The organism is Streptomyces sp. NPDC050534, from assembly GCF_044457745.1.
GTDB lineage: Bacteria > Actinomycetota > Actinomycetes > Streptomycetales > Streptomycetaceae > Streptomyces.
On record NZ_JBITHF010000019.1, the window covers coordinates 1 to 57671 of the forward strand.

At 71.3% G+C, this 57671-nt stretch carries 40 protein-coding genes, 9 tRNA genes, 1 pseudogene and 1 riboswitch (1 of these 51 running past the window's edge); of the genes and pseudogenes, 26 read left to right on the forward strand and 24 right to left on the reverse strand.

The features are described 5' to 3' along the window. Positions 1–398: 398 nt before the first annotated feature. Positions 399–947, reverse strand: coding sequence for a MarR family winged helix-turn-helix transcriptional regulator (locus ACIBN2_RS41830; RefSeq protein ID WP_399142774.1), 549 nt, complete (start codon positions 945–947; stop codon positions 399–401). A gap of 110 nt (positions 948–1057) precedes the next feature. Between ACIBN2_RS41830 and ACIBN2_RS41835 the strand changes: the two genes are divergently transcribed. Next, positions 1058–2344 (forward strand): MFS transporter, encoded by a 1287-nt coding sequence (locus ACIBN2_RS41835; protein WP_399143027.1) that lies wholly within the window; start codon positions 1058–1060, stop codon positions 2342–2344. 7 nt (positions 2345–2351) lie between these two features. Here ACIBN2_RS41835 and ACIBN2_RS41840 read toward each other — a convergent pair whose 3' ends face one another. Together ACIBN2_RS41840 and ACIBN2_RS41845 are read right to left on the reverse strand one after the other, a co-directional pair. Continuing rightward, positions 2352–4004 (reverse strand): SpoIIE family protein phosphatase, encoded by a 1653-nt coding sequence (locus ACIBN2_RS41840; RefSeq protein ID WP_399142776.1) that lies wholly within the window; start codon positions 4002–4004, stop codon positions 2352–2354. A 221-nt stretch (positions 4005–4225) separates the two neighbouring features. Further along, on the reverse strand, positions 4226–5605 hold the full coding sequence (locus tag ACIBN2_RS41845; protein WP_399142778.1) for an NAD(P)/FAD-dependent oxidoreductase: 1380 nt from the start codon (positions 5603–5605) through the stop codon (positions 4226–4228). 382 nt (positions 5606–5987) lie between these two features. Here ACIBN2_RS41845 and ACIBN2_RS41850 point away from each other — a divergent pair, with 382 nt between their 5' ends. Together ACIBN2_RS41850 and ACIBN2_RS41855 are read left to right on the forward strand one after the other, a co-directional pair. Further along, positions 5988–6761: a TetR/AcrR family transcriptional regulator gene (locus ACIBN2_RS41850; protein ID WP_399142780.1), complete on the forward strand. Its 774-nt coding sequence runs from the start codon at positions 5988–5990 to the stop codon at positions 6759–6761. A 327-nt stretch (positions 6762–7088) separates the two neighbouring features. Next, positions 7089–9047: a sigma-70 family RNA polymerase sigma factor gene (locus tag ACIBN2_RS41855; RefSeq protein WP_399142781.1), complete on the forward strand. Its 1959-nt coding sequence runs from the start codon at positions 7089–7091 to the stop codon at positions 9045–9047. 1 nt (position 9048) lies between these two features. On the opposite strand, the gene ACIBN2_RS41860 is transcribed toward ACIBN2_RS41855, so the two are convergent. Both ACIBN2_RS41860 and ACIBN2_RS41865 read right to left on the reverse strand, forming a co-directional pair. Next, complete coding sequence (locus tag ACIBN2_RS41860; RefSeq protein ID WP_399142783.1) at positions 9049–12411, reverse strand: BTAD domain-containing putative transcriptional regulator; 3363 nt, start codon at positions 12409–12411, stop codon at positions 9049–9051. Positions 12412–12509: 98 nt separating this feature from the next. Then, on the reverse strand, positions 12510–14609 hold the full coding sequence (locus ACIBN2_RS41865; protein WP_399142785.1) for an asparagine synthase-related protein: 2100 nt from the start codon (positions 14607–14609) through the stop codon (positions 12510–12512). A 683-nt stretch (positions 14610–15292) separates the two neighbouring features. Here ACIBN2_RS41865 and ACIBN2_RS41870 point away from each other — a divergent pair. From ACIBN2_RS41870 to ACIBN2_RS41885, 4 genes are all read left to right on the forward strand, one after another. Continuing rightward, complete coding sequence (locus ACIBN2_RS41870) at positions 15293–16717, forward strand: MFS transporter (protein WP_399142787.1); 1425 nt, start codon at positions 15293–15295, stop codon at positions 16715–16717. 70 nt (positions 16718–16787) lie between these two features. Next, positions 16788–18008 (forward strand): L-2-hydroxyglutarate oxidase, encoded by a 1221-nt coding sequence (gene lhgO / locus ACIBN2_RS41875; RefSeq protein WP_399142789.1) that lies wholly within the window; start codon positions 16788–16790, stop codon positions 18006–18008. A 68-nt stretch (positions 18009–18076) separates the two neighbouring features. Continuing rightward, on the forward strand, positions 18077–18949 hold the full coding sequence (gene trmB / locus ACIBN2_RS41880) for a tRNA (guanosine(46)-N7)-methyltransferase TrmB (protein ID WP_399142790.1): 873 nt from the start codon (positions 18077–18079) through the stop codon (positions 18947–18949). A 70-nt stretch (positions 18950–19019) separates the two neighbouring features. Further along, positions 19020–20339 (forward strand): PrsW family intramembrane metalloprotease, encoded by a 1320-nt coding sequence (locus ACIBN2_RS41885; RefSeq protein WP_399142791.1) that lies wholly within the window; start codon positions 19020–19022, stop codon positions 20337–20339. 19 nt (positions 20340–20358) lie between these two features. Here ACIBN2_RS41885 and ACIBN2_RS41890 read toward each other — a convergent pair. From ACIBN2_RS41890 to ACIBN2_RS41905, 4 genes and pseudogenes are all read right to left on the reverse strand, one after another. Further along, a pseudogene (locus ACIBN2_RS41890) lies at positions 20359–21341 on the reverse strand (aldo/keto reductase). A 154-nt stretch (positions 21342–21495) separates the two neighbouring features. Continuing rightward, positions 21496–22521 (reverse strand): M23 family metallopeptidase, encoded by a 1026-nt coding sequence (locus ACIBN2_RS41895; protein ID WP_399143028.1) that lies wholly within the window; start codon positions 22519–22521, stop codon positions 21496–21498. Between the two features lie 11 nt (positions 22522–22532). Beyond that, positions 22533–22691: riboswitch (cyclic di-AMP (ydaO/yuaA leader) on the reverse strand. Positions 22692–22996: 305 nt separating this feature from the next. Continuing rightward, positions 22997–23070 (reverse strand) — tRNA-Met (locus ACIBN2_RS41900). 50 nt (positions 23071–23120) lie between these two features. Then, positions 23121–24254 (reverse strand): dihydrofolate reductase family protein, encoded by a 1134-nt coding sequence (locus ACIBN2_RS41905; RefSeq protein WP_399142793.1) that lies wholly within the window; start codon positions 24252–24254, stop codon positions 23121–23123. A gap of 66 nt (positions 24255–24320) precedes the next feature. Here ACIBN2_RS41905 and ACIBN2_RS41910 point away from each other — a divergent pair, with 66 nt between their 5' ends. Further along, on the forward strand, positions 24321–24836 hold the full coding sequence (locus ACIBN2_RS41910; protein ID WP_399142795.1) for a MarR family winged helix-turn-helix transcriptional regulator: 516 nt from the start codon (positions 24321–24323) through the stop codon (positions 24834–24836). 105 nt (positions 24837–24941) lie between these two features. Then, entirely contained in the window at positions 24942–25583 is a 642-nt protein-coding gene (gene ribA / locus ACIBN2_RS41915) for a GTP cyclohydrolase II (RefSeq protein ID WP_399142796.1), read from the forward strand. A gap of 93 nt (positions 25584–25676) precedes the next feature. Here the strand turns inward: ribA and ACIBN2_RS41920 are convergent. The 6 genes from ACIBN2_RS41920 to ACIBN2_RS41945 all read right to left on the reverse strand — a co-directional run bounded on the left by ACIBN2_RS41920 (position 25677) and on the right by ACIBN2_RS41945 (position 34095). Further along, positions 25677–25749 (reverse strand) — tRNA-Lys (locus ACIBN2_RS41920). A gap of 100 nt (positions 25750–25849) precedes the next feature. Continuing rightward, positions 25850–27406, reverse strand: a complete 1557-nt coding sequence (locus ACIBN2_RS41925) for an amino acid permease (RefSeq protein ID WP_399142798.1) — start codon at positions 27404–27406, stop codon at positions 25850–25852. Positions 27407–27477: 71 nt separating this feature from the next. Further along, positions 27478–30597 (reverse strand): FG-GAP repeat domain-containing protein, encoded by a 3120-nt coding sequence (locus ACIBN2_RS41930; protein ID WP_399142799.1) that lies wholly within the window; start codon positions 30595–30597, stop codon positions 27478–27480. Positions 30598–30798: 201 nt separating this feature from the next. Further along, positions 30799–32907 carry a DEAD/DEAH box helicase gene (locus tag ACIBN2_RS41935; RefSeq protein ID WP_399142801.1) on the reverse strand — a complete coding sequence of 703 codons (2109 nt, stop codon included), beginning with the start codon at positions 32905–32907 and terminating at the stop codon, positions 30799–30801. Between the two features lie 245 nt (positions 32908–33152). Continuing rightward, on the reverse strand, positions 33153–33668 hold the full coding sequence (locus ACIBN2_RS41940; RefSeq protein WP_399142803.1) for a hypothetical protein: 516 nt from the start codon (positions 33666–33668) through the stop codon (positions 33153–33155). A 76-nt stretch (positions 33669–33744) separates the two neighbouring features. After that, on the reverse strand, positions 33745–34095 hold the full coding sequence (locus ACIBN2_RS41945) for a metallopeptidase family protein (RefSeq protein WP_399143030.1): 351 nt from the start codon (positions 34093–34095) through the stop codon (positions 33745–33747). Between the two features lie 85 nt (positions 34096–34180). Between ACIBN2_RS41945 and ACIBN2_RS41950 the strand changes: the two genes are divergently transcribed. The 8 genes from ACIBN2_RS41950 (at position 34181) to ACIBN2_RS41985 (ending at position 41031) form a co-directional block, all read left to right on the forward strand. Continuing rightward, positions 34181–35788, forward strand: a complete 1608-nt coding sequence (locus ACIBN2_RS41950) for a metallophosphoesterase (protein WP_399142805.1) — start codon at positions 34181–34183, stop codon at positions 35786–35788. A gap of 80 nt (positions 35789–35868) precedes the next feature. Continuing rightward, positions 35869–35941 (forward strand) — tRNA-Glu (locus ACIBN2_RS41955). A 38-nt stretch (positions 35942–35979) separates the two neighbouring features. Then, a tRNA-Asp gene (locus ACIBN2_RS41960) sits at positions 35980–36054 on the forward strand. A gap of 24 nt (positions 36055–36078) precedes the next feature. Next, positions 36079–36155 (forward strand) — tRNA-Phe (locus ACIBN2_RS41965). A 177-nt stretch (positions 36156–36332) separates the two neighbouring features. After that, positions 36333–36406: transfer RNA gene (locus ACIBN2_RS41970), tRNA-Phe, on the forward strand. Positions 36407–36536: 130 nt separating this feature from the next. Then, complete coding sequence (hrpA, locus tag ACIBN2_RS41975; RefSeq protein ID WP_399142807.1) at positions 36537–40490, forward strand: ATP-dependent RNA helicase HrpA; 3954 nt, start codon at positions 36537–36539, stop codon at positions 40488–40490. Positions 40491–40583: 93 nt separating this feature from the next. Further along, positions 40584–40658, forward strand: a tRNA-Asp gene (locus ACIBN2_RS41980). A 181-nt stretch (positions 40659–40839) separates the two neighbouring features. Further along, positions 40840–41031, forward strand: coding sequence for a DUF6274 family protein (locus tag ACIBN2_RS41985; RefSeq protein ID WP_399142809.1), 192 nt, complete (start codon positions 40840–40842; stop codon positions 41029–41031). Positions 41032–41517: 486 nt separating this feature from the next. On the opposite strand, the gene bldC is transcribed toward ACIBN2_RS41985, so the two are convergent. Beyond that, entirely contained in the window at positions 41518–41724 is a 207-nt protein-coding gene (gene bldC / locus ACIBN2_RS41990; RefSeq protein ID WP_003949541.1) for a developmental transcriptional regulator BldC, read from the reverse strand. A 519-nt stretch (positions 41725–42243) separates the two neighbouring features. Beyond that, positions 42244–43086: a hypothetical protein gene (locus ACIBN2_RS41995; protein WP_399142811.1), complete on the reverse strand. Its 843-nt coding sequence runs from the start codon at positions 43084–43086 to the stop codon at positions 42244–42246. 222 nt (positions 43087–43308) lie between these two features. On the opposite strand from ACIBN2_RS41995, the gene ACIBN2_RS42000 reads away from it, so the two are divergent. Continuing rightward, positions 43309–44412 (forward strand): Leu/Phe/Val dehydrogenase, encoded by a 1104-nt coding sequence (locus ACIBN2_RS42000; protein WP_399142813.1) that lies wholly within the window; start codon positions 43309–43311, stop codon positions 44410–44412. Positions 44413–44702: 290 nt separating this feature from the next. Continuing rightward, positions 44703–44951, forward strand: a complete 249-nt coding sequence (locus ACIBN2_RS42005; RefSeq protein ID WP_399142815.1) for a DUF3073 domain-containing protein — start codon at positions 44703–44705, stop codon at positions 44949–44951. 115 nt (positions 44952–45066) lie between these two features. Here ACIBN2_RS42005 and purM read toward each other — a convergent pair whose 3' ends face one another. The 4 genes from purM to ACIBN2_RS42025 form a co-directional block, all read right to left on the reverse strand. After that, on the reverse strand, positions 45067–46134 hold the full coding sequence (gene purM / locus ACIBN2_RS42010; RefSeq protein WP_399142816.1) for a phosphoribosylformylglycinamidine cyclo-ligase: 1068 nt from the start codon (positions 46132–46134) through the stop codon (positions 45067–45069). Positions 46135–46177: 43 nt separating this feature from the next. Then, a complete protein-coding gene (gene purF, locus ACIBN2_RS42015) occupies positions 46178–47707 on the reverse strand; it encodes an amidophosphoribosyltransferase (protein ID WP_399142818.1) in 1530 nt (509 codons plus the stop codon). Positions 47708–47768: 61 nt separating this feature from the next. Continuing rightward, positions 47769–48569, reverse strand: a complete 801-nt coding sequence (locus ACIBN2_RS42020; protein ID WP_399142820.1) for an META domain-containing protein — start codon at positions 48567–48569, stop codon at positions 47769–47771. A gap of 38 nt (positions 48570–48607) precedes the next feature. Continuing rightward, positions 48608–49405, reverse strand: coding sequence for a sterol carrier family protein (locus ACIBN2_RS42025; protein ID WP_399142822.1), 798 nt, complete (start codon positions 49403–49405; stop codon positions 48608–48610). 93 nt (positions 49406–49498) lie between these two features. Here ACIBN2_RS42025 and ACIBN2_RS42030 point away from each other — a divergent pair, with 93 nt between their 5' ends. Further along, positions 49499–50404, forward strand: a complete 906-nt coding sequence (locus ACIBN2_RS42030) for an MFS transporter (protein WP_399142824.1) — start codon at positions 49499–49501, stop codon at positions 50402–50404. 76 nt (positions 50405–50480) lie between these two features. Here ACIBN2_RS42030 and purL read toward each other — a convergent pair whose 3' ends face one another. The 3 genes from purL to purS are packed head-to-tail and all read right to left on the reverse strand — an operon-like array spanning position 50481 to position 53700. Further along, positions 50481–52739 carry a phosphoribosylformylglycinamidine synthase subunit PurL gene (gene purL, locus ACIBN2_RS42035; protein WP_399142826.1) on the reverse strand — a complete coding sequence of 753 codons (2259 nt, stop codon included), beginning with the start codon at positions 52737–52739 and terminating at the stop codon, positions 50481–50483. Next, positions 52736–53440 (reverse strand): phosphoribosylformylglycinamidine synthase subunit PurQ, encoded by a 705-nt coding sequence (gene purQ / locus ACIBN2_RS42040; RefSeq protein WP_399142828.1) that lies wholly within the window; start codon positions 53438–53440, stop codon positions 52736–52738. The genes purL and purQ overlap by 4 nt, the downstream gene beginning before the upstream one ends. Then, a complete protein-coding gene (gene purS / locus ACIBN2_RS42045; protein WP_019982969.1) occupies positions 53437–53700 on the reverse strand; it encodes a phosphoribosylformylglycinamidine synthase subunit PurS in 264 nt (87 codons plus the stop codon). The genes purQ and purS overlap by 4 nt, the downstream gene beginning before the upstream one ends. Before the next feature lie 278 nt (positions 53701–53978). Here purS and ACIBN2_RS42050 point away from each other — a divergent pair, with 278 nt between their 5' ends. From ACIBN2_RS42050 to ACIBN2_RS42075, 6 genes are all read left to right on the forward strand, one after another. Continuing rightward, on the forward strand, positions 53979–54296 hold the full coding sequence (locus tag ACIBN2_RS42050) for an Lsr2 family protein (RefSeq protein WP_099929933.1): 318 nt from the start codon (positions 53979–53981) through the stop codon (positions 54294–54296). Between the two features lie 126 nt (positions 54297–54422). Further along, positions 54423–54494, forward strand: a tRNA-Gly gene (locus ACIBN2_RS42055). Between the two features lie 81 nt (positions 54495–54575). Continuing rightward, positions 54576–54648 (forward strand) — tRNA-Gly (locus ACIBN2_RS42060). 126 nt (positions 54649–54774) lie between these two features. Next, positions 54775–55713, forward strand: coding sequence for an ABC transporter ATP-binding protein (locus ACIBN2_RS42065; protein ID WP_399142830.1), 939 nt, complete (start codon positions 54775–54777; stop codon positions 55711–55713). Next, positions 55710–56489: an ABC transporter permease gene (locus ACIBN2_RS42070; RefSeq protein WP_399142832.1), complete on the forward strand. Its 780-nt coding sequence runs from the start codon at positions 55710–55712 to the stop codon at positions 56487–56489. The genes ACIBN2_RS42065 and ACIBN2_RS42070 overlap by 4 nt, the downstream gene beginning before the upstream one ends. Next, positions 56471–57671, forward strand: partial view of a sensor histidine kinase gene (locus ACIBN2_RS42075; RefSeq protein WP_399143032.1) — the 5' portion only. It continues 71 nt past the right edge of the window; 1201 of the gene's 1272 nt are visible here — the first part of the coding sequence; it begins with the start codon at positions 56471–56473; its stop codon lies off the right edge, out of view. Before ACIBN2_RS42070 ends, ACIBN2_RS42075 begins: the two co-directional genes overlap by 19 nt.

Below are 57671 nucleotides of genomic sequence, written 5' to 3' on the forward strand. Positions count from 1 at the left end.
TGAGTTCTCAAGGAACGGACGCTTCCTTCGTACTCACCCTCTCGGGCTTTCCTCCGGGCGCTTCCCTTCGGTCTTGCGTTTCCGACTCTATCAGATCCTTTCGGCGTCTGATTCCCAGTCAGAAGGGGTTGTCTTCCCGGCTGTTGGGCCGTTCCGACGTCTCAAACCTTAGCGGATTCTCTCGGCGATTCCCAATCGGGCCGCCCAGTCCCACGCGAAATTGAATTCGAGCATGCCGAAATCGACCCGCTTGGGAGATCGTGCTTTGGTTTGGTTTGCCGCTAGTGCGGCGGAGTTGCTGCCGAAGAACCGTTACGGCCCCGTGGCAACCCGAAGAACTTTACGGATCCTGCGAGGGCCTGTCAAGCACCCCGTGTCAAGATCTTTTCTCCGGGGCCTCAGTCCAGGTCGGTGAGGCGTCCGCCGGCGTCCGGCTGGGCGTGTTCCACCCTACGCAGGAGGCGGGTGAGGACCTCGTCGAGGACGGTGCGATCCGCCGGGGAGAGGTCCTGGAGGAGGTCCTCCTCGAAGACCGTGGCGAGGCGCATCGCCTCGAGCCACTTCTCTCGGCCCTCCGCCGTCAGCTCCACGATCACCCGGACCCGGTTGGACTCGTCGCGCTCCCGGGTCACCAGCCCCTCGCCGACCATGCGGTCGATCCGGTGGGTCATCGCGGCCGGCGTCAGGCCGAGGCGCTTGGCGAGGTCGCTCGGGCCCAGGCGGTAGGGGGCGCCGGAGAGCACCAGCGCCTTCAGGACCTCCCACTCGGCGTTACTGATGCCGAGGGCGGCGGTCTGGCGGCCGTAGGCGACGTTCATACGGCGGTTCAGCCGGGAGAGCGCCGAGACGATCTTCTCGACCTGAGGGTCGAGGTCCCGGAACTCCCGCTGGTATGCGGCGATCTGCTCTTCGAGGGTCGGCTCCGTGACGCCGGGGGTCTGGGCCATGGACGCAGTATGGCACGCAGCTCCTTTGCCTTGAAGTCCTTGATTATGTACTCTTTAGCCTCGAACTTTAGCTTCGAAGTCTTCACTCCTAACTAGTGAGAGAGGTGAACGTGACCAGGGCGATGGGCGCTGCGATGCGCCGGATCCACGTGGGGAACGCACTCAGCGCGTTCGGGCTCGGTTTCACCGTCCCCTACCTGTACGTCTATGTGGCGCAGGTGCGGGGTCTTGGAGCCATGACGGCGGGGCTCGTCCTCGCCGTCTTCGCCGTGGCCGCGCTGATCGTGCTGCCGTTCGCCGGGCGGGCCATCGTCCGGCGCGGTCCCCGCCCGGTCCTTCTCGCCGCCCTGGTCACGGCTGCCGTGGGCGCGCTGAGTCTGGGGCTGGCGGGGAGGCCGACAGCCGTACTGCTGTCGGCGGCCGCGCTCGGCGCCGGCCAGGCCGTGATGCAGCCCGCGCTCGCGACGATGATCGTGGACTGTTCCACGGCCGACACGCGCTCGCGTGCCTTCGCCATGCAGTTCTTCCTGCAGAACCTGGGGCTCGGTGTCGGCGGCCTCATCGGCGGCCATCTCGTCGACGCTACGCGCGTCGACTCCTTCACCCTGCTGTTCTCCATCGAGGCGGCGATGTTTCTCGTGCTGGTGGGCGTGATGGCGAGCGTGCGGATGCCGCGGGCGCCGCGGATCGAGGGCGCGCCCGCCGCGTCGGCCAAGGGAAGCTGGAAGCAGCTGCTCGGCAACCGGGCCATGGTGCAGCTGTCCGTGCTGGGCTTCGTGCTCTTCTTCGCCTGCTACGGGCAGTTCGAGTCGGGGCTGAGCGCCTACGGCGTCGAGGCCGCCGGGATCTCGACGTCGGCGCTGGGGACGGCGCTGGCCGCCAACACGCTGATGATCGTCGTCGCGCAGTTCGCCGTGCTGAAGTTCGTCGAGCGGCGCCGGCGCTCGCGGGTGATCGCCGGTGTCGGGCTGATCTGGGCCGTGGCGTGGGTCGCGGCCGGTTACGCCGGGCTCGGGCACGGCAGCCGGGAGATGGCGACGGCGGCCTTCGTGTCGACGTACGCGCTGTTCGGGCTCGGTGAGGCGATGCTGTCGCCGACCGTCGCGCCGCTGGTCGCCGATCTGGCGCCGAGCGGGATGGCCGGGCAGTACAACTCCGTGTTCGCCCTGGTGAAGCAGTTGGCGCTGGCCGTGGGGCCGGCCGTCGGGGGGCCGATGGGGGCCTCGCTGCCCGCGCCGTACGTGGTGACGTTCCTGGTGTTCTCGCTGGGCATCACCTTCCTCGCCGTACGGCTGGGGCGGCAGCTCACCGCCGTACAGGATCAGCCGTGGCTGGGGCGGAGCCGGGTGGTCGCTCGTGGTGGGGCGTCCGCCGAGCCGGTGACCGCGGAGGCGTAGGCGGCGGTCAGCCGGCGGTCCTCGGCAGGACGAACTCGCACCAGACCGCCTTCCCCCCTCCGGGCGTGCGCCGTGATCCCCAGTTCGAGGCGATGGTCGCGACGATCGCGATGCCTCTGCCGGACTCGTCGACCGGCTCCGCGCGGCGTCGGCGGGGGAGGTGGTCGTCGCCGTCGGTGACCTCGATGATCAGGCGGCGGTCGGTGCGGCGCAGGCGGAGGCGCATGGGGGGCGTGCCGTGCTGTAGGGAGTTGGCGACCAGTTCGCTCGCCGCCAGGACGCCCAGGTCGTGCAGCTCGGACGGGAACCGCCAGCTCGTCAGGACCCCGGAGGCGAAGGCACGCGCGCGTGGGGCCGCTTCGACGCCGCCGAGGAGCTCCAGGGCCGCGTTCCGGAACAGGTCGCTGTCGGGGCCGGTGCGGGCCGGGTGCTGAAGGACGAGGACGGCGACGTCGTCGTCGTGGTCCGCGGTGACGCCCGCCGAGCGGACCAGGCGGTCGCAGACGACCTGGGGCGTGCCCGTCGCGCCGGCGAGGGCTCGCTCCAGGGAGGCGATGCCCTCGTCCAGGTCCTGGTCCCTGCGTTCGACCAGGCCGTCGGTGTAGAGCACGGCCGTGGCGCCGGGGCCCAGCGGAACCGAGCCCGAGGCGTGCATCCACCCGCCCGTGCCGAGCGGCGGGCCGGTGGGTTCGTCGGCGCGCAGGACGGTGCCGCTCTCGTCGCGCACCAGGATCGGCAGGTGGCCGGCGGAGGCGTACACCAGGCGCCCCTCGTTCGGGTCGTGGATGGCGTAGACGCAGGTGGCGATCTGGTTGGCGTCGATCTCTGCGGCGAGGCCGTCGAGGAGCTGGAGGATCTCGTGCGGGGGCAGGTCGAGGCGGGCGTACGCGCGCACGGCCGTGCGGAGCTGGCCCATGACGGCCGCGGCGCGTACGCCTCTGCCCATCACGTCGCCGATGACCAGGGCCGTGCGGCCGCCGCCGAGGGTGATGACGTCGTACCAGTCGCCGCCGACCGCGGCCTCCGTGCCGCCGGGCTGGTAGGTGGCCGCGACGCGCAGGTCGTCGGGCTGTTCCAGCTCCTGGGGCAGCAGTGAGCGCTGGAGGGTGACCGCGGTCTCGCGCTGGCTGCGCTCGCTGGCGCGCAGGCGTTCGGCGGCTTCGGCGTGGTCGGTGACGTCGGTGGCGAAGACCAGCACACCGCCGTCGTCCCCGTCGGTGACCGGGGTGCAGGTGAAGGTGTAGGAGCGGCCGTCGGGGGCCTTGCGGGACTTCAGTGTGCGGGGTCTGCCGCTGCGCAGGACCTGGTCGAGGAGCGGGAGCAGGCCCAGTTCGTCGAGTTCCGGGAGCGCGTCACGGGTGGGCTCGTCCAGGGGGCGTACGCCGAAGGCCGCCACATAGGCGTCGTTGACGTAGGCGACCCGGTGGTCGGGGCCGTGGACCAGGGCGACGAGGGCGGGGACGCGGTCGAGGACCTCGCGGACGGGCAGTTCGTCGACGGCCGGCACGGGCGCGTGCTCGTCGGTGAGGTGTTCGACGCGGGCCGCGGGGACGGAGCTCGCGGTCTCGGCCGGCCGTTCGGGGGCGACCGCGTGATCGGTCCGCCCCGCGGCGCGGCGCTGCGTTCCGGGGAGCCGGGCGCTCCAGCGCGTGAAGTTCACGAATCCTTGCCTCGTGTCGTCGTCTTCGGCGTCTTGGGCCGGCTCCGGACCTGCCCGGAGGGCTGGGGGGTGACGCCCCCGGGATGCAGCACGGTGGGAAGACCTCTTGGGTGCGGGGGGCGAGCGGCCGCTCGCCCTGGGGCGGGATCAGTGTGGCAGTGTCGCTCACCGGGGCGACATCCGTGGGACGCCCTCCCGGGCGGCGGAGTTCCTCGGTCCGGTCAGGAGGACCCCTTCGGGTCGCCGACGGGGTCGGTCGGAGGCTTTCCACCGGCCGCGAGTTCGAACTCCGCCCGCGGATGTTCGAGGGAACCGAGGGAGACGATCTCCCGCTTGAAGAGGCCCGACAGCGTCCATTCGGCCAGGACGCGGGCCTTGCGGTTGAAGGTGGGCACCCTGCTCAGGTGGTACACGCGGTGCATGAACCACGCAGGGTAGCCCTTCAGCTTGCGCCCGTAGACGTGGGCGACGCCCTGGTGCAGGCCGAGGGAGGCGACCGAGCCGACGTACTTGTGGGCGTACGTCTCCAGGGGCTCGTCACGCAGCGCGTGTGCGATGTTGTCGCCGAGGACCTTGGCCTGGCGGACCGCGTGCTGGGCGTTGGGGGCCGTCTCGGCGCCCGGTTCGGCCGCGGTGACGTCGGGGACGGCGGCCGCGTCTCCTGCCGCCCACGCGTGCGTGGTTCCCTCGACGGTCAGCTGGGGGGTGCATTTCAGCCTGCCCCGGTCGGTGCGGGCCAGGTCGGTCGCGGCGATGAGCGGATGGGGCTTCACGCCGGCCGTCCACACGACCGTACGGGTCGGGAAGCGGGAGCCGTCGCTGAGGACGGCGACCCGGTCCGCACAGGACTCCAGGCGCGTGTGCAGGCGTACGTCGATGTTGCGGCGGCGCAGCTCGGTGACCGTGTAGCGGCCCATCTCCTCGACGACCTCGGGCAGGACGCGGTCCGAGGCCTCCACGAGGATCCATTTCATGTCCTCGGGCTGGACGTTGTGGTAGTGGCGGGCCGCGTAGCGGGCCATGTCCTCGAGTTCGCCGAGCGCCTCGACCCCGGCGAACCCGCCGCCGACGAAGACGAAGGTCAGCGCCGCGTCACGGATCTCGGGGTCGCGGGTGGAGGAGGCGATGTCCATCTGCTCGATGACGTGGTTGCGCAGGCCGATGGCCTCCTCGACCGACTTGAAACCGATGCCGTGCTCGGCGAGGCCGGGGATCGGCAGGGTGCGCGCGATCGAGCCGGGCGCCAGGACGAGTTCGTCGTACGTCAGCTGCTCCGGGCCCGCTCCCTCCTCCTCGGTGGCGAGGGTGGTGAGGGTGGCGGTGCGCTTGGCGTGGTTGACCGACTGCACCTCGCCGACCACGACATGGCACTGGTCGAGGACGCGGCGCAGCGGTACGACGACGTGGCGGGGGGAGATGGCACCGGCCGCCGCTTCGGGAAGGAACGGCTGATAGGTCATGTACGGGTCGGGAGTGACGACGGTGATGTCGACCTCGCCCCGCCTGAGTTCCTGTTTCAGCCTCCGCTGGAGGCGCAGAGCCGTGTACATCCCGACGTAGCCGCCGCCGACAACGAGAATGCGCGCACGTTCCTTCACCATCCCATGACGCACCCAGCGCTTGAGTTTGTCCACAGCCCCGACAATTTGTGTGACCACCCGCCCAGGACGCCCAGGGTTGGCCGAATTGCCCGAGTGCGCGGAAGGACCGCAGGTCAGCGGGTGTGCGCCGGGTGACCTTGTAGGGCGTAATCGGGACGTAAGCGGCCCGTGGTCCGATCGGGGGGCGCTCCGTGCGGAACCTGCCCCTTCTGAATTGACCCTCGCTCAACTATGTTCGTGTGTCGACGGGGTGTAGGGGGATGTGCTCATCGCTCATCGAGTCCGCGAGGGGCGGACCGGTGAACCGGGCATGTTCCCGCGCTCCGGCAACCGATGGCGGGGAGAGTCTCCGGGGGGAGACGTCATTACCGGGGGAACACTTATGCATGTTCAGAACTCTCATTGGTCGTCCGCGTCAGCACTGACAGCCGGCGGCATGGTGAGCGCGGCGGCGGGCAACGGACGCGACGGTTCGCGTTCGACGCCGCTGCGCGTGGACGCACAGCGCAATCTGGAGCACGTCCTGCGCGCCGCGCGGGAGGTCTTCGGCGAACTGGGTTACGGCGCGCCGATGGAGGACGTGGCGCGCCGGGCGCGGGTGGGTGTGGGGACCGTGTACCGGCGGTTCCCGAGCAAGGACGTCCTGGTGCGGCGGATAGCCGAGGAGGAGACCTCCCGGCTGACCGAGCAGGCCCGGGCGGCGCTCGGCCAGGAGGACGAGCCGTGGTCGGCGCTCTCGCGTTTCCTGCGCACCTCGGTGGCCTCGGGCGCCGGACGGCTGCTGCCGCCGCAGGTGCTGCGGGTCTCGGTCACCGACGAGGGTGACGGACGCCTCGACGGCATGGTGTTCGACGAGGCCCGGGTGCCGCAGCAGCGGATCCAGCCGGGCTCCGGCGAACTGCGCCTGGTCTCCGAGGAAGCCCCGAAGGCCGTGGACGAGGACGACACGGGCGCGGCGGCACTGCTCGAGGTCGTGGGCCAGCTCGTGGAGCGGGCGCGCGCGGCCGGTGAGTTGCGGCCCGATGTGTCGGTGTCGGACGTCCTGCTGGTCATCGCCACGGCGGCGCCCTCGCTGCCGGACGCGGCGCAGCAGGCGGCCGCCTCCTCGCGGCTGCTGGACATCCTGCTCGAAGGACTGCGGTCACGGCCTGCCTGACCAGCTGAAACGGTCGCGGTGGAGGGTGGGCGCTGCGCAGCCCACCTGCCCGGCGTGCGCGGGGCAGCCGCGAGGCCGCGGGCGATCCGATGCCGGGAATGATCCGATGCCGAGTACGCACCGGACATTTCCGGTATGCCGCCCAACTGCCGTTCAATGAACGTCAATTGAGCCTTCCCCGAATGGGGGACGCCCAGTACTACGGCACGACAAGTCCCCACGGACGAGTGGATGGTCCGCCCTGCGGGGTCCTGAACAAAAGCCAATATGGCACTCTGACCCGGTGTTCGGGACTGGTGGGTCAGGCGGCGGCAGGGGCGTTCCGCGATGAGCTTCGACGGGCGGGACGGGTCGCCGGGTGACGGCGACGAGGGAACCGGCGGCCCACCGCAGGTGCCGAGTCAGGGCGGACGGGCGGGCACGCCGCAGGGCGGTGGCCCCGCCGAGACCGTCATTCCCATGCAGGGCGGCGAGCCCGTCGGGCCTGTCGAACCCGTCGACCCGGCAGAGGGCACCGTCCCGGCGCAGCGCGAGCTGCACGAGGACAGCGTGCTGCCGCCGCCGAGGGACTTCCCGCCGTCCGACGCCGACCTGATCGTGCGGATGCGCTCCGGCGACGACACGGCGTACGAGGAGCTGTACCGGCGCCACGCGGACGCCGTGCGCCGCTACGCCCGCACCTGCTGCCGCGACGCCCACACCGCGGACGACCTCACGGCCGAGGTCTTCGCCCGCATGCTCCAGGCCGTACGCGGCGGGCACGGCCCCGAGCACGCCGTACGCGCGTATCTGCTCACCAGCGTCCGGCGGGTGGCCGCGAGCTGGACGAAGTCAGCCAAGCGGGAGCACCTGGTCGACGACTTCGCGGTCTTCGCCGCGCAGGCCGCGCGCTCCTCCGAGGTCTCCGACGACGACACGCTCGACCTCGGCGCCGACGTGCGGGCGATGCACGTGGCCGAGCAGTCCATGGCCATGCAGGCGTTCCGGTCACTGCCCGAGCGCTGGCAGGCCGTGCTGTGGCACACCGAGGTCGAGGACGAGTCGCCGAGCGACGTCGCCACGCTCTTCGGACTCGACGCCAACGGCACGCGCGTGCTCGCAAGCCGCGCCCGCGAGGGCCTGAAGCAGGCGTACCTCCAGGCCCACGTCAGCGCCGCGCTCGCCGACGACGAGGAGTGCGCCCGCTACGCGGATCGGCTCGGCGCCTACGCCCGCGGCGGGCTGCGCACCCGTGCCGAGCGGGGGCTGCGCAAGCACCTGGAGGAGTGCGCCAAGTGCCGCCTGGCCGCGGGGCAGATCAAGGAAGTCGCCGGCGGTATCCCCGGTGTCGTGCCGGTCGCGGTCATCGGCTGGTTCGGCGCCGCCGGGTACGCCAAGGCGGCCGCGCTCATCGCCGGCGGCACCGGAGCCGGTGCCGCGGGCGTGGCGGGTGCGGCCGCGGCGGCGGGCGGCGGTTCGTCCGGCGGCGCGGGCGCCGGTGGCGCGGCGGCCTCCGAGGGGCTGGGCGCGCCCGCGAAGGTCGGCATCGCCGCCGCTGTCGTCGCCGCGGCGGGCGTGGCCGTCGCGCTCGCGCTGTCCGGCAGCGACGCCCCGGCCAGGAAGCAGGACGCCAAGCCGCCCGCCTCCACGCCGTCCGTCCGTCCCGCGTCGCCGAAGCCGGCGCCGCCGAAGAAGACGCCCGCGCCGAAGCCGCCGTTCGTACCGGTGGTGGCCTCCGAGCCGACACCCACCCCGACGCCGTCCCCCCGGCCGAAGCACACCCCGAAGTCGGCTCCCACCCCCAAGCCCAAGCCGAAGCCGGCCCCGAAGCCCACCCCCACCCCCACGCCGACGCCGACTCCCCCGCCGCCCCCGGTGGTCTACGAGTGGAGCACGCTGGCCTACAACCTCACCGGCGACGGCACGAAGCCGGAGATGCGGCTCGGCGAGAGCAGCTGGGTCTGGCAGCGGTACGGCATGTCGATCGCCGGCAAGCAGTACGCGCACGGTGTGACCGTGCACGGCGAGTCCTCCGTCACCATCGACCTCAACCGCGCCTGCTCGGCCTACGACGCCGTGGTGGGCGTCGACGACATGACCCTGGGCATCGGCAAGGTCTACTTCTCCGTCTACGCCGACGGCGTCCCGCTGTGGCGGTCCGGGCTGCTCCAGGGCGGCGGTCCGGCGGCCGCGGTCCATGTGAACCTCGCCGGGCGCAGGACCGTACGGCTGGTCGTCTCGCCGCAGAGCAGCTTCGACTCCCTGACGCTAGCGGACTGGGCCGAGTCGAAGTTCACCTGCTCGTAGTTCACCGGTGGACGCGCACGGCCTCGTCCAGTTCGGCGAGGATTTCGTCGAACGTGAGGTGCGCGCCCCGGGCGATCTCCGCGTCGTACTCCTGGGCGCTCAGCGCGGTGCGGGCGGCGCTCTCGGCGCGCTCGGCCTCGGCGCGCTCCGGCATGGGGCGCGGTGCGCCGTCACGCCAGTTCTCCGCGGCGGCGAGCAGACGGACCGCGCGCGGATGCTGCCCGAGGTCGGACAGCAGGACCGCCGCGTGGTCCACGAGGGTCGCCGTGACCACGTCCGCGCACCGCTGGTCCACCGCCTCGCGGATGGTGTGCGCCAGCTTCGGAAGACCGCGCTCCGGGCCGGTCTCGGCGACCGTCACCAGGGTGTCGACCGCGCTCAGCATCACCATGAACTGCGGCGGCAGTGTGCCCCGTCCGGCCTCCACGCGGGCCGCGTCGGCCATCTCCCGCGCACGGGCGGTGTCCTTCTCGTCCAGCGCGAGCTGAGCCCGCATCAGCAGGAGGAACGCCCTGGTGTCCGGCACCCCGTACCGGTCGGCGGCCGCCGTCGCCTCGTCGAGCCCGCGCAGGGCGCTCGCACGGTCGCCCCCGCGGTAGGCGATCTCGGCGAGCCGGGCCATCAGGAACGGCGTCTCGGCGTACGCCCCGACCTCGTAGGCGAGCCGCAGGGCCTCGTCGTACTCGCTCTTGGCGTCGTCCATCCTGCTGCGGGCCATCGCGGCCTCGCCGGCCGCGCTGCACACCTGGGCCCGCATCCAGCGGTCGCCGACGCGGCGGCTCAGCACCCTGAGCTCCGCGAGGTCCTCGTCGACGCCCTTCAGGCCGCCCGATGAGTCGACGGCCATGTGCGTGCGGAACATCAGGGCGACGCCGATCGCCCAGTCGTCGCCGTGCACACGGCAGTTGGCGACCGTCTCGTCCAGGGCGGCACGGGCGTCCGCCGAGCCCAGGACGAAGGTCGCCAGCGGCCAGGCGATGCCCGGCAGACGGGCCGCGTCCGGGCCGCCCCGCGCGAAGTGGTCCCTCAGCCGGGTGATGTACGCGCGCATCCGGTCGTCCAGGGCGCCGTCGTCCATCCGCTCGGAGTCCGACCTCAGGAACACATGCAGCATCCGGAGGTTCATCCGGAGCCGGTGCCGCGGGTGTCCCGACTCGCCGTCCGGGGCGGCCAGGAAGGCGTCCACGGGGTCGACCGGGCCGACGGGTCCGGCCGCCCCCGCACCGGTCGTCCGGCCGGTGGTGAGGGACGGGGTGGCGGGCCGGGAGACCGTGGCCTCGGGGAGCGCGTCCAGGGTCGCGCCCAGGCGCAGGGTGCGGTCCAGCCAGCCGATGGCCTCCGGACGGTAGTTGCGCAGCCAGCAGAACCAGCCCATGTCGAGCGCGAGGGCGCCCGCCTCCTCCTCGTCGCCGCAGGTGAGCGCACGGTGGAAGGCCGCGCGGATGTTGTCCAGCTCGGTCTCCAGGCGGGAGATCCACGGGAGTTGATCGGCGGAGCGCAGCAGCGGCTCGGCCTTCGCCACCAGTGCGCGCACCCATGCGCGGTGCCGCAGCTCGGCTCCGGCACGCGCCTCGGGGGCCTCGGCTGCGCGCTCCGCGGAGTACTCGTGGATGGTCTCCAGCATGCGGTACCGCATGCCGGCCGAGCCGTCCTGGTCGTACGGGGTGCCGGGTCCGTACGGGGCGGCCACGATCAGGGACTTGTCGACGAGCGCCCCGACGAGATCGGCCGCCGGGCCGGTGCACACGGCCTCCGCGGCCGCGAGGTCCCAGCCGCCGGCGAACACGGAGACCTCGCGCAGCACCGTGCGCTCCCGCTCGTCGAGCAGGTCCCAGGACCAGTCGACGACCGCGCGCAGGGTCTGCTGGCGGGGCAGGACCGTGCGGCTTCCGGAGGTGAGGAGGCGGAAGCGGTCGTCGAGGCGGTCGGCGATCTGCCGCGGCGTGAGCAGCCGCAGCCGGGCCGCGGCGAGCTCGATGGCGAGCGGCAGGCCGTCCAGGCGGCGGCAGATCTCCTGGACCGCCTCACGGTCGCGCAGCACGGCCTCCGCGTCGGGACGGACGGCGCAGGCGCGCTCCTCGAAGAGGCGCAGTGCCTGGTCGGGGACGAGGGGTTCGACCGGGCGCACCGACTCGCCGGGGACGCCCAGGGGTTCACGGCTGGTGGCGAGGACCGTGAGTCCCGGGCAGCGGGTGAGCAGCGTCTCGGCGAGGGTGGCCGCCGCCTCGATGACATGTTCGCAGTTGTCAAGGATCAGGAGCTGGCTGCGCGGGGCGCAGTACTCGACGAGCAGGGCGACGGGGTCGTCCTGCGGGGCCGTCAGCTCGGTGGTCATCAGCACGGTCTCGCGCAGACCGAGCGCGCTGACCACCGCTCCGGGCACCGCCTCCGGCCGGTCGAGCGGGGCCAGCTCGACCAGCCACGCCTGCGGAAGCCCGGCGGCGGCTTCCTCGGCGAGGCGGGTCTTTCCGGAGCCGCCGGGGCCGGTGAGGGTGACGAGTCTTGCCCTGTGCAATTCGGAACGGATGGCGTCGAGTTCAGGTTCCCGGCCCACGAAAGAGGTAAGCCGCGGACGGAGGTTGCCGGCGCGGGCGGGCTCGGGGGCCGGGGTGGACGGGTGCGGGCGCTCGTGTCCGGGTGCCCGGGACGGCGGGGCGAGCAGTTCCGAGTGCAGGGCGCGCAGTCCGGGGCCCGGGTCGGTGCCGAGACCGTCGGCCAGGGCGCGGCGGGCGGTCTCGTACGCGGCGAGGGCGTCCGCCGTGCGGCCCGTGTCGCGCAGGGCGCGGATGAGGAGGGCGTGCAGCGGTTCGTCGTACGGGTGCGCCGTGGTCAGTTCTTTCAGGTGCGGTACGGCGGCGTGGGCGCGGCCGAGGCGCAGGTCCGCGTCGATGCGGGCGCGGGTCGCCTCCAGGTGCAGGGCCTCCGGGCGGGCCGCGGCGGTGCGGTCGGGGAGGTCCGCGAGGGCGGGGCCGCGGTACAGGGCGAGGGCCTCGGCCAGGGTGCGGGCGGCGGTCTGCGGGTCGTCCTGGTTCAGGGCCGCCGTGCCCTTGTGTACGAGTCGCTCGAACACGAACAGGTCCACGTCGTCCTCGGCCGCCTCCAGGCGGTAGCCGCCGGGGGCGGAGGTGATCGCGTCCTTGCCCAGGGTGCGCCGGAGGCGGGCGACCAGGGCCTGGAGGGCGGCGGGGGCGTCGTGGGGCGGGATGTCCGACCAGACCTCGTCGATGAGGGTGCCGGGGGTGGTGACCCGGCCGGGGCGCAGGGCCAGGGCGGTGAGGAGGGTGCGGAGGCGGGGGCCGGGGACGGGTACGGCGGTGCCGTGGTCGTCCTCGGCCCGGGTCACGCCCAGGATGTTGTACCGCACCGGGTCATTGTCGCCGGGGTGCCTGTGTGCGGCACGGGGTTTCGGGGCGGTGGGTGTTTTCGCCCCGGCCACCCTCATCCGTCCCGTCGGTGGAAAGGCTAGGCAACCCCCGCACCCTCGCCGGAGGCCAGCGCCCCCCGCTGCGGATGGATCCCCGCGGGTACCGCCCGCTGGCGGGCCGGGGTGCCTGTCCAGCAGGTGCCCCGGCGGGCCAGGAGGCGGCGGAGCCAGAGTTCCAGGGAGACGAGGTCGGCGAGGCCGTCCAGAGGGAGCGGTTCGCCGGCTGCCGCCGCACGCAGGGCCTTGCGGACCGTGCGGGCCTCGACCAGGCCCGCCTCGGCGAGGAGGGGGGTGCCGAAGAGGGCCATCAGGGAGTCGGCGGCGACCCGGAGGCCGGTGCGGGCGGCCACCGCCGCCGAGGCGTGGGAGGGGACGCCCCAGCCGGGCGGGAGGTCGCTGACGCCGGCGCCCTCCAGGACCGTGCTCAGGATGGAGGCACGGGCGCCCGGCTGGACGCGCAGGGCCTCGGGGAGGGTCCGGCAGGCGCGGACGACCTGGTTGTCCAGGAAGGGCGCGTGCAGGCGCTGGGAGCGGATCTCGGCCGCCTGCTCCAGCACGCGCAGGTCTGCCGCGTGGCGGGCCAGGGCGGCACGCGCGCGGTAGTCGCCGGGACGCTGGCCGGGACCCACGCCCGAACGGCCCGTGGACGCCTGCAGGCGAACCGATACTTCAGCCAGGGCCTCGCCGGTCAGCCAGCGTGCCGCGGGGCCCGGCCTGGCCCAGGTGAGGGCCGCCAGGGAAGCTCCGACGGCTCCCCCCGGCTCGTCGAAACGGCGTTGCAGCAGGCGGTCGGCGAGGACCTCGAGACCGGCGCGGTAGGGCGTACGCGCCAGGCGGCGGGCCGCGCCGTACACGCGCGCGGGGACCATCACCGAGCCGTCGGCCTTGGCGAGTGCGGCCACGGGGCGTACGAGGTGGCGGCGCTTGCGGTCCATCAGGAGGTCGGCCAGCCGGGCCGGGTGCGCGTCCAGGACCTGGCGGGCGCCGTAGCCCGTGAAGTGGTCGGCGCTGCCCGAGGCCAGCCGTGCCCGGTGCCGTGCCGCCGTCACCAGGCACTGGCCCGGTTCGTCGGTCAGCGGACCGTCCAACTCGGCGTACGGGAGCGCCTCCTCGCCGCCCGTCACCACCACGTGGTGCAGGCGCGGGTTGGCGGCCAGGCTGCCCGCCCGCTCCAGTTCGGCCTCCCGGCCGCCGACGGCCAGGTCGTTGAAGGTGACCGCGAGCAGGCGCTCCCCCGCGCCCGTGCCGTGGCCCAGGACCGTGCCCGGCATCCCGGGCAGGCCCGCGGCGAGCAGCGCCAGCGTGCCGGACGCCGGTCCGCCGGAGAGGTCCGCGCCGATGCCGGCGACCGGCATCCCGCGCGCGGCGCGCCGCTCCGCCGGGCCCATGCCGGGCACCGGGCCGGGGTCCATGTCCGTCCCGGGGACGTGTCTGGGCGCCGACAGACGCGCGCGTACCGCCTCGACCAGCGCGTCGCGCACCGCGTCGACGGCGCTGTCGGGATCCGCCGAGGGCGCCGCCACCGCGAGGGAGGCGACGGGCTCGTAGCCGGCGATCTCGCGCGCTCCGGCGCGCAGGATCAGTGCGTGTCCCGGCGGTACGCGCCGCACTCCGTCGTAGGGCGTGGAATCGTGCAGCGCGGCCGGCACGTCGGGGGCGGCGAGCAGGGCGGCGAGGTGGCCGAAGTCGAGGTTGGCCTCGATGAGGTCGGCGAGCGGGAGGGCGGCCGTGGCGTAGGCCGTGCCGCCCGCCCAGGGCGTGTAGAAGACGGGACGGGCGCCCGCGAGGTCGCCGCAGACCGTGACCCTGCGGCCGACCTGGACGATCGCCGTGTAGCTGCCCGGCCATGCCGTCAGATGCCGGAGTGCGCCCCCGCGCGCGGCGAACAGCCCGACGCGCAACTGCTCGTCGGAGGCCGCGCACGTGCCCAGCACCGCGATCCGGGTCTGGGCGTCGGCCTTCACCACCCGCACCTCGTCGGGGCGCCAGTCGCCGACCGCCCAGAGCGGATCGGGGTCGCCCCACAGGAGCTGGGAGCCCACCGGGTGCACGGTCTCGCCGCCATCTCCGGTGCCCCCCGCGGAGGCGAAACCCAAAGCCCCCGCTGCGGTGCTGCTCCACCCCACCAACCACCGCATCGACGCCTCCACAGGCTGTGGACAACCAGTGCACCGTACGAACTGGTTCCCCATGCTGCCATGAAGGGCGCACGCTGGAGGGGCGGCGGAGCGGCTTGTGCTGCACGGAACGCGCTGGTGCGCTCACCCTTCCGAGAGGGCGAACGCCCGTACGTGGCACGATCGCTGCGACGCGAATGCGCCCCCGCAACGCTCCCCGAAAACGCCTTTCGCGCCCTCAAGTTCCATGGTGAGAGCCGTATTTGCGTGGAGAACACGGGGTCGATTTTCGGCCAAATACCTGACGGAAGCGCAGGCGTCGACACGCTCCGTACAGGCCCTGCGCAGTGCATCGGCCGCGCGCAGCCCGGGAGACGGAGTTCGCCCCCCGGGCCCGTCCGCCGCCCGCGGGGATGGTGGCGGCGGTGTCCCCCAGCCCACTGGATCCAGTACAGCGGGCCGACCCACGCACCATCCATGGAAGCGCTCCCCGGTTGGCCGGAGAAGAGCGCACGCGTGGGCGCACGGCCACACGGCGGGAGCACGGTGCAACTGCGCGTATCGCGCCCGTACTTCCGTGCGGACCACAATCCCGCCATCCGGAGTTATGCCCCTTAACGCTTGGGATGCGGCGAACTACGCTGGGTTTACGAATGCCGCGTGGTTATGCCAGCGCGGCAGCCGTCTGTGTCGAGGGGTGGCGCATGTCCAGGGAGCAACGCGGGCCGAACGAAAAGCTCGGCGCCGTTCTCGCCCTCGCGGGAATCAGCAACGCAGGCCTCGCGCGACGCGTCAACGACCTTGGCGCTCAACGCGGGTTGACACTTCGCTACGACAAGACCTCGGTGGCGCGCTGGGTTTCGAAGGGCATGGTGCCGCAGGGCGCCGCGCCGCACCTCATCGCCGCCGCGATAGGCCAGAAGCTCGGCCGCCCCGTGCCGCTCCACGAGATCGGCCTGGCGGACGCGGATCCCGCACCCGAAGTCGGGCTCGCCTTCCCCAGGGACGTAGGACAGGCGGTGCGGTCCGCGACGGATCTGTACCGTCTCGACCTCGCCGGGCGCCGCGGCGGCTCCGGTGGCATCTGGCAGTCGCTGGCCGGATCGTTCGCAGTAAGCGCGTACGCAACGCCGGCCTCACGGTGGCTGATAACACCGGCCGACAGTTCGGTGGCGCGCGAGGCGAACCCCGCCGAGGACTCGGGCGCACCGCTCAAAGTCGGCCACAGCGATGTGCAGAAGTTGCGGGAGGCCGCAGAGGACGCCAGGCGCTGGGACTCCAAGTACGGAGGCGGCGACTGGCGTTCGTCGATGGTGCCCGAATGTTTACGGGTGGAGGCGGCACCGCTGCTGCTCGGCTCGTACTCGGACGAGGTGGGGCGGGCGCTGTTCGGCGCCTCCGCCGAACTCACGCGCCTCGCCGGGTGGATGGCCTTCGACACGGGCCAGCAGGAGGCCGCGCAGCGGTACTACATCCAGGCGCTGCGCCTCGCGCGCGCGGCGGCCGACGTCCCCCTCGGGGGGTACGTGCTGGCATCGATGTCGCTGCAGGCGACGTACCGCGGCTTCGGTGACGAGGGCGTCGACCTCGCGCAGGCCGCCCTGGAGCGCAACCGGGGCCTGGCGACCGCCCGCACCATGAGCTTCTTCCGCCTCGTCGAGGCACGCGCGCACGCGCGCGCCAACGACGCCCAGGCGGCGGGCGCCGCGCTGAAGGCCGCGGAAGGATGGCTGGAGCGGTCCCGGGAGGGCGACAACGACCCGACCTGGCTCGGCTTCTACTCCTACGACCGGTTCGCCGCGGACGCGGCCGAGTGCTACCGGGACCTGAAGGCTCCGCGCCAGGTGCGCCGCTTCACGGAGCAGGCGCTGTCGAAACCGACGGAGGAGTTCGTACGGTCGCACGGGCTGCGGCTGGTCGTCTCGGCGGTCGCGGAGCTGGAGTCCGGCAACCTCGATGCCGCGTGCGAGCAGGGCGTGCGGGCGGTGGAGGTCGCGGGGCGCATCTCCTCGGCGCGCACCACCGAGTACGTGAAGGATCTTCTGCACCGGCTGGAGCCCTACGGGGACGAGCCACGGGTGGTGGAGCTGAGGGAGCGGGCGAGGCCCTTGCTGATGGCGCCGGCGTGAGGCCGGCCGCCCTCCGCGTCCCCGCGTTTGAAGCGACTGTCAGTGGCGCAGTGCACTATCGAATGCGGAGGTGGTGCAGGTGCGGCCGGAGATCGCTTATGACTGCGACGTGCTGGTGATCGGTGGCGGGATCGTCGGGCTGTCGACGGCGTTCGCGATCACGCGTGCCGCGCCGGGGACCCGGGTGACCGTGCTGGAGAAGGAGCCGGGGCCCGCCCGGCACCAGACGGGGCGCAACAGCGGGGTCATCCACAGCGGGATCTACTACCGCCCCGGCTCGCTCAAGGCGCGGTACGCGGTGCGGGGCGCCGCCGAGATGGTGAAGTTCTGCGCCGAGTACGGCATCGCACACGCGGTCACCGGGAAGCTCATCGTCGCCACGGAGCGGGAGGAGCTGCCCCGCCTGCACGCACTGGTGCAGCGCGGCCGGGAGAACGGCATACCGGTGCGGGAGCTGGGCACGACCCAGATCGAGGAGTACGAGCCTGAGGTGCGGGGCCTCGCGGCGATACACGTCGGGACGACGGGCGTGTGCGACTTCGTGGGCGTGGCCCGCCAGCTCGCCGAGGCGTCGGGGGCGGAGATCCGGTACGGCGCGCGGGTCGAGCGGATCGACCGGCGGCCCGAGCTCGGGGTCGCGGTGCGCACCCGGGCCGGGGACGTCGTACGGGCGCGGGTGCTGGTGAACTGCGCCGGGTTGTACTGCGACGACGTGGCGCGGCTGACCGGGGACGACCCGGAGATGCGGATCGTGCCCTTCCGCGGGGAGTACTACGAGCTGGCGCGGCCCGAGCTGGTGCGGGGACTGGTGTATCCGGTGCCGGATCCGGCGTTCCCCTTCCTCGGCGTGCATCTCACACGCGGGATCGACGGCGGCGTGCACGTCGGGCCCAACGCGGTGCCGGCGCTGGCACGCGAGGGGTACGGCTGGGGCGTCGTACGGCCCCGGGAGGTGGCCGGGACGCTGGCGTGGCCCGGGGCGTGGCGGATGGCGCGGCGGCACTGGCGTTACGGCGCGGGAGAGATGCGGCGGTCGGTGTCCAAGGGGGCGTTCACGACGGCGGTGCGGAGGTTGCTGCCGGCGGTGGGGGAGGACGACCTGGTGCCCACGGACGCGGGGGTGCGGGCGCAGGCCGTGCTGCGGGACGGCTCGCTGGTGGACGACTTCCTGATCAAGGAGGGGGCCAGGGCCGTGCACGTGCTGAACGCGCCCTCGCCCGCCGCGACCGCTTCGCTGCCGATCGGGCGGGAGGTGGCGAGGAGGGCGCTGGTGATGCTGGGGGCGGTGTGAAGCGTGCCCCGCGCCACAGGACCGTCGCTGCCGCTCACCCCCACGGCCCCCGTAAAATCGACTCCACTGTGTCTGACTCGCTCAATGCCTCCGACGTCCCCCGGCCCGCCGGCCCCGCCCACGGCCGGCCGGGCGAGCCCTCCCCGCACGTGCCCGGTGTGTCCGTCAGGCGCACCAGGGCGAAGGGGGAGCCGCGGTTTCCCGACGGGCCGAGGGCCGACCCCGCGGGGTCGCACTTCGAGCGGCGGATCCGGAGTTTCCAGCCGCGGCGCAGCCGGGTGACGGCGGGGCAGGCGGACGCGTTGCAGCGGCTGTGGTCCAAGTGGGGGCTGGACATCGACGGGCAGGAGGCGATCGATCTCGCCGAGATGTTCGGCAACACCGACCGCGTGGTGCTGGAGATCGGTTTCGGGATGGGCGAGGCGACCGTGCGCATGGCCGCCGCGGACCCGGGGACGAACATCCTCGCCGTGGACGTGCACACCCCGGGCCAGGGCCATCTGCTCAACCTGGCCGAGCAGCAGGGCCTGTCCAACGTCCGGGTGGGCAACGGGGATGCCATCATCCTGCTCCGCGAGATGCTCCGCCCGGACTCCCTGGACGGTCTGCGCGTGTACTTCCCCGACCCCTGGCCCAAGAAGCGGCACCACAAGCGGCGGCTGATCCAGCCGGAGTTCCTCGACCTCGTCGCGACCCGCGTCAGACCTGGTGGCATCGTGCACTGCGCGACCGACTGGGAGCCGTACGCCGAACAGATGCTCGAGGTGCTCAGCGCGCACCCGGCGTTCGAGAACACCCAGGCGGACGGCGGTTTCGCGCCGCGTCCCGACTTCCGGCCGCTGACCCGTTTCGAGGGCCAGGGTCTGGAGAAGGGACATGTCGTGAACGACCTGCTCTTCCGTCGCGTACAGCACCGCAACCAGCCCCCCACCGGCGCCTGAACCCCTTCGGCCGCACGGGCAATCCGACGTACCGTCGCGGGCGGCGCCCTGCCTCGTTAGGGTCAATGCCGTGGCCAGCAGTCCCCCGTACCCGACGCATCCGCCGCATTCCGGCGGCCCGGCCGGTGGTGCGCTCAGGCATGCGCACTGGTGGCAGCGCAGATGGGTGCGGTACGGCGCACTCAGCACGCTTCTCGCGCTCTCCGGGCTCGTCATCCTCGCTCTGGTGCGCGAGCAGACCGGCACCGAAGGGTTCCTGGTGGGACTCGGGCTGGCCGTGCTGCCCGTGCCCCTGCTCATAGCCGCCTTCCGATGGCTCGACCGCGTCGCCCCCGGCCCCTGGCGCAACCTGCTGTTCGCCTTCGCCTGGGGGGCCTGCGCGGCGGCGCTGATAGCGATCGTCGCCAACAGCTTCGCCACGAAGTGGATAGCGACGGCGACGGCCGATCCGTCCAGCGCCGACACCCTCGGCGCGACCGTGATAGCGCCCATCGTCGAGGAGTCGGCGAAGGCGGCGGCCGTCCTTCTCGTCTTCCTGTTCCGCAGACGGGACTTCACCGGGATCGTCGACGGGGTCGTCATAGCCGGCGTCACCGCCACCGGCTTCGCGTTCACCGAGAACATCCTCTATCTGGGCACCGCCTTCGGCACCGACCAGCTCACCGGCGAACGCGGCATCGCCTCCGTCACCGCCGCGACGTTCTTCGTGCGCGTCATCATGTCGCCGTTCGCGCACCCGCTCTTCACCGTCCTGACCGGCATCGGCTTCGGCCTCGCCGCGGTCTCGTCGGAGCGCCAGCATCTGCGGCGGATCCTCGTCCCGCTCTCCGGCCTGCTGCTCGCGATGGGCATGCACGCGATCTGGAACGGCTCGTCGACCTTCGGCGAGTACGGGTTCTTCGCCGTCTACGCCGCCTTCATGGTCCCGGCGTTCGGCCTGCTGACCTGGCTGGTGATCTGGACGCGCCAGCGCGAACTGCGCACCGTACGCGAGGAACTGCCCGCCTATTCCGTGGCCGGCTGGCTCTCCCCCGCCGAGCCCTACGCCCTCGGTTCGATGCGGGCACGCCGGCTGGCCCGCGACTACGCCGCCCACTACGGCGGCAGGCCCGCGGCCCGCCAGGTCACCCAGTACGAGGCGTACGCGACCTCGCTGGCCTTCCTGCGGCACCGGGGGCGCCGCGGCCGCGCCGGCGCGGATTTCGTCGTCAGGGAGAGGGAGTTGCTGTACGAGCTGTGGCGGCGGCGCGAGGTGGCGCGCCCGGCGCTGGACTACGCGGCGCGCGCGACGGCGCCCCCGGTTCCCGTGGTCGCGGCGCCCTGGCCGGTGTACGGGGTGTACGGATATCCGGCGACACCGAATCCCGCGTACAACCCGTACCGGTCGTAGGGCCCGCCGGCCCGTGCGATCAGGCCGACGCCTTCGTCAGCCGCGCGACCTCGGCCTCCGTGAGGGTCAGCTCCGCCACCTGAAGCAGCGCCGGCAGCTGTTCCACCGTGCGGGCGGACGCGGTCGGCGCGGCGACCGTCGGCCGGCCGGCGAGCCAGGCCAGGGCGACGGTGGGCACCGGGGCGTCGTGGGCCTGGGCGATCTCGTCGAGCGCGGTCAGGACCCGCTGCCCCCGCTCGCTCTCCAGGTACTGCGCCACCCGGCCCGCACGCGCGCTGTCGACCGTCGTGCCGGGCCGGTACTTGCCGGTGAGGAAGCCGGCGGCGAGGGCGAAGTACGGGACTGCCGCGAGGCCGTAGCGCGCGGCCACGTCCTGGAGCTCGCCCTCGTAGGTGTCGCGTGAGACCAGGTTGTAGTGCGGCTGCAGCGCCACGTACTTGGCCAGGCCCTCACGGTCGGAGAAGTCGAGGGACGCGCGCAGCCGCTCGGCCGAGATGTTGGACGCCGCGATGTGCCGCACCTTGCCCGCCCGCACCAGCTCGTCGAGCGCGCCGATGATCTCCTCGACCGGCACCTCCGGCTTGTCGAAGTGCGTGTAGTAGAGGTCGATCTCGGTGCCCAGGCGGCGCAGGGAGGCGTCCGCGGCGGCCTTGATGTTGGCGGCCGTCAGGCCCGGGAACTCGGGGTGCTGGCTGACCTTGGTCGCGATGACCACGTCGTCGCGGTTGCCGCGCGACCTGACCCTCCCCCACTCTCGGCTTCGCTCGAGCGGGGGGACCCCCATCCGATGATCGTCTCGGACTCGCCGCCCTGGTGGCCGTCGACCCACGACGAGTAGGAGTCGGCGGTGTCGAGGAAGTTGCCGCCCGCGGCCGCGTAGGCGTCGAGCACGGCGAAGGACGTGGCCTCGTCGGCGGTCCAGCCGAAGACGTTGCCGCCGAGGCAGAGCGGGAAGACCTCCAGGCCGGAGGAGCCGAGCGTGCGCAGAGAAGGGGACGTCATGCCGTACGTCAACGAATGCGCCGGAGCGGCCCATTCCGCCGATGCCGCAAAGATCACGTAAACACAGAGCGTGTGGCCGGCGGACGCGCATACGTCCGCCGGCGGCCCCGACGTCGGGGGGAAGCCGCCGGGACCACCGGGGTCCGGGCGTGGATCAGGGGTTGAGGCCCTTGCCGCGCAGCCACGTCATCGGGTCGATGCCCTCGGCCTGGCCGTTCGGGTGGACCTCGAGGTGCAGGTGCGGCCCGGTCACGTTGCCCGTGGCGCCGATCCGGCCGATGACCTCGCCCGTGCTGACCTTCTGGCCCACGCTCACGTTGATCGACGACTGGTGGCAGAACCACAGCTCCGTGCCGTCGTCGAGCGTCATGATCGTGCGGTAGCCGTAGGCTCCGGCCCAGCCGGCCTCGGTGACCGTGCCGCTGTGGACGGCCTTGATGGGCGTACCCGTGGGGGCGGCGAAGTCGAGGCCCGTGTGGTAACCGGAGGACCACATGGAGCCGGGCTGCCCGAAGGTGCCGGTGATCGTGTAGGACACGACCGGAAGCTTGTACTGCTTGGCCAGCTCGGCCAGGCGCGCCGCCTCGGCCGCCTTCTTGGCCTCCGCCTCGGCCTTCTCCTTGGCGGCGGCGGCCTTGGCCGCGGCCTCCTTCTCCGCCTTGGCGGCGGCGTCGCCGGCCTGCTTGGCGATGGCCGCCTCGGTGACGGACTGGACCTTGCTGTCGACCTGGACCTGCTGGCTCTCGGCCTGCGCCATGATGCGGTCGCGCAGCGCCTGACCGGCGTCCCTGGCGCCCTGCCCGGCGTCCTTGGTGGTCACCCCGACGGAGCTGAGCGCGGTGGCCGAGCCCTTGGGCGTCTCGGCGGAGCCGCCGAACATGTGGCCCACGGAGGCCAGGTCGGGCATGGAGATGGACACCGGCGGCTTGCCGGTGTTGGCGCTGGCCATGCCGCCCGCGCCGACGGCGGCTATGACGCCGACGCCGAGGACCGTGGAGCTGCGGGCGAGTCCACCGCCGCGCTGCTTGGCGACACGGTGCCGGCCGCGGACCGGCTGGAGGGACTCCTCGGTGGGGTTCCACTCCTCCCACGGACCCTCGTCGGAACGGGGGGCGGGGAAGCCGAATGGCTCGGTGCTCGGCACGAACGGTGCTGCCGGGGCAGGCGGGTTGGACGCCACGTGGGCGCGCTCCTTTCCTTCCTTCACGCCTACCGGGTTAGCTGACGGGTTCGGAGCAGGAAGGTCTCCTACGCGCGTATACCAGCCGTGCCTCCACGGCTGGCATCCAAGCGATTCACCCCTGGGTGGTGGTTCCCCGGTTCCCTTGCGGGATTCGGCAGTGCGCACGGAGCCGCCTCTTGTGACGGCTGGGACGACCGCGCTGCGTTATCGAACGTTAATAGACCCGGGGTGCCGATTCCAAGCTGTTCTGCTTGATCATTAATGCTTCTTGGCCTGGACGTACGGGCCAAGAGAGACGAAAAACGGGCGAGTTGACCTCACCTCGGATTCCCCACCGGTTCTGACGGTGCGTCAGTTGTTATGCGGAAAGCGGTCGCCCGGTCACCACTTGTGACAGGACCCGGTGAGACATCCGGGGCGGAAAACACTCAGGGCCGGAATCCGTTTCCGGATTCCGGCCCTGAGCCTTGAGTAGCGGGGACAGGATTTGAACCTGCGACCTCTGGGTTATGAGCCCAGCGAGCTACCGAGCTGCTCCACCCCGCGTCGTTGTGTGACCAGCATACGCCATCCGCGGGGCCTCCGACGCCACGTGCTCAGAAGCCCGGCAGATGGCGGTTCGGCGCCTTGGCCTGCTCCTCGTGTTCCTCCAGTACGACCACCTCGACACCCCGGGCCGCCAGCAGGCCGCTGCCGTCCGCGCCCGCGACGAAGGTGTCGGGCTCCCGCCAGGCCGTGACCACCCGCCGTACGCCCGCGTCGAGGATCAGCCGGGCGCACGGCTTCGGCCGGGACGCGCGGCGGGTGCAGGGCTCCAGGCTGCTGTAGACCGTGGCCGACGCCAGCCTCGGATCGGCCGGGCCGAGCTTGGCCAGGGCCGCCTCCTCGGCGTGCACGACGGGGTCGCCGCCCTCACGCGAGTGACCGCGGGCGAGCTCCGTGCCGTCGGCGGCGACGATCACCGCGCCCACGCTGAAGGCCGTGCGGGAGGGCGGGCACAGGGCCGCCAGCTCGCAGGCGAGGGCCAGCCAGTGGTGATCGGCGGCGGTGGGCAGCGGGCCGGTGCCGGGGGCGGTGGGCTCGTAGCGCATCAGGACGACGTCCTCGATCCGCCGGGTCTCCGTCAGGCGAAGGCGGCCGCCCTGGTAGCCGCCGGGGCCGAAGAGGCGGGGTGCGTCCGGGTCACCCACGAAGACAGGGGCGAGGACGAGCTGGAGTTCGTCGGCGAGGCCCTGCTGGAGCAGCTGGGTGTGGATCGTGCCGCCGCCCTCGACCATCAGGCGCCGTACGCCGCGTTCGTCGTGCAGATGCGCGAGGAGCGTGCGCCAGTCGAGGTCGGGGCCGAGCGCGACGACGTCGGCGGCGAGGCCGAGCGCTCGGGCCCGCTCGGCGCCCTTGTCGGTCGTACAGAGCAGCTTGTCGCCGCCGGTGTGCCAGAACCTGGCGTCCGGGTCCAGATCGCCGGAGCCGCTGACGGTGACCTTGAGGGGGTACTCGGGCTGCCCCGCCGCGATCCGGGCGGCCCTGCGCCCGGGCGAGTTGACCAGCAGCCGCGGGTTGTCGGCGCGGATGGTGCCGGCGCCGACGAGGATCGCGTCGACCGACGCCCGCACCTCGTCCACACGGTCGAAGTCGGCGGGGCCGGAGAGCAGGAGGCGTTCGGGGCCGGTGTCGTCGAGGTAGCCGTCGAGGGAGACGGCGGCGGACAGCAGGACGTGGGGGTACGGCATCGGACGCGCTCACTCTCGGCGGTGGGCAGGCTTGGTTAAAGTTTGAAACAAACTTACACTGCACTCATGACGACTCGCTGGCTCACGGAGAAGGAGCAGCGCGCCTGGCGCGCGTACATCGCGGCGACGCACCTCCTGGAGGACGCGATCGACCGGCAGCTCCAGCAGGACGCCGGCATGCCGCATCTGTACTACTCCATCCTGGCCAACCTCTCCGAGGCCCCTGAGCGCAGCCTGCGCATGACCGACCTGGCTGCGAAGACGAAGATCACCCGGAGCCGGCTGACGTACGCCGTGACCCGGCTGGAGAAGGACGGCCTGATCCGTCGCGAGGACTGCCAGTGGGACAAACGCAGCAGCTTCGCCACGCTGACGGACGAGGGGATGGCCGTGCTGGAGCGGACGGCGCCGGGACATGTGGAGACCGTACGCTCCCTGCTCTTCGACCGGCTGACCCCGAAGCAGGTCGAACAGCTGGAGGAGATCTTCTCGGGGATCGCGGAGGCCATGGAGGACGACGAGGAGCGCCCCACCTCGGAGGACGTCCCGTGGCGCCGCCGCTCCTCCGGTCCTTGTTCGTGACCCTCGCCGCAAATCTGTTGCTTCAAATTTAAAGCAGGGGTAGTGTCCTGCTCCGTAGATCTGCTTCAAATCTGAAGCATGCCGACCGGACCCGGGAGACCCCGTATGCCCGACTTCCCCGCCGCCACGACGCGCGCCCGTGTCCGGGTACCGCTGCGCTTCCAGGACGGCTACAGCGTCGACGCCGAACTGGTCACCTTCCACGGCCTGACCGACGGCCAGGAGCACGTGGCCGTCGTGCTCGGCGACCCGGCCCCCGGTACAACGCCTCTGGTCCGGCTGCATTCCGAGTGCCTGACCGGCGACGTGTTCGGCTCGGCCCGCTGCGACTGCGGCCCGCAGCTGCGCGAGGCGGTCGAGCGGATAGCCACCCGCGGCGGCGTGCTGCTGTACCTGCGCCAGGAGGGCCGCGGCATCGGCCTCTACAACAAGCTGGACGCCTACGCCCTCCAGGATCAGGGCCTCGACACCTACGAGGCGAACGCGGCCCTCGGGCTGCCCGAGGACGACCGCGACTACACGGCGGCCGCGCAGATGCTGCGGGCACTGGGCATCGACGCCCTCGACCTGCTGTCCAACAACCCCGACAAGGCCGGCCAGCTCCGCGACCTCGGCATCGAGGTCCGCGACCGGGTCCCCACCGGCGTGTTCACCACCGCCCACAACGTCCGCTATCTGCGCGCCAAGGTCCTCCAGACCCAGCACACGCTGCCGCTCGGCCAGTTGACGGAGCTCAGTGCGGGCTGAGGGCGAACGCGGGAAGCAGACAGCGCCCGGGCCGGCCGAAGCCGTCCCGGGCGCTGTGCGGAAGGTCGGAGGCCGTGCCCCGACCGACACCGGTAGGCCCTGTGGGACTCGAACCCACAACCAATGGATTAAAAGTCCACTGCTCTGCCAATTGAGCTAAGGGCCCTTGGCGATGTTGCCTCCCCGAGCATAGCCGGACACGGCCGGGACTCCGATCGGGTATCGGGGACACGGCCGTGCCGCGGGGTGAAGATCGGGCCGGAGTGTCAGGGATCCACCTTTTCGGGGGTTCCGCCGGACGTCGCCGCGCGGGACGTCTCGCGGGCGAGGGTGCGGCGGTGCTCGGGGTTGAGGAACCAGTGCCGGGCGGACGCCACCCACCAGACCCACGCGAAGCCGAGGACCACGAGCACGGCGACCGGGGCGTAGTTGAAGCTCTCCCAGGTGACCGGCGAGACCTGGGGCAGCATGAAGAGGATCGTGATGGCGCCCACCCAGGCGACCGAGACGATCCCGATCGGACGCGACCAGCGGCCCAGGTGCCACGGCCCGCGCTCGAAGGCGTCGCCCTTGACCAGCCGCAGCAGCGTCGGGATGACGTAGGCGATGTAGAGGCCGATCACCGCGACGGAGGTCACCGCGGCATAGGCGGTGTAGTTGATCAGATACGGCAGGCCGAGGACCAGCGCGCCCGCCGCGGCCAGCCACACCGCCGCCACCGGGGTCCGGGTCCGCGGGCTCACCGTGTGCCACACGCGCGAGAACGGCAGGGCGCCGTCGCGCGAAAAGGCGTAGATCATGCGGCTGTTGGCCGTCACCGACGCCATCCCGCAGAACAGCTGCGCCCCGACCACGACCAGCAGCAGGAGCTTGCCCGCCGTCGCGCCCAGCGCGTCCAGCAGGATCTGCGCGGGCGGCGCGCCGGTCGGCGACGCGAGTTCCTTGTCGTAGGACTGGATGGCGAAGGTGAAGCCGAGCAGCAGCACGAAGCCGGCGATCCACGAGGTCCAGATGGAGCGGACGATGCCCTTCGGGCCGGCCGTCGAGGCGTCGTGCGTCTCCTCCGTCATATGGGCGGAGGCGTCGTAGCCCGTGAACGTGTACTGCGCCATCAGCAGACCGAGGAGCACGACGTAGACCCCGCTCCCCCAGCCTGTGTTGTTCACGAACTTCGTGAACACGAAGGACGCCGACTGGTGGTGGTCCGGCACGAAGGCCAGCGCGCCGACGATCACGGCCACGCCCAGCACGTGCCACCACACGCTCACGCTGTTGAGCAGGGCGACGATCCGCACGCCGAAGGTGTTCAGCAGGCCGTGCAGCACCAGGATGCCGGCGAAGAGCAGGATCGTGCGCCCCGGCGTCACCTCGAAGCCGAACTGCAGGTTCAGGTAGGCGCCGAGGAAGGACGCCGCCCCGAAGTCGATGCCCGCGGTCACCGCCACCTGGCCGAGCACGTTGAACCAGCCCGTGAACCACGCCCAGGCGGCAGCGGACCGCGGCGGCGCCAGCCGGTGCGCCCAGAAGTACAGGCCCGCCGACGTCGGGTAGGCCGAGCAGATCTCCGCCATGGACAGACCGACGAAGAGCGTCATCGCGCCTACGGCGATCCAGCCCCAGGTGATCACCGTCGGGCCGCCGGTGTTCATGCCGAACAGATACAGCGTCAGACAGCCCGACAGCACCGAGATGATCGTGAAGGAGACCGCGTAGTTGGAGAACGCCGACATGCGGCGGGCGAGAACCTGCGTGTAGCCGAGCTGGGCCAGTCGCTCCTCGTCGGAGAGTTCCGCGTGCCCGCTCGCTGTGACGTCATCTGTCATGCCCCCAGCGATTCCCACACCGGGGGCGTGACACACGTCACGACTTGGCCGACAGACGGCCAACGGCGTTTCTAGAAGAGCCCCTTGTAGCCCTGCCAGCCGCTCGCGACCTTCACCCGGGACCCGAACGACCCCTTCCCGTCACCGGAGTTGCGGTACAGGCCACCCGCCGAGTCCCGCTCCACCAGGTCGTTCTTGCCGTCCCCGGTGATGTCGCCGACGCCGACGATCGCGTTGTAGGAGGCGCCCCAGTTCGAGAAGACCTTCACGCGGTCCTTCAGCAGGCCCGTGCCGGTGCCGTTGTAGCGGTACAGCGTCCCGGCCTTGTCCCGCGCGAGCACGTCACCGATGCCGTCGCCGTTCAGGTCTCCCGCGCCCACGATCTTCGTGTAGCCGGTCCAGTTCGTGCGGATCTTCTTCCCCGCCGCCGGCGTTCCGTCGCTCTTCGCCGCGAAGAGGTAGATGTCGCCGGTCGACCCCTTGCGCGCCAGCAGATCCGGCCGCCCGTCACCGGTGAGGTCGCCGGGCGAGGTGAGCACGTTGTAGGCGTTCCAGCCGGTGCCGAGTTTCGTGTACGCCGTCGAAGTCGTGAGCGCCAGGCCGCACTTGGGCTTGTAGCCGCGCAGGGAACCGTCGCTCATCCGCACCAGCACGTCGTTGCAGCGGTCCTTGTTCAGATCGCCGAACGGCACCGCGACCGCCTTGGTCGACCAGCCGCCGCCCGACACCTTCCCGGAGAACGTGCCCTTGCCCGTGCCCTGCTGGAAGGTCAGCGCACCGGCGGAGTTGAGGGTGAGGAGGTCACCGGTACCGTCCGGCGCACCCTGCGCGCCCACGTGGTCGTGCCGCACGGCCTCGCCGTGCCGCAGTTGCACCGTGCCGCGCACCACCAGCGGCGCGCCGACGCCGTCCGCCGGGGTGACGGTCACTGTCCAGTCGTAGGAACCGTCCGGCGCGAACGCGTCCCCGGTCCTCGTGGAGTCCAGACCGAACCAGCCGACCTTCAGCTCGCCGCGCGCCGCCCCGCCGTCCCGGCCGTCCGTGTAGACCTTGCCGGTCGCACGGTTGCGCGCGGTCACGTCATAGCTCGAGGACGGCTTCGACAGCAGCAGGGTGGCCAGGGTGTCCGGCACGGTGTCGCCCTCGTGCGCCTCGACCGACGACGCCTTCTCGACCGGGGCCAGCAGGCGCAGCTGCTGCTGTGCCACACCGGACGGCACGAGGTGCACCCGCTCCTGGTCGTCGACGTACGCGGCGTTCGCGCCCGACTCGTCGACCGTCCAGCGCACGTCCCGCTGCGAGACCCCGGTGTCGGGCAGGTCGCCGATGACCCGGCTCTCCGGCGTCCCGTCGGCCACCGTGGTGAGGGTCAGCTTCCCGGCCTGCTTGTCGTGCGTGACGACGAAACCGTCGCCCAGCTTCGCCTCGCCCGCGGGAACCGGTACGGACTTCTTCGCCGTACGGTCGTAGACCCCGGCCCTGTCTCCGCAGTTCCAGTACAACCAGCGGCCCAGCGCCTGGAGTTCGGTGGGTGCGCAGTCCGCGTCGGTGGTGAGGGTCTCGACCGTCTTCTTCGCACTCAGGTCGTACGCCGTGACGCTTCCCGGGGTCGTGCCCGCGGTCCACAGGACGTCACCGGAGAGGGCGGCGGCGCCCGGGGTGCGGGTGACGGCCGGGTTCCCGCTGTCGCCGATCTTGTAGACGTACTGCTGTGCGGGGGTCGTGTCGAGGATGTACTGCCCGGAGACGTCGGTGATCTGCCCGCCGGCCGGCACCGAGCGCTCCCAGAAGTCGTACTGGCCCGGCCCGTCGACCCTGAGCCGGTCGTAGTCCCCCGACTCGCGCCCCAGCCAGGCGACCCGGCCGTCGGCCGTCCCGTGCAGCTGCGAGCAACCGACGTCCGTGGCGGGGCAGTCGCCGACCAGCACATCGGTTCCGTCGTAGGACGAACGGTCGCCGAACACCGGTGTCCCGGTCGCGGCGACGGTCCGCCCGTAGTCGTCGCGCTGCCCGGCGTAGCTGGGATCGGCGACGACGAGCTTCCCCTGGTCCAGGGTCAGCCCCTGGATCTTCAACGGCGGCCTCGGCAGGGCCTTGACCCGGGTGACGACGGGGGTGCCGTCGGCGCCCGCCGTCACGCGCTGGATGCCCCAGTCGTCGGCGCCAGTGGTACGGCCGACGAAGACGGCGGTACCGTCCGGGCCGGCGGAGATGCCGGGGTTCGACGTGGCGAGCTGCACCGACGGGCCGCCGGCGAGGGGCTTGGCCATGACGGCTGTGGAGGCGGAGGGCCGGTGGACCAGCCAGTCGCCGACGATCGTGAGGTCCTCGGCCGGGTTCACACCGCTGCCGGAGAGGGTGACCTGGGCGGGCGTGCCCGACAGGTCGCCGCGGGGCAGCACCAGCACGGTGGCGTCGGATGGGTTGAAGAGGACGACGTGACCGGCGGAGACCTGCGCCTGGAGGTAGACGTGGTCGAGCGGCCGCGTCCAGCTCTGCGCCTGCCCCGTCTCGCGGTCGACCATCACCCAGACGTACTGCTGCCCCTGGACGGCCTTGAAGAGCAGCCCGTCGGCGTCGCCGCCCACGGGCGAGAGGAGCTTCACCCCGTCGGGCAGTCCCCCGACCTGCACGTCACGGGTGGGGCCGTCGGACTGCGGGGACAGCAGATGCATCTCCTTGCTGCTCGTCCCGTCCCCGGCGGTGATGGTGCGGTAGCCGACGGCCACGTCGCCGTACGCGTTCAACAGCGCCATACCGGAGGGCACCTGAAGGGTGCGGGTGGTGCCGTCGGCCGCGTTCCACAGGTCGACCCGGCCGCCGCTGTAGCGATAGGCGAGGGTGTCGCTGCCCGTCGTCGAGGTGCTGAGGACGGTCCCGGAGGGCCCTGCCACGGACACGGACTTCCCGTCCGCGTAGGGCGTCCAGACCAGCCCGGAGTACCCCTCCTGCCGGTGGAAGACGCCCTGTGCGCCGGCTCCGTCGTTGCCGGTGCCGGTCGACGGGTCGAAGAGCGTGGCCGAGGTGTACGTGTTGCGCAGTGTGGCCGGCACCACCGTCTCCTGCGGCTCGTCCGCCGCCGAGGCCGACGGCAGCAGCGGGCTCAGCCCGGCCGCGAGCGCCGCCGAGGCGGCCACCGCGAGGGCGGCGCGTCTCGCGCGGGTAAGACGTACGAAGGCATGACGAGCCAAGGCGATCCCTCCCCGGGAAGAGAGCGGGATGCCGGCCCCTCAGTGCCCCCTGGCCCCAGCCGTCGCATCCCCCTCGGAAGACGGCTGATCCTACAACCGGGTCACAGCTCCGGGGAGCCTCGTGGAGAGCGGTTTCCACACGGGACGTCGAAGGGCCCGTACGACTCGGTCGTACGGGCCCTTCGCTCAGCTCACTCGCCGTCAGCCGTTGCGCTTCCAGCGCGGCTTGTCGTCCCGGCGGCCGAAGGAGCCGGAGCCGGAACCGGTGCCGCGGTGGTCGTCACGACGGCCGGACGGGCGGTCGTGGCCGCCGGAACGGAAACCGGGGCGGTCGTCGCGGCGGTCCCGGTTGAAGGGACGGTCGCTGCCGCGGTGGCCGCCACGCTCGTCACGGCGCTCGAAGGAACGGCCGGCCGGACGGTCGTCACGGCGGAAACCGCCACGGTCGTTGTCACGGCGCTCGAAGGAACGCCCACCGCGGTCGTCACGGCGCTCGAAGGAACGGCCGGCCGGACGGTCGTCACGGCGGTCGTCGCGACGGAAGCCACCGCGGTCGTTGTCACGGCGCTCGAAGGAACGCCCACCGCGGTCGTCACGACGGTCGAAGGAACGGCCGCCACGGTCGTCACGACGGTCGTCGCGACGGAAGCCGCCACGGTCGTCACGGCGCTCGAAGCCACGGTCACGGTCGCGGTTGAACCCGCCGCGGTCGTTGTCCCGGCGCTCGAAGGAACGCCCACCGCGATCGTCACGGCGGTCGTCCCGGCGGAAGCCGCCACGGTCGTTGTCACGGCGCTCACGACGCTCGTACGACGACGGGGCCTGCGCCCTGTCGACGTCCTGCGCCACCGGCTGCTCGGGCACCGACACCTCGGCCGCCTCGGCGACCGCGGCCTGGGCCTCGGCCACCGCGGCCTCCGGGTCCACACCGCGCTCGCGGGCGACCTGGGCGGTCAGCCGGTCGGCCTCCCCGCGCAGCTCGGCCGCGCGCCGCTGCGCCCGCTCCAGCTCCTTGGTGAGCTGCGAGACGTCACGCTCGGCCTGCTGCGCCGCGTTGCCCGCGGACTCGGCCTGGACCTCGGTCATCGAACGGGCGCCGGTGATGTCCGCGACCGCGGGGTCGAAGGCCGTACCGGAGTTGATGATGTGCCGTCCGGCGTCGACGCCCGCGTCCTCCATCAGCCGGAAGATCTGGCGGCGCTGGTGCGGCAGGGACAGGGAGACGACCGTGCCGGTGCGGCCCGCACGGGCCGTACGGCCGGCGCGGTGCAGGTAGTCCTTGTGGTCGCCGGCCGGGTCGACATTCAGCACCAGGTCGATGCCGTCGACGTGGATGCCGCGGGCGGCGACGTCGGTCGCGACGAGCGCGTTGACGTAGCCCTCCTTGAAGTCGGCGAGCGTGCGGGTGCGCGCGCCCTGCGTCATGCCACCGTGCAGCGCGTCGGCCTTCACACCGGCGTCGCGCAGCTGCTCGGCGATGCGGTCGGCACCCAGCTGGGTGCGGACGAAGATGATGGTGCGGCCCTTGCGGGAGGCGATCGCGGCGGTGACCGGCGCCTTGTCCTTGGGCTTCACGATCAGGATGTGGTGCGACATGGTCGTGACGTTGCCCTGGGCGCTGTCGACCTCGTGCGTGACCGGGTCGCTCAGGTAGCGCTTGACCAGCGTGGAGATCTCGTTCTCCATCGTGGCCGAGAACAGCATCCGCTGGCCGCCGGCCGGGATCTGGTCGAGCAGCTCGGTGACCTCGGGCAGGAAGCCCAGGTCGGACATCTGGTCGGCCTCGTCGAGGACGGCGACCTCGACGTTCTCCAGGGAGCAGGCGCCGCGGTTGATGATGTCGCGCAGCCGGCCCGGGGTGGCGACGAGGATGTCGACGCCGCGCTCCAGGGCGTAGATCTGGTTGCCCATCGACGTGCCGCCGCAGACGACCTTCATCTTGAGGCCGAGGACGTCGCCGTACGGCTGGAGGGCGTCCGCGACCTGCATCGCGAGCTCACGGGTCGGGGTGAGGATGACGGCGCGCGGCTTGTGCTTCTCGGTGCGTCCGCCGGCGAGGCGGGCCATCGTCGGCAGACCGAAGGACAGCGTCTTGCCGGAGCCGGTGCGTCCGCGGCCGAGGATGTCCTTGCCGGCCAGGGCGTCCGGGATGGTCGCGGCCTGGATCGGGAAGGGGGTGGTCACGCCGTTCTGGGCGAGCTTGCGCACCACGCCCTCGGGGAGACCGAGGTCCGCGAAGGTGGCCTCGGGAGCGTCCTCGGTGCCCTCGTTCTCGGGCACGACGACGTGATCAGTACTGGAAATGGACATGCGTAAGCGAAACCTTCCGGAGTCTCGTCGGCACGCGCCCGTCAACTCCGTGATTCGCATTACGACCGCCTCTATGCGGTCAGCCACGGCAAGGGAGAGAACGCGCCACACGGCGCGCTCTGCAGTGGCGCCGGGCAAATGGGATCAAACGATCTACCACCATACGCACCCACCTGCCCCGAAGGCAAACCGAGCCTCGTAGACGTACGTCACACCTCTACACGGCGGCGGGCGGCCGGACTTCGCTACGCGGGCGTCCCCGCTGCCGGGGCCGGCTCCCGCTCCACCAGCTGCGGCGCCGCGTCCTGGTGCGCGGACGACGACGGCTCGGCGACCGTCGGCTCCGGCGAGGCGGAGGTCGGCTGCTCGCTGGGCGTCGGCGGCGGATCGGCCGGGCGGGTCGGAACGGGCGTCGCCCGCGTCGGCGTGGGACCGCCCGGCTGCTGCGTCCTCCCGGGCCCCACCGTCGCGGGAGCGGACCGGCCCTCGCCCGCGGACGGCGAGGCCGAAGGAGACGCCGACTCCCCGTCCTTCCCCTTCTTCCTGCCGCCGTCGCCGCGCTTGCCGTCGGCCGAGACGCCGCCCCCGCCGCCCCGGCCGGACACCGCCGAACCTCCGTCCGGCGCCTCGCCGCCGTGCTCCCCCGCGGAGTGCGACGGCTTCGCACCGCCGCCGCCCTCGCCCACGCTCATGCAGCCGGCGGCGGCGGCGACGGCCATGACCGTGGCGGCCAGACGGACGGGTACGTACATGGGGCGCACGGGAAGCCACCTCCGGGGTGGGGAAAGGAGTCGGCCTGCCCAACTCCCGCCGCCCGCAAGAGGACACGCGCGCCGGTCATCCGTACCCGAGGGCGTGCAGCCGTGTGTCGTCGATGCCGAAGTGGTGCGCGATCTCGTGCACCACCGTCACCTCGGTCTCCGCGACCACGTCCTCCCGCGACGCGCACATCCTGAGCGTCGGACCCCGGTAGATCGTGATCCGGTCCGGCAGCACGCCGGCGTACCACTCGCCCCGGTCGGTCAGCGGAGTGCCCTCGTACAGCCCGAGCAGCTCGGGGTCGCCGGCGGGCGGTTCGTCCTCGACGAACACCGCGACGTTGTCCATCAGCCGTGTCAGCTCCGGCGGAATCCGGTCGAGCGACTCGGCGACCAGTTCCTCGAACTCCTCGCGCGTCATCTCCAGCACACGCCCATTGTCGGTCACGACACGTCCGTACGAGAGTCATGGGGCCGCCCGCATATCCGCGCCCGGACTTGGGCATACGGGACCAATGGCCCGCGTCCCCGCCGCCTTGAACGCCCTGAACCGCCTCCGGAGGGCCCCCCGCGCCCTCACCCGCAGATCCCGCACGACCCGCTCGCGCCCGCCCCTCGACATCGTCCCGCAGCAGCCGGCCTGGCTCCGCGCGCTGGGCCTGGCCGCCGTGGTCCTGCTCGGCGCCTGGCTGGGACTGCTGGTCGTCGGCAACGTCCGGGTGCCGGTCGGCCCGATGAACACGACGATGACCCTGCGCCCGTCCCTCACCGGCGGCACGAAGATCAACGTCTCGCCGCTCGGCGCCCTCGAGCTGAACAGCCACCACGCACCGGTGCGCCTGGACGTGAACGTCGACCAGCTCGACCCGGTGCGTGCCCAGGCCCTGGTCGACCACCCCGAGCGCATCTCCGGCCTCCAGGACGAGGTCACCCACGACATCGAGCACGGCACCCGCGACCTGGCCCTGCGCTCCTGCGTCGCCGTCGTCTCCGGCGCGACGGCCCTCGGTCTCGCGGTCTACCGCCGCCCCCGCCGGGCCCTCGCCGCCGGCGGCACCGCCCTGGCCCTCCTGGCGGCCTCCGGGGCATCGGCGTACCTGACCTGGAACCCCGAGTCCGTCCTCGAACCGAAGTACTCGGGCCTGCTCTCCTCCGCCCCCTCCCTGGTCGGCAACGCCCGCAACATCGTCACCGAATTCGACGTCTACCAGAAGGAGTTGGCGCGCCTGGTGACCAACGTGACGAAGCTCTACGACGTCACGTCCACCCTGCCCGCCTACCAGCCGGACCCGACCACCGTGCGCGTCCTGCACGTCTCGGACATCCACCTCAACCCCGCGAGCTGGAAGATCATCGCGTCGCTGGTGCAGCAGTACAAGGTGAACGTGATCGTCGACACCGGCGACACGATGGACCACGGAACGGCGGCGGAGAACGGCTTCCTGGACCCCATCGCGGACCTGGGGGCGCCGTACGTCTGGGTCCGCGGCAACCACGACTCCGGCGTCACCCAGCGCTATCTGTCCCGCATGAAGAACGTGCACGTCCTGGACGGCGGCCGGGCGCAGACGGTCGCGGGACTGCGCTTCGCCGGCATCGGTGACCCGCAGTTCACCCCCGACCGCTCGAACCCGCGGGGCGCCGACCAGTCGGAGCAGCTGGCGGGCGACCGCCTGGCCTCGGCGCTGCGCGACCAGAAGGCCGCGGGGCGGCCGGTCGACGTCGCCATGGCCCACGAGCCGTCCGCGGCCCGCGAGGTGGACGGCGACGTGCCGCTGGTCCTGTGCGGTCATCTGCACCACGAGGGCGACGAGATCCTGAAGTACGGCACCCGTCTGCGGATGGAGGGCTCCACCGGCGGCAGCGGTCTGCGTGCCCTGGAGCACAGATACCCGGCCCCGATCGAGGCGTCGATCCTCTACTTCGACCGGAACACCCGCCACCTCCAGGCGTGGGACGCGATCAAGCTGGGCGGCCTGGGCGAGACGACGGCGGAGGTCACCCGCCATCTGCCGAAGGAGAACCGGCCGGGAGCCGCTCCGTCGACGTCCTCGAGCCCCTCGGACTCCTCCTCGGTCTCCACCCCGCCCACCTCACCGGCCCCGGCCGGCTCAGCCCCGTAAACCGTTTTGGCGATACCTCCCGCCATCCCATATGCTTCTCACGTCCCCGACGCGCTGAGAAGCGCCCAGGCGGGCCGATAGCCCTCATCGTCTAGCGGCCTAGGACGCCGCCCTTTCAAGGCGGTAGCACGGGTTCGAATCCCGTTGGGGGCACGCAACATCGTGTGCGACACTGTCGTACGCAACAGCTTGGTCCTGTGGAGCAGTTTGGAGTGCTCGCCACCCTGTCAAGGTGGAGGCCGCGGGTTCAAATCCCGTCAGGACCGCCGAGATCTTCCCGAAGATCTCGTGGCTGGGTAGCTCAGTTGGTACGAGCGATCGCCTGAAAAGCGATAGGTCGCCGGTTCGACCCCGGCCCCAGCCACCACCGCCCTACCAGGGCATGCACCCCCTCCGGAATCTCCGAAGGGGGTGCTTTCATGCGGCCACATCTCGCCCCGTCCCGCTCGCCACCCTGTCAAGGTGGAGGCCGCGCCCGCGGCGCAGCCGCAATCGGGTACAGCAAATCCCGTCAGGACCGCCGAGATCTTCCCGAAGATCTCGTGGCTGGGTAGCTCAGTTGGTACGAGCGATCGCCTGAAAAGCGATAGGTCGCCGGTTCGACCCCGGCCCCAGCCACACAGTGCGAAGGCCCCGTCCGCGGACGGGGCCTTCGTCGTGTGCGCCCGCCGCCCGGTCAGGGCCCCGTGAGGCACCGGGTACAAATCGTTCGCCAGGGATTTCCCGGGGATGAGATCCTGGATCGCGTATGTCTACGCACCCTGCCCCCGCCACCCCGGCCCTGGGCACTCTCGCCCCCCGCCTGACCGAGCTGTCCCTGCGCGACGCGCAGCGGCTCGGGCGCAGGCTCGAAGGCGCGCGCAAGATCCGCAAGCCGGAGGCCCGTTCCGCCGTTCTCACCGAGATCGAGGCGGAGATCGCGAAGGCCGAGGAGCGGATGGGCGCGCGGCGCGGCCGGCTTCCAGCCGTCTCCTATCCCGAGCAGCTGCCGGTCAGCCAGAAGAAGAGCGAGATCGCCGACGCCATCCGCGATCACCAGGTCGTGATCGTCGCCGGTGAGACGGGCTCCGGCAAGACCACGCAGATCCCCAAGATCTGTCTCGAGCTGGGCCGCGGCGTGCGCGGCATGATCGGGCACACCCAGCCCCGCCGTATCGCCGCGCGTACCGTCGCCGAGCGGGTGGCCGAGGAGCTGGACACCCCCCTCGGCGAGGCCGTCGGCTGGAAGGTCCGCTTCACCGACCAGGTGAACCAGGACGCCACCTTCATCAAGCTGATGACGGACGGAATCCTGCTCGCCGAGATCCAGACCGACCGCGAGCTGCGCGCCTACGACACGATCATCATCGACGAGGCCCACGAGCGGTCCCTCAACATCGACTTCCTGCTGGGCTACCTGGCGCAGCTGCTGCCGAAGCGCCCTGATCTGAAGGTCGTGATCACCTCCGCGACCATCGACCCGGAGCGCTTCTCCCGGCACTTCGGCGACGCCCCGATCGTGGAGGTCAGCGGGCGGACGTACCCGGTGGAGGTGCGGTACCGGCCGCTGCTGGAGGAGGACTCCGAGGACTCCGACCGCGACCAGATCACCGCGATCTGCGACGCCGTCGAGGAGCTCCAGGGGGAGGGCAAGGGCGACATCCTCGTCTTCCTCTCCGGTGAGCGGGAGATCCGCGACACGGCGGACGCGCTGGTGCGCAAGGACTACCGCTTCACGGAGGTCCTGCCTCTCTACGCCCGCCTCACGCACGCCGAGCAGCACCGCGTCTTCCAGCCGCACACCGGGCGCAGGATCGTTCTGGCAACGAACGTGGCCGAGACGTCCCTGACCGTCCCGGGCATCAAGTACGTCATCGATCCCGGCTTCGCCCGCATCTCCCGCTACAGCCACCGCACCAAGGTCCAGCGGCTGCCCATCGAGCCGGTCTCCCAGGCCAGCGCCAACCAGCGCAAGGGCCGCTGCGGCCGTACGTCCGACGGCATCTGCATCCGCCTCTACTCCGAGGACGACTTCCTGGCCCGCCCGGAGTTCACGGACGCGGAGATCCTGCGCACCAACCTGGCCTCCGTCATCCTGCAGATGACCGCGGCCGGCCTCGGCGACATCGAGAAGTTCCCCTTCATCGACCCGCCGGACCACCGCAACATCCGCGACGGCGTGCAGCTGCTCCAGGAGCTGGGCGCGCTGGACCCGGCGGAGAAGGACGCACGCAAGCGGCTCACGCAGACCGGCCGCAAGCTCGCCCAGCTGCCCGTCGACCCCCGGCTGGCCCGCATGGTCCTGGAGGCCGACCGGAACGGCTGTGTGCGCGAGGTCATGGTCATAGCGGCCGCGCTGTCCATCCAGGATCCGCGCGAGCGCCCTTCCGAGAAGCAGGCCCAGGCCGACCAGCAGCACGCCCGCTTCAAGGACGAGGGCAGCGACTTCCTCGCCTATCTCAACCTCTGGCGGTACATCAGGGAGCAGCAGAAGGAGCGGGGCTCCAGCTCGTTCCGGCGGATGTGCAAGCAGGAGTACCTCAACTTCCTGCGCATCCGCGAATGGCAGGACATCTACTCCCAACTGCGCACCGTCGCCAAGCAGATGGGCATCCAGCTCAACGAGGACGACGCCCCCGGCGACCGCGTCCACGTCTCGCTCCTCGCCGGCCTGCTGTCCCACATCGGGATGAAGGACGTGAAGGACGGCAACAAGAACGACTACCTGGGCGCCCGGAGCGCCAAGTTCGCGATCTTCCCCGGCTCGGCCCTCTTCAAGAAGCCGCCGCGGTTCGTGATGTCGGCGGAGCTGGTGGAGACCTCCCGCCTCTGGGCACGCGTCAACGCGAAGATCGAGCCCGAGTGGGTCGAGCCCCTGGCCGAGCACCTCCTCAAGCGCACGTACAGCGAACCGCACTGGGAGAAGGACCAGGCGGCCGTGATGGCGTACGAGAAGGTGACCCTGTACGGCGTCCCGATCGTGGCGCAGCGGAAGATCAACTACGGCCGGGTCGACCCGGAGGCGAGTCGCGAGCTGTTCATCCGCAACGCACTCGTCGAGGGCGACTGGCGCACGCACCACAAGTTCTTCGCCGACAACCGCAGACTCCTCAGCGAGGTCGAGGAGCTGGAGCACCGGGCCCGGCGCCGGGACATCGTCGTCGACGACGACACGCTCTTCGACTTCTACGACGCCCGGGTGCCCGAACACGTCGTCTCCGGCGCCCACTTCGACTCCTGGTGGAAGCACAAGCGGCACGAGGAACCGGAGTTCCTGGACTTCGAGCGGGAGATGCTCATCCGGGAGTCGGCGGAGGCGGTCACCAAGGCCGACTATCCGGACTCCTGGCGGCAGGGGCAGCTGAAGTTCCGGGTGACCTACCAGTTCGAGCCGGGCGCGGACGCGGACGGCGTGACCGTCCACGTGCCGCTCCAGGTCCTCAACCAGGTCACGGACGAGGGCTTCGACTGGCAGATCCCGGGCCTGCGGGAGGAGGTGGTGACGGAGCTGATCCGCTCGCTCCCGAAGCCGATCCGCCGCCACTACGTGCCGGCGCCGAACTTCGCCAAGCGCTTCCTGGACACGGCGGTCCCCCTGCAGGAGCCGCTGACGGTCACCATGGCCCGTGAGTTGAAGCGGATGGTCGGCGTGCCCTTCGAGGCCGACGACTTCGACTGGTCCAAGGTCCCGGACCACCTCCGCGTCACCTTCCGCATCGTCGACGAACGGCGCCGGAAGCTGGCGGAGGACAAGGATCTGGAGGCGCTGCGGCTGCTGCTGAAGCCGAAGGCGCGCAAGGCCCTCTCCCAGGCCGCCGCGGCCACCGCCTCGCGCCAGGGCGGCGAGTTGCTGGAACGCGCGGGCCTGACCGACTGGACGATCGGTGCGCTCACCCGCGTCTTCGAGACGCGCCGGGCCGGGCAGCCGGTGAAGGCGTACCCGGCGCTGGTGGACGACGGCGACACGGTCTCCGTACGCCTCTTCGACACCGAGGCCGAGCAGGCCGAGGCGATGTGGAAGGGCACGCGCCGGCTGATCCTGCGCAACATCCCGGTCAACCCCGCGAAGTTCGCCTCGGAGAAGCTGACGAACGCGCAGAAGCTGGCGCTGTCCGCGAACCCCCACGGCTCGATCCAGGGCCTGTTCGACGACTGCGCGATGGCGGCGGCGGACAAGCTGATCGGGGACTTCGGCGGCCCGGCGTGGGACGAGGAGTCGTATCGCAAGCTGTACGACAGGGTGCGCGCGGAGATCGTGGACACCACGGTCCTCACGGTGGGCCAGGTGCAGCAGGTCCTCGCCGCCTGGCAGGCCTGTGAGCGCCGTCTGAAGTCCGTGCGGAGCCCTGTGCTGCTCGCGAATCTCCAGGACGTCCGGGGGCAGCTGGACGCCCTTGTGAAGCCGGGCTTCGTGACGGGGACGGGGCTGCGGCGACTGCCCGACCTGATGCGCTATCTGGTCGCCGCGGACCGCCGCCTGCAGCAGATGCCGACGAACGTCCAGCGGGACACCACGCGCATGGAGAAGGTCCACGAGATGCAGGACGAGTACGCCTGGCTGCTGGAGCAGATGCCCCAGGGGCGCCCGGTCCCGTCCGCCGTCCTGGACATCCGCTGGATGATCGAGGAGCTCCGGGTCAGCTATTTCGCCCACGCGCTCGGCACGGCGTACCCCGTCTCGGACAAGCGGATCGTGAAGGCGATCGACGCGGCGGCCCCGTAACCACCCGCGCACGCTGGGTGAGTTCGACCAGGGACTCACCCTCCTGTACAGTCTCTTCTCGCAGCGCAACGCACGAATCGCACTGCGAAACCAGGTCCTGTGGAGCAGTTTGGAGTGCTCGCCACCCTGTCAAGGTGGAGGCCGCGGGTTCAAATCCCGTCAGGACCGCAGCAAGGAGAAGGGCCCGCATCCCGCGAGGGATGCGGGCCCTTCCGCATGCTCCGGCGACGCTGCAGCCACCTGTGCCCCTTCAGGGCCGTGTGGGGCCTCAGGCCGTCTTGACGGCGTCAACTTCCGTAGGTACCCAGAGGACAGGGCCTGTTCCCCGAGCGGTCCGCGGAGGTGGCTTATGGCGGCGACGGTCAGGCACGAGACACGGGCCCTGCTCCGTGCACATCTGTCGGCCGCCTCTTCGTACGGCCACCTGACCCGCCACTGTCCGATCTGCCACCACCTGCAGCGGCTCGCGATGGACTCCGCGCAAAGGGCCGTCGAGGTTGCGGACGAGCCCGTCGAGGACGAACGTCCCGCCGGTGCATGACCACCGGCCGGTCCCAACACCCGCCCCACCGTGGGAGGGTGGAACCCGAAGCTCCTCTAGCGCACCTGTGCCGGACGGGACAAGGACTCTGCCGTGTGACGGGAGTCACCGCATGAGTTTCTGAGAGCACGGTACTTACACCCTGCCTACAACTGGTCAATTTAATATGTGCAATTGCACTGCCCGGGAGGCGGCTCCCCGGACTGCCCGGCGGGCCTCCCACAGGAGATCCGACAGCCCTCCCCAGACTTCGACAAGGCCACTCACAGGGCCGCGTGACCAGCACGTCCCGCGCACAAAAAAGATCGCGCCGGACTCGGCGGAGTCCAGCGCGATCGACGACGCACCCTGTCACTTGTCTGAGAAGCTCCGAAGAGCTTGGGCGTGGAGCCTGTTGGGGCAGACCCCGCGTCGCTTGAAGCTAGGGTTCCGGACACCTCGGCACGTTGGGGGACCTGCCGTTTTGCCCGGTTATGGAGTTGTTGTTCAGGCTTCGCTGCGCTGCTGCGGAATGCCCGCCAGCAGAGCGCGGACCTCCGCCTCGCGGTAGCGGCGATGCCCGCCGAGCGTGCGGATCGAAGTGAGCTTGCCGGCCTTCGCCCACCGCGTGACCGTCTTGGGGTCGACGCGGAACATCGTGGCGACCTCAGCCGGGGTCAGCAGCGGCTCGGCATCAGGGGTGCGAGCGGTCATGAGCGGCCTCCTCGGGAGAACCGAACCTTCTCGGTTCTTTCCTCTAAATTCTGCACCTTGACCCGCGTTGCCCGAAATGGCGGACGCGAGTCGAGTCGGTTATAGGACGAACGGCTTGTCCTCGGCACTACAACTACACCATCTGTCCAGCCGCGTCGGCCAAACCGATGGAATTGCCCCTCCAGGTGTTCATCAGCGACGGAAGCCGATGGACCATGCCATAGCGGACAGTCACGCCACTGTGACGATCAGTCACAGGACGATCAGGAGTCACCAGACCCCCCAAAGCGTGCAATGCGGACGGAGTCCTCCCCGGACTCCTTGTCCTATTTTGGCATGAGGAGGGGCATGAGACGCAAGAGCCGCGTACGTGCGGTCCATCACGCTTGACAGCGTTTGGCCGTCACTTGAGGCGAAAGCCCGGATCGTGACCTACGTCCCATGTCGGGAAGACCTCAGCGGGCACAGGGCACACCTCGGTGCCAGGACAAAACCCCAAAACGGGCGGAACGTCAAACGTCAGTTCGCGGAGCGCCGGTCCCTGACGGAGCGCCAGCGCTCCACCAGGCGGGCGTACGCCGCCCCCGCGGCCGCCCCGTCGCCCAGCCGCAGCGCCTCGATGCCCTCGGCCACGTCCCCCGCCGAGTGGTCGTCCTCGAGCTCGCCGGCCGGCAGGACGTGCACCAGGCCGCCGTAGTCCAGCTCCACCAGCGAGCGCGGGTGAAACTCCTCCAGCCAGCGCCCCACGTCCACCAGGCCGTCGATCAGCGGCCCCTCGTCGACGCCGTCCTTCAGCGCCCGCAGGGCCCGCGCCACCCGCCGCCGCGCCTGCACCATCGGCGTCCGGTAGCGCAGCATCGGGGGAATCTCGCCCGAGCCCTTGTCGAAGCGCCGCTCCTCGTCCGACACCAGCACGAACCAGTGCAGCGGCACCTGCCAGGTCGAGGTGCGGATCCACGGCCGGGCGTCCGGGTTGCGGGTCAGCCAGCGCTCGTAGTCCTGGGTGGCCTGGCGCCGTACGACCTCCGGCAGCACCGCCTCCAGGACCGGCTTGGGCAGTTCCTCGGGCAGCTCCTGGAGGGCCTGCCAGCCGCGCAGCCGGGTGCGCCAGGGGCACACGCAGACCACCCCGTCGACCTCGGCCACGAAGGCGTCGCTGCTCTCGTGCACCGGCACCGGGATCGGCGGGGTGGGCACCAAGTCGGCCAGGGAGCGGCGCAGTTCGTCCTGATAGGAGGGACGGTCGGCGCGCCGGGCGTAGCGCGCCCAGTGGCCGCGCTCCGGCTCGGGGAAGGCGGCCAGTGGTTCGTACACGCGCAGATACGTCGCATACGGGACGATCACCGAGGACACCTTGGGCACGCCTGCTCCCTCCCCCTCCCACCACCGGGAAAACCTGCGGAACCCGCTCACAAACGGGCGGGAAATCTATGCAAATCGTCGCACGGACGTACGCCGCGAGTAGGTGATCCTGAGCACTGCGCGGATGGCGGGGCCCACAGGCTCTAATCTCGTCCTCACAGCCCCCGCCACCCACACGGGAGCTGGTCTCCGCCCGCCGCTATTTACTCAGGAGTCACCACAGTGACCGACGTAACCGGCGCACCTGCTGATGTACTGCACACCCTGTTCCACTCGGACCAGGGCGGACATGAGCAAGTCGTGCTCTGCCAGGACCGCGCCAGCGGTCTCAAGGCCGTCATCGCCATCCACAACACCGCCCTGGGCCCCGCGCTCGGCGGTACGCGCTTCTACCCCTACGCGAGCGAGGCCGACGCGGTCGCCGACGCCCTCAACCTCGCGCGCGGGATGTCGTACAAGAACGCCATGGCCGGACTCGACCACGGCGGCGGCAAGGCCGTGATCATCGGGGACCCGGAGCAGCACAAGACCGAGGAACTCCTGCTCGCCTACGGCCGGTTCGTCGCCTCGCTCGGCGGCCGCTACGTCACCGCGTGCGACGTCGGCACCTATGTCGCCGACATGGACGTCGTGGCCCGCGAGTGCCGCTGGACGACCGGTCGCTCCCCCGAGAACGGCGGCGCCGGCGACTCCTCGGTCCTCACCGCCTTCGGCGTCTACCAGGGCATGCGCGCCAGCGCCCAGCACCTGTGGGGCGACCCGTCGCTGCGCGGCCGCAAGGTCGGCATCGCGGGCGTCGGCAAGGTCGGCCACCACCTGGTGGAGCACCTGCGCGCGGAGGGTGCCGAGGTCGTCATCACCGACGTGCGCGAGGAGGCCGTGGGGCGGATCCTCGCCGCCCACCCGGAGGGCGTGACGGCCGTCGCCGACACCGCCACCCTGATCCGCGCCCGGGACCTCGACGTCTACGCCCCGTGCGCGCTCGGCGGAGCCCTGAACGACGACACCGTGCCGGTGCTCACCGCCAAGGTCGTCTGCGGTGCGGCGAACAACCAGCTCGCCCACCCGGGCGTCGAGAAGGACCTCGCCGACCGGGGGATCCTCTACGCGCCGGACTACGTGGTGAACGCGGGTGGGGTCATCCAGGTCGCCGACGAGCTCCACGGCTTCGACTTCGACCGGTGCAAGGCGAAGGCGGCGAAGATCTTCGACACCACGCTCGCCATATTCGCACGTGCGAAGGAAGACGGCATTCCGCCGGCCGCCGCGGCCGACCGGATCGCCGAGCAGCGGATGCACGAGGCGGCCGCGGCGCGCAAGCTCTGACCTTCCGGAGGTTTGGCCGGTACCCGTCGGCGCACACTTAGAGAGAACTCTCACGTTCGTCGGCGGGTCGCCTGCCAAGAAGTGGTTAAAATCGCGGTTGACCAGCGGGGACGACGCGCCCCGCGGGTCCTGGATCCGGGCCCGTACTGTGGGCGACGTACCGTAGGGGCGCGGGCTCAGGTACCGTGGAAGCCCTACGGACCGGTCTCTCCTGTGAGAGCCCGTTCCAGATCATGAACGCGTGTCAAGACTCTGGGGCCGTCGAGCCCCGTCACCGAGGGGGTCGAGCCATGGGGCGCGGCCGGGCCAAGGCCAAGCAGACGAAGGTCGCCCGCCAGCTGAAGTACAACAGCGGCGGGACTGACCTGTCGCGTCTGGCCAACGAGCTGGGCGCTTCGACTTCGAGCCAGCCGCCGAACGGCGAGCCGTTCGAGGACGACGAGGACGAAGACGACCCGTACTCCCAGTACGCGGATCTCTACAACGACGAGGACGACGACGACGAGTCCGGTCCCGCGTCTCAACGCCGCGGCGCTTGACGATCCAGCTGCGCTCGACCCGGTCCGTGGTGGTCCACACCACCGGACCGGGTTTTGCGCTGCTTTTCGCGGGCGCCTGCGGCGTCGGCGCCCGCCGCGCTTCCGGCTCGCGCTTCTAGCTCGCGTACGTGTCGATCAGTGCCGCGCCGGTGGTGTGGTCGCCGCGATCCGTGATCTCTCCGGCCACCCATGCCTCGACCCCGCGGTCGGCCAGCGTCGCGAGAGCCACGTCCGCCGACTCCTGCGGGACGATCGCCATCATGCCGACGCCCATGTTGAGGGTCTTCTCCAGCTCCAGGCGCTCGACCTGACCGGTCCTGCCGACGAGGTCGAAGACCGGGGCCGGGGTCCAGGTGGAGCGGTCGACGATCGCGTGCAGTCCGTCGGGGATCACGCGCGCCAGGTTGGCGGCCAGGCCGCCGCCCGTGATGTGCGAGAAGGCGTGCACCTCGGTGGTGCTGGTCAGCGCCAGGCAGTCCAGCGAGTAGATCTTGGTCGGCTCCAGCAGCTCCTCGCCGAGGGTGCGGCCGAACTCCTCGATCCGCGCGTCCAGCGACAGGCCCGCCTGGTTCAGCAGGACGTGCCGGACCAGCGAGTACCCGTTCGAGTGAAGCCCGGACGCTGCCATGGCGATCACCGCGTCACCCGTACGGATGCGATCCGGGCCGAGCAGCCGGTCGGCCTCCACAACGCCCGTACCGGCGCCGGCGACGTCGAAGTCGTCCTCGCCGAGCAGTCCGGGGTGCTCGGCCGTCTCGCCGCCCACCAGGGCGCAGCCGGCCAGCACACAGCCCTCGGCGATGCCCTTGACGATGGCGGCGACGCGCTCGGGGTGGACCTTGCCGACGCAGATGTAGTCGGTCATGAACAGCGGCTCGGCGCCGCACACCACGATGTCGTCCATGACCATGGCGACCAGGTCGTGCCCGATGGTGTCGTACACGCCGAGCTGCCGGGCGATGTCGACCTTGGTGCCGACGCCGTCGGTCGCGGAGGCGAGCAAGGGGCGCTCGTAGCGCTTGAGGGCGGAGGCGTCGAAGAGGCCGGCGAAGCCGCCGAGGCCGCCGAGGACCTCGGGGCGCTGCGTCTTCTTCACCCACTCCTTCATCAGCTCTACGGCGCGGTCGCCCGCCTCGATGTCGACGCCCGCGGCTGCGTAGCTGGCACCAGTTGTCTCAGACATGGCTAGTGAGAACTTTCGTGTCGTACTGCAGGTATGACGGGCTTTACGGACGACGGATCGCGTCGGCCGCGGCCGTTTCCGCCGGACCGGCCGCCAGCTCGGTCTCCAGGAGCTGCTTGCCGAGCAGCTCGGGGTCCGGGAGCTCCATCGGGTACTCGCCGTCGAAGCAGGCGCGGCACAGGTCCGGCTTGGCGATGGTGGTCGCCTCGATCATGCCGTCGATGGAGATGTAGGCCAGGGAGTCGGCGCCGAGCGAGGTGCCGATCTCGTCGATCGTCATGCCGTTGGCGATGAGCTCGGCGCGGGTGGCGAAGTCGATGCCGAAGAAGCAGGGCCACTTCACCGGCGGGGAGGAGATCCGGATGTGGACCTCGGCGGCCCCGGCCTCGCGGAGCATCCGCACGAGCGCCCGCTGGGTGTTGCCGCGGACGATCGAGTCGTCCACGACCACCAGGCGCTTGCCCTTGATGACTTCCTTCAGCGGGTTCAGCTTCAGCCGGATGCCGAGCTGGCGGATCGTCTGCGAGGGCTGGATGAAGGTGCGGCCGACGTAGGCGTTCTTGACCAGGCCCGCGCCGAAGGGGATGCCTGAGGCCTCCGCGTAGCCGATGGCGGCCGGGGTGCCGGACTCCGGGGTCGCTATGACCAGGTCGGCCTCGACCGGTGCTTCCTTGGCGAGCTTGCGGCCCATCTCCACGCGGGAGAGATACACGTTCCGGCCGGCGATGTCGGTGTCGGGACGGGCCAGGTACACGTATTCGAAGACACAGCCCTTGGGCTTCGCTTCCGCGAATCGCGACGTACGCAGGCCGTTCTCGTCGATGGCGACGAACTCGCCCGGCTCGATCTCGCGGACGTAGGAGGCGCCGCAGATGTCCAGGGCGGCGCTCTCGGAGGCGATGACCCAGCCGCGCTCCAGGCGGCCGAGGACCAGCGGGCGGATGCCCTGCGGGTCGCGGGCCGCGTAGAGGGTGTGCTCGTCCATGAAGACGAGGGAGAAGGCGCCCTTGACCTGCGGGAGGACCGTGTGGGCGGCCTCCTCGATGGTCAGCGGCTTGCCGTCCGCGTCCTCCTGGGCGGCGAGCAGGGCCGTGAGGAGGTCGGTGTCGTTGGTGGCCGCCACCCGCGGGGTGCGGCCGCCCTCCTTCTTCGGCAGGTCGGCGACCATCTCGGCGAGCTGCGCCGTGTTGACCAGGTTGCCGTTGTGGCCGAGCGCGATGGAACCGTGCCCGGTGGCGCGGAACGTCGGCTGGGCGTTCTCCCAGACGGAGGCACCGGTGGTCGAGTAGCGGGCGTGTCCGACCGCGATATGACCCTGGAGCGAACCGAGAGAGGTCTCGTCGAAGACCTGGGACACGAGGCCCATGTCCTTGAAGACGAGGATCTGGGAGCCGTTGCTGACCGCGATTCCCGCGGATTCCTGGCCCCGATGCTGGAGGGCGTAGAGCCCGAAGTAAGTGAGCTTGGCGACCTCTTCGCCCGGAGCCCAGACTCCGAAGACGCCGCAAGCGTCCTGGGGGCCTTTCTCACCGGGGAGCAGATCATGATTGAGTCGACCGTCACCACGTGGCACGGCACCGAGTGTAGGCGAGATCGACCACTGGTCCGAATTGGGGATACGTGCCGCTAATGGATCACTGTCCGGCGACCGCTTCGGCGGTTTCTCCGTTTTCGCTGGTCAGCGTGAGGGTTCGATGATCCAACCGGTAGGTCGCCGTGCCGTCGAAGAGGCGCAGGAGGCCCTTCTCGGTCTGCATGAGTGAGGCGTCGCACATCATTCGGGTGGTGGACGCGGGACCGAGCGTGACGCGCCCGTCGCGCGCCGTGGCCTTCGCGGTGACGTGATTGCACCCCAGGCGCCCGGTGACCCTGCCCGGTTTCCTGTCGAAGGTGAGGTATGCGGACCCCTTGGCCTGCTGCGGCAGGCTCGTCGCCGTGCCGTCGGCACCGAGGGACGTGATCGTCCACTTCGTGCCGTACAGCGGAGCGTCCTTCTCCTCGGTCAGCTGGATGCGGTCGCCGTCGCGGGCGGTGAGCGTCAGCCGGCCGTCCTTGGCCGCGACCGTGAGCGGGCGGTCGTTGAGGGTGCGGGACATGGCCCGCTCGAAGACCATGCGCCGCGGCTCGCAGGCCATCAGGGTCTGGCGGGCGTGCGTCAGCTCGACCCGGTGGCCGGTGAAGGCGGCCTTCGCGCTGAACTCGTTGCAGCCGTAGCTGCCCTCGGCGGTGCCGTCCGTGCCGATACGGAGGTCGGCGCCGGCGCCGGCCGGGGCCCGCCGGGTGGTGCCGTCCACGGTGACGCTGTCGACCTTCCAGTGGACGCCCGACATCGCCGACGCCGCCGAGGCGCCGCCGGTGTCGCCCGTGTCGCGGCCGCAGGCCATGACCAGCGGCAGCACGGTCAGGACGGCGAGGGTGAGTCGCTGTTTGTCCATGCCTATGGGACGGAAGGGACGAAAGGCCGGTTCCCGGCTCACCCCATCAGGGGCAGCAGCCCGCTCAGGTCCGCCCGCTCGCCACTGGCGCTGACCTGCGCCTTCTCCACCGCTTCGGGCCAGGTCAGGCGTCCGGTCGCGAGCCGGACCCAGGTCAGCGGGTCGGTCTCGACGACGCTCGGCGGGGTGCCGCGGGTGTGCCGGGGGCCCTCGATGCACTGCACCACGGCGTACGGCGGGATCCGCACCTCGGTGGAGCCGCCGGGTGCCTTGGCGGCCAGGGCGTCGGCGAGCAGCCGGGTACAGGCGGCGAGGGCCTGCCGCTCGTACGGCACCTCCAGCCCGGCGACGGCGTCGTTGAGGTCGTCGGTGTGAACGATCAGTTCCACGGTGCGGGTGACCAGGTAGTCGGAGAGCGGCATGGCCCCGGTGTTGGTGGCGAGCAGCCGGGTGCCGAGCTGTTCGGCCAGGTCCGCGCCGAAGCGGCGGTCGACGGCGGTGAGGTAGGCGTCGAGGTCGGGGTTGTCCTCGGCGAGCCGGCGGCTCGCGTCGTCGATCCCGGCCGCGTTGGCGGCGGTCGCGAACGGCCAGTCGAGGACCGTGACCTCCTGCCGCGCCGGTTCCGGGCGCTCGATGAAGCGGCTGACGGCACCGAGTGCCATCCCCGTGTGCGCGATCAGGTCGCGCACGGTCCAGTCCCCCAGCCGCGTGGGCCCCGCCAGCTGCTCGGGGCTCAGGGTGCGCACGGCCTCCCGCAGGTGCCCGAACTGCGCGGTGACCGCGGCACGGATCTTGACGGAGTCGTATGTACGGGCGCGCTTCTTGGGCGAGGGCATGGCGGTGAGCCTAGGTCCTTTCTTCCGGGTCTTCCGGGTCTTCCGGATCGGCTCGCCGCCTCCGCCCTCGCCCTGAAGCTGCCCGCGCATCCTGTGCGCCGCCCGCTCGACTGGTCCGGCGCCGCGCTCGCCGCCGCGTTCTCCTGCGCGCTGCTCCTGGTCACCGACTGGGGCGGTAAGAAGTACGCCTGGTCGTCACCGGCCCTGCTGAGTCTGGCCGTCACGGCCGTCGCCGCCCTCGCGCTGTTCCTGTGGCGGCAGCTCCGCGCGCCCGAACCGGTCCTGCCGCTCTCCCTGTTCCGCATCCGCGAGCTGCGGCTCGGCTTCGCCGTACAGGCGATCATGGGTGCCGCGATGACGGGCGCCATCTACTACGTGCTGGTGTACCTCCAGCTCGTCCGCGGCATCACCAGCTCCTCCGCCGGCCTCTATCTGATCCCGATGGCGGTCGGGCTGTCGGCGACCGGGCTGCTGGGCGGTCCGCTGGGCGCCCGCGGCTGGACGGCGCGGACCTTCACGATCAGCGGCACGGTCACCACCGCCCTCGCCTTCGTGCTGCTCGCCACGACGACCGGCCCGGACACCTCGCTCTGGCTGATCCGCGCCGAACTCCTGCTGATCGGGGCCGGGTTCGGACAGCTGCTGGGCCAGCTGATCCTGCTCGTCCAGGAGGCCGCCCCCCGCCCGCAGCTGGGCGTCGCCACCACGTCCATCCGCTACTTCCAGTCCCTCGGCAACGCCCTGGGCACCGCCCTGTTCGGCACCGTCCTGACCCGCCTGTACGCGGCCCACGGCCCCGGCGGCGACGTCAGCGGGCTCGCCCGGCTGACTGGTGGCGCGCGCACGGCCGCCGTCGACGCCTATGTCGACGCGACGAGCGTGGTGTTCTTCTGCGGCGCCGGACTGATGGCGCTGGCCGCGCTGATGGCGCTCAGGCTGCCGAGGCCCCTTCCCGGGACGGGCGCTCCGGAGCCGGCGAAGCAACCGGTGGCCGTGTGAGGAAGGCCCGAAGGCCCCGCCCGTGCACGACGGGCGGGGCCTTCGGGAAGCCGTGGGACCGGCTCGGGCGCGGGACTCAGGCGAGCAGTGCCGGAATCGTGCCCTCGTGCGCCTCGCGCAGCTCCTCCAGCGACAGCTCGAACTCGCCCTGGAGCTCGACGGTGTCGCCGTCGACGACACCGATGCGGGTGACCGGCAGGCCGCGCGCACCGCACATGTCGTTGAAGCGGACCTCCTCGGAGCGCGGCACGGCGACGACCGCGCGCCCCGCCGACTCGGAGAACAGCAGGGTGAACGCGTCGAGCCCGTCCGGGACGACCAGCCGCGCGCCCTTGCCGCCGAGCAGCGCCGACTCCACGACCGCCTGGATCAGACCGCCGTCGGACAGGTCGTGCGCCGAGTCGATCATGCCGTCGCGGGAGGCGGAGATCAGGATCTCGCCGAGCAGGCGCTCCCGCTCCAGGTCGACCTTGGGCGGCAGACCGCCGAGGTGGTCGTGCACGACCTGCGACCAGGCCGAACCACCGAACTCCTCGCGGGTGTCGCCGAGGAGGTAGAGCAGCTGGCCCTCCTCCTGGAAGGCGACCGGCGTACGCCGGGCCACGTCGTCGATGACGCCCAGGACCGCGACCACGGGGGTCGGGTGGATGGCGGCCTCGCCCGTCTGGTTGTAGAGCGAGACGTTGCCGCCGGTCACCGGGGTGCCGAGCTGCTGGCAGCCGTCGGCGAGCCCGCGGATGGCCTCCGCGAACTGCCACATCACGGCCGGGTCCTCGGGCGAGCCGAAGTTCAGGCAGTCGGAGACGGCGAGCGGCTTGGCGCCGGTGGTGGCGACGTTGCGGTACGCCTCGGCGAGCGCCAGCTGCGCGCCCGCGTACGGGTCGAGCTTGGCGTACCGGCCGTTGCCGTCGGTCGCGATGGCGACACCGAGCCCCGACTCCTCGTCGATGCGGATCATGCCCGAGTCCTCGGGCTGGGCGAGGACGGTGTTGCCCTGCACGAAGTGGTCGTACTGCGAGGTGATCCACTTCTTGGAGGCCTGGTTGGGCGAGGCCACCAGCTTCAGGACCTGCTCGCGCAGCTCCTGCGAGGTGGCGGGCCGCGCGAGCCTGTTCGCGTCGTCGGCCTGCAGCTCGTCCTGCCAGGACGGGCGGGCGTACGGCCGCTCGTAGACCGGGCCCTCGTGCGCGACCGTGCGCGGGTCGACGTCGACGATCTTGCCGCCGTGCCAGTAGATCTCCAGGCGGTCGCCGTCGGTCACCTCACCGATGACGGTGGCGATGACGTCCCACTTCTCGCAGATCTCCAGGAAACGGTCGACCTTGCCCGGCTCGACGACCGCGCACATGCGCTCCTGCGACTCGCTCATGAGGATCTCCTCGGGCGAGAGCGTGGAGTCGCGCAGCGGTACGTCGTCCAGGGTGACGCGCATGCCGCCGGAGCCGTTCGAGGCCAGCTCCGAGGTGGCGCAGGACAGACCGGCCGCGCCGAGGTCCTGGATGCCGACGACGAGCTTCTCCCGGAAGGCCTCCAGGGTGCACTCGATGAGCAGCTTCTCCTGGAAGGGGTCGCCGACCTGCACCGCGGGGCGCTTGGAGGGCTTGGCGTCGTCGAAGGTCTCCGAGGCGAGGATCGACGCGCCGCCGATGCCGTCGCCGCCGGTCCGGGCGCCGTAGAGGATGACCTTGTTGCCCGAGCCGGACGCCTTCGCGAGGTGGATGTCCTCGTGCCGCATGACGCCGATGGCGCCGGCGTTGACCAGCGGGTTGCCCTGGTAGCAGGCGTCGAAGACGACCTCGCCGCCGATGTTGGGCAGGCCCAGGCAGTTGCCGTAGCCGCCGATGCCCGCGACGACGCCCGGCAGGACGCGCTTGGTGTCGGGGTGGTCGGCCGCGCCGAACCGCAGCGGGTCCACGACCGCCACCGGCCGCGCGCCCATCGCGATGATGTCGCGGACGATGCCGCCGACACCCGTGGCCGCGCCCTGGTAGGGCTCCACGTACGAGGGGTGGTTGTGCGACTCGACCTTGAAGGTGACCGCGTAGCCCTGGCCGACGTCGACGACACCGGCGTTCTCGCCGATGCCGACGAGCAGCGCGTCGGACTCGGGGGCCTTCTCGCCGAACTGGCGCAGGTGCACCTTCGACGACTTGTACGAGCAGTGCTCGGACCACATGACCGAGTACATGGCGAGCTCGGCGCCGGTGGGCCGGCGGCCGAGGATCTCCACGACCCGCTCGTACTCGTCCTTCTTCAGGCCGAGTTCGGCCCAGGGCAGCTCTACGTCGGGCGTCGCGGCCGCGTTCTCGACCGTGTCCAGAGGCGTCCGGCTCATGCGTTGACCAGCTTCTTGAGGATCGAGGTGAAGAACGGCAGGCCGTCGGTACCGCCCGTACCGATCAGCGGCTCGACGGCGTGCTCCGGGTGCGGCATGAGGCCGACGACGTTGCCGGCCTCGTTGCTGATGCCGGCGATGTCGCGGAGCGAGCCGTTGGGGTTGCCGCATCCGTCGGCGGCATCGCCGCTGACCACGTACCGGAAGGCGACGCGGCCCTCGGCCTCCAGCTTGTCGAGCGTGTACTCGTCGGCGACGTACCGGCCGTCCATGTTCTTCAGCGGGATGTGGATCTCCTGGCCGGCGGTGTAGTCGCTGGTCCAGGCGGTCTCCGCGTTCTCCACCCGCAGCTTCTGGTCGCGGCAGATGAAGTGGAGGTGGTTGTTGCCGAGCATCGCGCCCGGGAGGAGGTGGGCCTCGGTCAGGACCTGGAAGCCGTTGCAGATACCGAGGACCGGCAGACCGGCCTTCGCCTGCTCGATGACCGTCTCCATCACCGGCGAGAAGCGGGAGATGGCGCCGGCCCGCAGATAGTCGCCGTAGGAGAAACCGCCGGGGAGGACGACCGCGTCGACCTGGTGGAGGTTCTTGTCCTTGTGCCAGAGGGCGACCGGTTCGGCGCCCGCGAGGCGGATCGCGCGGTGGGTGTCCCGGTCGTCGAGGCTGCCGGGAAAAGTGACGACGCCAATACGAGCGGTCACTTCGCGGCCTCCGCGACTTCCTCGACCTTCACGGTGAAGTCCTCGATCACCGTGTTGGCGAGGAAGGATTCCGCGAGATCGTGGATGCGGGCGAGCGCGGCGTCGTCGACCGGCCCGTCAACTTCCAGTTCGAATCGCTTTCCCTGACGTACGTCGGAGATCCCCTCGAAACCCAGCCGCGGCAGTGCGCGCTGGACCGCCTGGCCCTGGGGGTCGAGGATCTCCGGCTTGAGCATGACGTCGACTACGACGCGTGCCACTGGCACTCCCGGTGTGTGGTGCTGAGCAGGTTCCTACAAGTGACTTCAGACTACCCGCACAAAATTTCTACGCGCGTCGACTTGTAGGAAACTACGTGACGACTGTCACCAGGCGGCGGGAGAGTGTCCACAGGCGAAAAGTTACGGGAAAAATCTGAGATCGATGCCTGATACCTATTGCGCTGGGACACGCGGGAGGATTTAGTCGGGCTTCACATTGCATTGTCGGGCACTGTACAAATGAATTGTCAGCATGCCGCACGAAGGGACCGATATTCGTGGCGCAGAAGGTCGTGGTCACGCTCTTTGACGACATCGACGGCTCGGAAGCGGCGGAAACGATCGCCTTCGGACTCGACGGCAAGTCGTACGAGATCGACCTGAATCAAGCCAATGCCAAGAAACTGCGTAAGGCGCTCGCGCCGTACGTGGAGGCCGGCCGCAAGCGGTCGAAGTCCGGCAGGACCTACCGGCAGACGGAGGTCGCTCCCGACCCGGCGGCCGTCCGTGCCTGGGCCCAGGCCAACAAGATGGACGTCCCCGCCCGCGGACGGATCCCCAAGAAGGTGTACGAGGCGTTCAGCGCCGCGCAGTGAGCCCCGCCCGACGACCGGTCACCGGCCCCTCGGGAGAACCGACTTGCGCTGCACCCCTCCTGGTCAGTTAGAGTCTGGAGCACGCCGAGGGGCGAGGCCGGAAAAGCCGAGGCCCACGGAGTACGTGCGGGTGTAGTTCAGTAGTAGAACATCCCCCTTCCAGGGGGAAGGCGCAGTGTGCAATTCCTGTCACCCGCTCTGCACCGCCGGTCCGAACCACTCTTGTGGATCAGGTAGGCTGGTGCTCGCGCCGATCGGTGGGAGCCGGTCGGAGGCAATGCGGACGTAGCTCAGTTGGTAGAGCGCAACCTTGCCAAGGTTGAGGTCGCGAGTTCGAGCCTCGTCGTCCGCTCAGGAGTAAGACCCCGGTCCTCAGGGACCGGGGTCTTTTTCATGCCCCGCCTCTTCTGACATTTGTCATGCCGGGCGATGACAGCGCGCACTGCTGCCGGTCCCCGTTCGCCGGGACGCTGAAGTCATGGACACGAACGAACACGAGCACGTGATTGAGGTCACCGACCTGCGGCGTGTGTACGGGGGCGGGTTCGAGGCGGTGCGCGGAATCACCTTTTCCGTGGGCCGCGGCGAGATCTTCGCGCTGCTGGGCACCAACGGCGCCGGAAAGACGTCGACCGTCGAACTGCTGGAAGGACTCGCCCGGCCCGCCGGGGGGCGGGTGCGGGTGCTCGGCCACGACCCTTACGAGGAGCGCGGCGCTGTACGGCCGCGGACCGGCGTGATGCTCCAGGAGGGCGGCTTTCCCTCGGAGCTGACCGTCGCGGAGACGGCGCGGATGTGGGCGGGGTGCACGAGCGGGGCGCGGCCGGAGGAGGAGGCGCTGGCGCTCGTCGGGCTGACGGGGCGGACCGGCGTGCGGGTCAAGCAGCTGTCCGGGGGTGAACGGCGCCGCCTGGACCTGGCGCTCGCCCTGCTCGCCAGGCCCGAGGTGCTGTTCCTGGACGAGCCCACGACCGGCCTGGACGCCGAAGGGCGCCGGGACACCTGGGAGTTGGTGCGGGCGCTCAGCGACGCGGGGACGACCGTGGTGCTCACCACGCACTACCTGGAGGAGGCGGAGGACCTCGCCGACCGGCTGGCGATCCTGCACGAGGGGCGCATCGCGGTCACCGGCACCCCGGGCGAGGTGACCGCCCGCCGGCCGTCCCGGATCTCCTTCCGGCTGCCGGCCGGCTACTTCCTCGGGGACCTGCCGCCGCTCGCGGAGCTGGGCGTGTGCGGGCACGAGGTGGACGGGAGTCTCGTACGGCTGCGGACGCGGGAGTTGCAGCGGGCGGCCACCGGGCTGCTGGTCTGGGCCGAGCGGGCGCGGGTGGAGCTGCACGGGCTCGACGTGCGGTCGGCCTCGCTGGAGGAAGCCTTCCTCGGGATCGCCCGGGAGCGGGAGGTGGCGGCATGAGTGCCCTCGTCCTCGCTCCCGTCGGACGGCGGCTGAAGGCGCTGGCCCGGGCCGAGCTGACCCTGCTCGGGCGCAACCGGGGCACGCTGGTGACGGCGCTCCTCGTGCCGCTCGCGCTGCCGTTCAGCGTGCGGCCCGCGGTCGACCGGATGGACCTGAAGGCCCAGGGACTGAGCGTCGGCACGGTGATGCTGACGGCCGCGATCGGGTTCTCCTTCCTGTTCGCCGTCTACACCTCCCTGGTGAGCGCCTACGTCGCCCGGCGCGAGGAACTGGTGCTCAAGCGGCTGCGGACCGGCGAACTCGGCGACTTCGAGATCCTCTCCGGCACCGCGCTGCCGGCCGTCTGCGTCGGGCTCGCCCAGTCACTCGTGCTCTGCGTCGGCTGCGCGGTGCTGCTCGACGCGGGGACGCCGCGGGCGCCGTACCTGACCGTCCTCGGTGTGCTGTCGGGCCTGGTGCTGTGTGCCGCGCTCGCCGCGCTCACCGCCACCGTGACCAGAACCGTGGAGAGCGCTCAAATCACCGCGTTGCCGCTGGTGTTCGTGTCGATGCTGGGCTCGGGCATGGCGATCCCGACGGAGGTGCTGCCGGACCGGCTGGCGTCCGTCTGCGAACTCCTGCCGCTCTCCCCGGCGATCCGGCTGGTCCGGGGCGGCTGGACCGGTCAGCTGAGCGGCTACGAGGTGCTGGGCGCCGTCGCGACCACGGTGGCCTGGACCGTGGTCGCGGTGTTTGCTGTACGCCGGTGGTTCCGCTGGGAACCGCGGCGCTGACGGACGGGGGGAGCGCGGTGTTCGGGCGGATCAGAGGATGGCACCAGCGGCACTGGCGGGAGCGGAGCCAGGCGGAGCGGGTCGAGCTGCAGAGCGTCGTCACCTGGTACGCCACCACGTGGTTCTTCTCGCTGTGCTGGCTGGCGCTGCCGCTGGTGGGCGGGCTGGAGCGGCGGCCCGTGCCGCTGGTCGCCGGCGGGCTGCTCCTGCTGGTGGGTGCCCTGCAGTGCGCGGAGGCCAACCGGCTCACCCGGCCGGTGCTCGACCACTACCTGGGCCGCACCGAACTCCCGCCGGCCGCACTGCGCCCCGCCGCACTCCTGCTGGGGCTCGCGCTGGGACTGACCCTGGTGCTCGCCGCCCTGCACGGCGCCGAACCGGTCGCCGTCCGGCTCGCCATCGGCGCCTCGCTGCTGCCCTACGGGCTGCTGTACGGGCTGGTGGTTCCGGTGGGCCGGTTCCTGCGACGTTTCGCCGTGCTCGCCGTGGTGCTCGTGGCCGCGTTCGGGTGGACCGAGCCGGAGGTCGCCCCCATCGTGATGGTCGGCGTGCTGACCGCCTTCGGGGCGCTCTTCTCCCTGCTCGCCTGCCGCTGCGGCGCCTGGACGCTGTCCGTGCTGTGGGAGGCGGAGCGGGCCCGCGAGGTCAAGACCCGGCTCGCCGTCGCCGAGGAACGGCTGCGGTTCGGGCGGGACCTGCACGACGTGATGGGACGCAACCTCGCCGTCATCGCGCTGAAGAGCGAGCTCGCCGTGCAGCTGGCGCGGCGCGGCCGGCCCGAGGCCGTGGACCAGATGATCGAGGTGCAGCGGATCGCGCAGGAGTCGCAGCGGGAGGTGCGCGATGTCGTACGGGGCTACCGGGAGGCCGATCTCGGGGTGGAACTCGCCGGTGCACAAGGGGTGTTGACCGCGGCCGGGATCGCGTGCGCGGTGCACGGGGAGGCCGGTGGGCTGGCTGCCGAGGTGCAGTCGGTGCTGGGATGGGTGGTGCGGGAGGCCACCACCAACGTGCTGCGCCACGGGGACGCCGCGCAATGTGACATCGCACTGACACGGGACGGGGGACGGGTGGTGCTGACCGTTGAGAACGACGGGGCCCGCGCCGCCGCGGCCGGCGGCGGGTCCGGGCTGGCCGGGCTGCGGGAGCGGCTGTCGGCGGTGGGCGGGACGCTGGAGGCGG

Excerpts from the sequence above, each read along its gene's own strand:
- ACIBN2_RS41830 (WP_399142774.1), bottom strand. The coding sequence starts at position 947 with ATGGCCCAGACCCCCGGCGTCACGGAGCCGACCCTCGAAGAGCAGATC.
- ACIBN2_RS41845 (WP_399142778.1), bottom strand. The coding sequence starts at position 5,605 with ATGGTGAAGGAACGTGCGCGCATTCTCGTTGTCGGCGGCGGCTACGTC.
- ACIBN2_RS41850 (WP_399142780.1), top strand. The coding sequence starts at position 5,988 with ATGCATGTTCAGAACTCTCATTGGTCGTCCGCGTCAGCACTGACAGCC.
- ACIBN2_RS41855 (WP_399142781.1), top strand. The coding sequence starts at position 7,089 with ATGAGCTTCGACGGGCGGGACGGGTCGCCGGGTGACGGCGACGAGGGA.
- ACIBN2_RS41865 (WP_399142785.1), bottom strand. The coding sequence starts at position 14,609 with ATGCGGTGGTTGGTGGGGTGGAGCAGCACCGCAGCGGGGGCTTTGGGT.
- ACIBN2_RS41870 (WP_399142787.1), top strand. The coding sequence starts at position 15,293 with ATGTCCAGGGAGCAACGCGGGCCGAACGAAAAGCTCGGCGCCGTTCTC.
- ACIBN2_RS41905 (WP_399142793.1), bottom strand. The coding sequence starts at position 24,254 with ATGCCGTACCCCCACGTCCTGCTGTCCGCCGCCGTCTCCCTCGACGGC.
- ACIBN2_RS41910 (WP_399142795.1), top strand. The coding sequence starts at position 24,321 with ATGACGACTCGCTGGCTCACGGAGAAGGAGCAGCGCGCCTGGCGCGCG.
- ribA (WP_399142796.1), top strand. The coding sequence starts at position 24,942 with ATGCCCGACTTCCCCGCCGCCACGACGCGCGCCCGTGTCCGGGTACCG.
- ACIBN2_RS41925 (WP_399142798.1), bottom strand. The coding sequence starts at position 27,406 with ATGACAGATGACGTCACAGCGAGCGGGCACGCGGAACTCTCCGACGAG.
- ACIBN2_RS41935 (WP_399142801.1), bottom strand. The coding sequence starts at position 32,907 with ATGTCCATTTCCAGTACTGATCACGTCGTCGTGCCCGAGAACGAGGGC.
- ACIBN2_RS41950 (WP_399142805.1), top strand. The coding sequence starts at position 34,181 with ATGGCCCGCGTCCCCGCCGCCTTGAACGCCCTGAACCGCCTCCGGAGG.
- hrpA (WP_399142807.1), top strand. The coding sequence starts at position 36,537 with ATGTCTACGCACCCTGCCCCCGCCACCCCGGCCCTGGGCACTCTCGCC.
- ACIBN2_RS41985 (WP_399142809.1), top strand. The coding sequence starts at position 40,840 with ATGGCGGCGACGGTCAGGCACGAGACACGGGCCCTGCTCCGTGCACAT.
- bldC (WP_003949541.1), bottom strand. The coding sequence starts at position 41,724 with ATGACCGCTCGCACCCCTGATGCCGAGCCGCTGCTGACCCCGGCTGAG.
- ACIBN2_RS42005 (WP_399142815.1), top strand. The coding sequence starts at position 44,703 with ATGGGGCGCGGCCGGGCCAAGGCCAAGCAGACGAAGGTCGCCCGCCAG.
- purM (WP_399142816.1), bottom strand. The coding sequence starts at position 46,134 with ATGTCTGAGACAACTGGTGCCAGCTACGCAGCCGCGGGCGTCGACATC.
- ACIBN2_RS42020 (WP_399142820.1), bottom strand. The coding sequence starts at position 48,569 with ATGGACAAACAGCGACTCACCCTCGCCGTCCTGACCGTGCTGCCGCTG.
- ACIBN2_RS42025 (WP_399142822.1), bottom strand. The coding sequence starts at position 49,405 with ATGCCCTCGCCCAAGAAGCGCGCCCGTACATACGACTCCGTCAAGATC.
- purL (WP_399142826.1), bottom strand. The coding sequence starts at position 52,739 with ATGAGCCGGACGCCTCTGGACACGGTCGAGAACGCGGCCGCGACGCCC.
- ACIBN2_RS42065 (WP_399142830.1), top strand. The coding sequence starts at position 54,775 with ATGGACACGAACGAACACGAGCACGTGATTGAGGTCACCGACCTGCGG.
- ACIBN2_RS42070 (WP_399142832.1), top strand. The coding sequence starts at position 55,710 with ATGAGTGCCCTCGTCCTCGCTCCCGTCGGACGGCGGCTGAAGGCGCTG.